The organism is Curtobacterium sp. MCBD17_028 (assembly GCF_003234875.1).
In the GTDB taxonomy this organism is placed as follows: Bacteria; Actinomycetota; Actinomycetes; order Actinomycetales; family Microbacteriaceae; genus Curtobacterium.
The window spans coordinates 168,879-225,870 of sequence record NZ_QKTQ01000001.1 but is presented as its reverse complement, the minus strand read 5'-3'; the positions used below and the strand labels follow the sequence as shown (position 1 = coordinate 225,870).

Sequence of the window (56,992 nt, the reverse complement as noted above, 5' to 3'; positions counted from 1 at the left end):
GGGCGTCGACCTCACCGGGGAGGAGGCGATCGTCACCGGCGGCCACAGCAGGCTGGGCCGCGAGGTCTCGCGCGCCCTCGCCGCCGCCGGTGCGTCGGTCACGGTCGCCGCCCGCGACACCGCCCGCGCCGCCGAGGCGGTCGCCGGGATCGACGGCGTGCGCGTCGAGCAGCTCGACCTCACCGACCCGGACTCGATCGACGCCTTCGCCACGCGGTGGAACGAGACCGGACGGCCGGTGCACATGCTCGTGAACAACGCCGCGGTGCTGTTCACCCCCGAGCTCCAGCTCGACGCGCGCGGGCACGAACTCGCCTTCTCGACGTCCCACCTCGGTCACTTCCAGCTCACGCGTGCCCTCCTCCCGGCCCTCCGGGCGGCGCACGGGGCACGCGTCGTCACCGTGACCTCCGGCGCGGCCCGCATCGGGGGCGTGCGGTGGGACGACCTCGACTTCCGGTCCGGCTACGACCCCCTCGCGGCCTACGCCCAGTCGAAGCGGGCGAACGTGTTGTTCACGGTCGAGCTCGACCGGCGCTCCGCGGGGCAGGACATCCGGGCCTTCGCGGTACACCCCGGCGTCGTCATCGGACCCGGTCCGCACGCACCCGGGCGCGTCGACTCCTACCGCGCGCAGGGTCTCGTCGACGAGCACGGTGCCACCGTCATCGACCCGGAGGTGGGCAAGAAGACGGTCGAGCAGGGCGCCGCCACCATCGTGTTCGGCGCGGCCAGCCCGTGGCTCGACGGGGTCGGTGGCGTCTACCTCAAGGACAACGACGTCGCCGTGCTCGACGACGTCGAGCGACCGGTGACCGCCGACAGCATCCCGGCCGACGCGAACTCGGCGATGCGTGACCCCGCCGACGCACGGCGCCTGTGGGAGCTGAGCGAACAGCTGCTCGCCTGAGGACGCGCGGTCGATCCCGCCGCCGACCGTACCGCGTCGTCGGTCGGTCCTCCGTCATCGCCGCCGGGTCCGTCGGGGGCTGCTGGTCAGTAGCTGATGCCGGCGAACGTCGCGTACGACGGCTTCTTGACGTGCGCGGACGTGTACAGGCCGAAGTCACCGTCGATGCCGCCGTCCTGCCAGTCGTAGAGGAACACCGGACCGAGCTGCGGGTACTTGGCGGCGACCTGGAACAGCTGGGTGATCGTCTGCTGCTGCTGCGCGACGGTGTACGCGGGGTAGCCGCCGTCGGTGCCGGTGGGCATCCCGGCCTCGGTGATCCAGATCTTCTTCGCGCTGTCCCCGTTGCTCGACATGATCGCGAGCAGGTCCGGGAGCACGGAGAGGACGTTGTAGCCCCCGTCCGACGTCGCCGGCATCGCCGGGTACACGTACGGGTGCAGGTTCAGCGCGTCGAAGCTGCCGCGCGCCCCGTCCTCGTACATCTGGTCGATGAAGTCGAACGGGTGGTAGTTGCTGCCCTGCGCGCTCCGTGTCGGGGACTCCTTGCCGTAGGGCGCCATACCGGCCATCAGGACGGTCGCCTTCGGGTCCGCAGCGTGGATCATCGGGTACACGGTCTCGAGCAACGCCGTGTACGCGGCCGGGTCCGGGGTCCCGCCCCAGTTCGCCCCGAGGTTGACCTCGTTGCCGATCTCGAACGTGTGCACGCCGAGCGCGGCGAGCTGCGTCACGGAGGACGTCATCCACCCACCGGCCGCCTTGTACCCGGCGGACTCGGGCATCGGCGCGGTGCCGTCACCGAGGATGACGAGCACGTCCAGCCCGGCCGACCGCGCGGCCGTGATCGTCTGGGTCGTCGCGCCACCGTGGCGGGTGGTGTTCCCGGCGTAGTTGTAGTCGAGGCGGACCCACGTCGCACCCGTCGAACGCATGTCGGCGAAGACGGCGGTCGCCGCCGACGCGCTCATCGTGTTGATCGTGTTCTCGTACAGACCACCGGGCGAGATGCCCTTCCCGCGCCCCGAGGAAGCGGGGGAGGGGCTGGCGCCCACCGGGACCCACGCGGGGGTCCCGATCATGGTGATCGGGGTCCGCGGGGGCACCACGGCGGTCGACGAGGCGGCGCTGGCGGCCGGCGACGGCGCAGCGCTGGGTGCCGCGGCGGACGAGGGGCTGCTCGGTGCCGCGGCGGGCGAGGAGCTGCTCGGTGCGGCCGGTGCCGGCTCGCGGACTCCGACGGCGAGCTGTGCGGCAGGGAGTGCGTCGGACAGCGCGCCGGTGTGCGGTGCTGTCCCGGTCGCGGGCCCACGGGTCGTCCGGGCTTCCACCGACGCTGCTGCGGCGGACGGCCCTCCAGTCCGAGGAACCGACGACACCTGCGGGCGCTCGCTCGGAGCCGACCCGCCCCGGACCGTCCCGCTGACCGCACCGGGCGCCGCGGGTGCCGCCACTGCGGCGCCCGTCGGGGAGGCGGGTGCACCGAAGGCCACGTCGGCGTCGCCCGCGGCGCGGGTGCCGGACGCGCCGGGCCCGCTCACGCACCCGGTCAGCGTGACGCCCGCGATCACGGCAACGGCGATCGCTGCCCAGGTCCTCCGTGTCCGAGGACGCCGGGAGGACCCGGTGGGTACAGCGAGGGAAGTGCTGACGCTTCCTGATCGCGTCCGCGGCCTGCCGGTCAGGTCGTGGTGGTTGGCCATGAGACAAGGAATGCGGCAGCGTGCGCTGCGGACAATTCCCGCGTTCTGGGGACCCTCCCAGAACGTGGGACAAACGGTGCGCGACGGTGGACCGCACCGCGGACCGTCCCGGCGAGCTCCGCGCAGCGCCGGGTGCGGTGCTCGACGTCCCAGTTCGAGGGTGAAACAGTCGGCACCACTACTGCCGAGTCGCCGCCCGAACGTATCGTGGGCGCCGGCCGTCGACCGAGCGAACAGGGGCTCGGGGCGCCGTCGGCGGACACGGGTCAGTCGTGTCCGCAGACCTCGTCCACGTTCTGCCGTCCATCGGGGAGGGCGCACGTCGGGGTCGCGCCGATCGACGAGCCGACGAGCGACATCGCACCCACGCCATCGAGTCCCACCGACGGCGTGACCGGACAGGGAGGCAGCATGACCGGCAACCGCGGCGACCACCGTTCCGCCCACACGACCGGGGCCGGATCCCGAGCGACGAAGGGCACCCTCGCCGGCATCGTCGTCGCCGCGCTCGCCGGGGCGACCGTCATCGGCATCGCCGCGCCCGCGTCCGCGTCGCGGCTCCAGCCCGTCGTCCCGGAGCCGACGGTGCCGGCCTCCCACGCCTCCACCGGCTCCGCGTCCACCGGTGCGACGCCGGCGGACACCCGGGTCGACCTCACAGTCGTGTTGACGCCGCGCGACCGCGCGGCGCTGCGCGACCTGCCCGCGAGGGCGCACGGCCTCTCCGCGCACCAGCGGGGGACCCGGATCGCCGGGACGAGCCCCACGACCTCGGGTCGCGCGCGGGTCGAGGCGGCACTCGTCGACGCCGGCTTCACCGTGTCCGACGCGGGGCCCTGGAACGTCAGTGCGAGCGGGACCGTGGGTGACGCGGAGGCCGTGTTCGGCGTCCGCGTCGTCGGCACCGGCACGCAGATGCACCCCGTCGGCCACCTGACCATGCCGGCGTCCTTCGGAGGCGCGGCAACCACCGTCCTCGGGCTCGATCGGCGGCTCGTCGCGGTGCCGGCAAGCGTGCCGGGGACGCCCGTCAGCGACTTCCGCACGGCCTACTCGGCCTCGGCGAACGCCGGCGCCGGCACCACGATCGCCACCGTGCAGTTCTCCGGCTGGAACGCCGGGGACCTCACCGCCTACGCGAACGCGGCGGGGACCGCCGTCCCGTCGGTGACACAGATCCCGATCGACGGAGCGGACCCGACCGCCCCGAGCGACACGAACGGCGGGGTCGAGGTCGCGCTCGACCAGGAGACCATCCTCGGGAACGCGCCCGCGGCCGCGCAGCGCATCTACTTCGTCAACCAGGACGCCCAGGGCGTGTACGACGCCTACAGCCGCATCGCGGACGACGTCGTGGCCCACGGCATCACCGCGGTCAGCGAGTCCTGGGGGTCCTGCGAGGCCGACATGGACCAGGCCACGCACGCAGCACTCGAGGACGCCATCGACCGCATCGTCGGAGCGGGCGCGACCATGTTCGCCGCGGTCGGCGACACGGGGGCGTCGTGCCAGGGCCTGTCCGGCCCGGCGACCAGCGTCCTCTACCCCGCAGCGAGCTCCGCGGTGGTCGCCGTGGGCGGCACGAGCCTCACCGAGAACGCCGACGGCTCGTTCTCCGAGAGCGTGTGGAACAACAGCAGTGGTTCCGGCGGTGGCGGGTACGCCAGCCTCGACTCCGCGTCGTACCAGGCGGGGACGAACGCCGATCCGTCCCGGGGACGAGCCGTCCCCGACATCGCCGCCGAGGCCGACCCCTACCAGGGCCCTGGCATCTACACCAGCAGCACCAACGGCTGGGTGCTCGGTGGTGGGACGAGCCTGTCCACGCCGATGATGGCGGCGCAGCTCGCCACCACCCTCGCGGACCGCGGCTGCACGAGCGGCATCGGCGACATCCACGCCGCGATCTACGCCCACCCTGGTGACTTCCAGGACGTCACGAGCGGGTCGAACGGCACGTACCCGGCGACGGCGGGCTACGACCTCGCGACCGGTCTCGGAAGCCCCAACTGGTCGAAGCTCCGCGGCGACCTGCCCGTGTCACCGGCGTGCTCGTCCACCCCGCCGGTGTCGAGCACCTCGCCCACGGGGACCCCGAGCCCGACGCCGACCGGCTCGCCCACGGCGGCTCCGACCGCCGCGCCGACGCAGACTCCGGCGCCGACCCCGTCGCCCACCCAGACCCCGGCACCGCCGGTGACCGGGATCTCCGCCGACGGCACCAAGCTCCTCGGCGCCACCACCATGACGGCCGGCCAGAGCATCCACTCCCCGTCGCGTCAGTACCACCTCGACATGCAGGCGGACGGCAACCTCGTCGAGTACGGCAACGGCCGCGCGCTCTGGGCGACCGGCACGACCCGGTACCACGGCGCGCACCTCGCACTGCAGGCGGACGGCAACGCCGTGCTGTACGCCGTCACGGGCAAGGCGGTGTGGGCCACGGGCACATCGGGGAAGGGAGCTGGCGCCGTCCTGAGCATCGACGACCACGGGCGCCTGAGGCTCACCCGCAACGGCTCGACGTTGTGGAACAACAAGCGCCCCGGCGCGGACACCCTGACACCCGGCGCCGTGATCACCGCCGGTCAGTCCATCTGGGACTCCGCCGAGCGACGCCAGTTCGTCCTGCAGACGGACGGCAACGTCGTCGTCTACAAGGACGGGAAGGCGGTCTGGTCGACCCGTACGAGCGGCAGGGGCGGCGCGAAGCTGACCCTGCAGTCGGACGGGAACCTCGTGCTCTACACGAAGGCGGCCAAGGCCCTGTGGTCGAGCAAGACCAGTCGGTTCGGTGGCTCCGGGATGAAGCTCACGCAGCAGAGCGACGGGAACCTCGTCCTCTACAAGAACGGCAAGGCGGTGTGGGCCACCGGGACCAACCGGTGACCTGGAAGCGCCCCCGTCTGCATGAGGTGGGGCCGCGTCCGGCCCGGTGACGGGCCCCGCCCGGTACCGGTACGGTCGGTGTCGACCCGATCGGTCGAGGACGACGAGGAGTTGGCGATGGCGGCACTGCGCGACCTGCAGCCCGAGGAGAAGCTCGAGCGCCTGCTCGCCGAGGAGCGTGAACTCGAGCAGGAGCGCTTCGACCTCGACGACGCATGGGCGGTCGGCTCCTGGCTGCGGGCGACCGCGATCGAGCGCGGGCTCGGCGTCGGCATCGCCGTCGCCTTCGGTGAGCAGCGGGTGTTCCACGTCGCGACGCCCGGATCCGGCGCGGTGAACGACGCGTGGCTGGATCGGAAGTTCCGGGTCGTCCGCCACTTCGGGCACTCGACGCTCGCGGTCCGGACGCAGTACGAGGCCGACGGCACGACGTTCCGGGACTCCTCCGCGCTCGACCCGCTGCTGTACCAGGCGGCTGGGGGCGGATTCCCGCTCCGGGTCCGTGGCGCGCTCGTCGGGGTCCTCGGCGTCAGCGGACTCGAGATGCACGCCGATCACGAGTTGGTGGTGGAGGCGCTCCGGGCGCACCGCTCGGCCTCCAGCGCGTGAGCGACCCGCTTCTCGAGCAGACCCGATCCGGGTACGACGCAGCGGCGGACACCTACGCGGAACACCTGCCGGACACGTCCTTCGAAGCGCCGATCGACATGGCGATGGTCGATCACTTCGCGCACATGCTCCCTCGTGCCGCGACCGTCCTCGACGCCGGATGCGGCACCGGCAGGATGCTCCGGCACCTGCAGGACCGTGACGGGACGATGCGGCTCACCGGCGTCGACATCTCGTCCGGGATGCTGGCCCACGCCGCCCGACGAGGGATCGCGGTCGACCTGCGGCAGAGCGACCTCGCGGACAGGAGGCCCCCCTCACGGCGTTCCTGCACGAGCCGTCGTCGGTCACCGGGCTCCTGCGGTCACTCGGGTTCCGCGTCGACGCCGTCCTCGACCGCGCGCCCCGGCAGGTGGAGCGGCACCGGCAGGGGTTCGTGCTCGCCCGCACGGCGGGCTGACCAGCCGACCAGGCGTACCGACGTGCATGGGACGGTCCTGGGCCGCCCCGATCCTCCACCCGCGTAGCGTCCGCTCTGCCACGTCAGCCCGGGTCCGGACGCCATCGGCCACCGCCCGCGTCGTCGCTGCGACGCTCGACGCGCCGGAGCCGCACCACCGCCGAGGAACACACCGCCGGCACCGCCGGAGCAGACCAGGGAGCACCGCCATGTCCGAGAACAACACCGTCATCCGCAGCATGCACGACATCGGGCTCGCCGCCTGGTTCGGCGGGAACCTCATGGGGGCGACCGGCCTGAACGGCGCTGCGGCCGGAGCGAAGGACCCGGTCGAGCGGCTCACGCTGTCGGCGCTCGGGTGGAGCAAGTGGGCGCCGTTGCAGCTGGCGGCGCTCTCGGTCCACGCGATCGGTGGCGCCGGCCTGATCATCGCCAACCGGGACCGGCTCGGCGTGCAGCCGGAGGCCCGGACCAACACGGGCGTCAAGCTGACGCTCACGATCGTCGCCGCCGTGACGACCTTCTGGTCGGCATCGCTGGGCAAGAAGATGGCCGAGCACGCCTCCGAGGGCGCGGCCGGCACGACGGAGGCGTCGCCCGCCGCCTCCTCGACGCTCACGTCAGCGCAGCGTCAGCAGAAGATCCTGCAGTGGGTGACGCCGGTGCTCACGGGCATCCTGCTCGTGATGGGCGCCCAGCAGGGGGAGCAGCAGCGGTCCGCCGCCGGCGTCATCGACAAGCGGCGCCGCTGACCGCACCACCGACGGACGGGAGGGACGGCACGAGCTGGTGCCGTCCCTCCCGTCCGTCGGAGCGGGGTCGTCGCGAGCGGCGAGCGCGTCCTCATCGCGCGTCGACGGCCTCGTACGCCTGCCACATCGCCGCGTACCGGCCCTCGCGCGCGAGCAGCTCGTCGTGCGGGCCGAGTTCCGCGATCCGCCCTCCCGCGATCACGGCGATGCGGTGTGCCGCGCGTGCCGTCTGCAGCCGGTGGGCGATGACGATCGTGGTCCGACCGGACGCGACGGTCTGCATCGCCGCCGTCACGCGCGCCTCGGTGAGCAGATCGAGGTTCGAGGTGGCCTCGTCGAGCAGCAGGACCGCGGGATCGACGAGTTCGGCACGGGCGAGGGCGATGAGCTGCCGATGCCCCGCGGAGAGGGACCGCCCCCGTTCCGACAGCTGGTGGTGGTAGCCGCCGGGGAGCTCGGACACGAACTCGTGTGCACCGACGGCACGGGCCGCCGCCTCCACGTCGGCATCGGTGGCGTCCATCCGGCCGTACGCGATGTTGTCCCGGACGGTGCCGGTGAACAGGAACGCCTCCTGCGGCACGTACCCGAGTTGCCGGCGGTACGCCCGCAGGTCGAGCGTGCGGAGGTCCCGCCCGTCGACGAGGACGGCGCCGTCGTCCGGGTCGTAGAACCGCGCGATGAGCTTCATCACGGTCGACTTGCCGGCGCCCGTCTCGCCGACGAACGCGATCGTCTCGCCCGGCCGCACGGCGAGCGTGACGTCGTGCAGTGCCTCCGGCGGTCGGACCGCCCTCGCCGGCGGGGCGGCGGACGCGGTGCGCGGGTCGGCCGGGCCGCGGCGTTCCGCTGGACGCACGGGCGTGCGCACCACGGGATAGGCGAACCGCACCGACCGCAGCTCCAGCGCACCCGACAGGCGGGGCGGGACGACGGCGTCCGACGCGTCCGGGGTGAGGGTCTCGAGCGCCATGAGGTCGCTGATCCGCGACACCGACACCCGCGTCTGCTGCCACGCGTCGAACACCTGCGACAGCTGCTGGATGGGCGAGAAGAACATGTCGATGTAGAGCAGGAACGCGATGAGCGCCCCGGACGTCAGGTGTCCGGACCCGATGAGCGTCGCGCCGACGCCGAGCACGATGACGTCGGCGACCCCGGACAGGAACTGCACGAACGGGAAGTACGTCGCGACGAGACGCTGCGCCGCGATCCGCGAGTCGAGGTACCGCCGCCCCAGCGCGTGGAAGTGCCGCACCGTCGCGGCCTCGTGCACGAACGCCTGGGACTCGCGGACGCCGGACAGACTCTCCTGGAAGTCCGCGTTGACGACGGCGATGCGCTCACGCGCCTCGTCGTACAACCGGGAGGACCGGCTCCGGAACCACACGGTCGCCCCGGCGAGCGGGACCACGACCGACAGGGTCAGCAGACCGAGTTCGGGGTCGATGAGCACGAGCGCGACGCCGACCCCGACGAACGTCACGATCGACACGAGCGCCGAGAGCAGGCCGTTCTGGATCAGCGTCTCGAACTGGTCCACGTCCGTCGTCATCCGGGTCATCACCCGGCCCGCCATCTCACGCTCGTAGAAGTCGAGGGACAACCGCTGGAGCTGCGCGAAGATCCGGATCCGCAGACTCAGCATGATCCGCTGGGCCGCCTTGCCCGTCACGAAGGTCTCGGCCATGCCGTCGGCGAGGTCCGCGAGCGTCACGAGCAGGAACAGGGCCGCGGCGCCGAACAGCACGACCTCGGAACCCCGCTGCACGCCGTCGTCGATGCCGGTCTTGACGAGCACCGGCCCGAGCAGGCCGGCGACCGCGTCGACCACGACGAACAGGAGGGCCAGCAGCAGCGGACGTCGGAACTCCCGCAGCAGCGTTGCGAGTGAGAACCGTCGGTCCTGCACGGTCTCGCGGTCGAGGTCGACCGTCGGGACGTCCCGGATCGGTCCGAGCGCCGCCACCCGCGCGAGCAGTTCCGGGGTCGCCGCGAACATGCCGGCCATGCCCCGCCCGCTGCCGCGTCCGCGACCGCCGAGCCCCATGCCGAGGCCACCACCGGGCCCCGACGTCGCGACCGTGGTCGCCGCCGCCGCTCCGGGCCTCCAGGCATCGTCCGTCACGCCGCCCGCCGCCTGCGCGAGCCGGCTCAGGGCGTCGATGTCACCCGCCGCGGCCGCCGCCGCGGTGTCGTCGGTCGCGTCGTCGTCGAGGCCGGTGACGAGCGCGCGGTACACCGCACTCGTGGCGACGAGGGACTCGTGCGTCCCCTCGTCGACGACGCGCCCGTGGTCGACGACCAGGATGCGGTCGGCGAGGTGCAGCGTCGACTCGCGGTGGGCGATGAGGATCACCGTCCGGTCCCGGAGTTCGCCGCGGAGCGCGTCGTGGATCGACTGCTCGGTCGAGGCGTCGATCGCGCTCGTCGCGTCGTCGAGCACGAGGATCCGCGGATCGGACAGGATCGCCCGGGCGAGGGCGATCCGCTGCCGCTGCCCGCCGGACAACGACAGGCCACGCTCACCGACGACGGTGTCCAGCCCCTTCGGCAGCGCATCGATGAACCCGATCGCATGAGCGACCTGGGCCGCGTGGCGGATCTCCGCCTCGGTCGCCGAGGGACGCCCGTAGGCGATGTTCGCCCCGACCGTGTCCGAGAACAGGAAGCTGTCCTCGAACACCATGCCGATGGCGCCACGGATCGAGTGCAGGCTGAGGTCGCGGAGGTCGTGTCCGTCGAGCAGGACCCGCCCGGACTCCGGGTCGTGGAACCGGGCGACGAGGGACGCGACCGTCGACTTGCCGCTCCCGCTCGGCCCGACGAGGGCGACGCGCTCGCCGGGTCGCACCTGCAGGTCGAGCCCGTCGAGCGCGGGGTGCATGTCGGCACTCCCGGTCCCGTAGGAGAAGGTCACACCCTCGAACACGACGTCGCCCCGGACGTGGTCCACCGCCACGGCGTCCGGCGCGTCCCGGATCGCGGGCTCCCGGTCGATGAGCTGGAAGATCCGCTCGATGCCGACCTGCGCTTGCTGTCCGATCGTCAGCACGCCCGCGAGCTGCCGAGCGGGCGCCATGAGCGCGGCGACGTAGCTCGTGAACGCGAGGAACGTGCCGATGGTGATCCGGCCCTCCAGGGCGAGCCACCCGCCCAACGCCAGGATCGCGACCTGCGCGAGGGTCGGGATCGACTCGAGCAGGGGCTGGAACCGCGCCTGGATCCGCACCGAACGCATCTGCGCGCCGTAGAGGCCGGTCGCGACGCGCGTCAGGTGCTCGACCTCGTGCCGCTCCCGGCCGAACGCCTTGACGACGCGGACCCCGTTGACGTCCTCGTCGACGATCTGCGCCACCTCGCCCTCGCGCTGCTGGGCGTCCCAGGTCGCGGGCATGATCCTGCGCCGCATCCGGTACGCCGTCACGACGAGGACCGGCACCATCACGAGGCTGACCAGGGCGAGCAGGGGTGACAGCGTGAACATCACGACGATCGACAGGACCATCAGGATCACGTTGCCGCTCATGATCGGCAGCATGTTGAGCAGGCCCTGCACGAGCGCCGAGTCGGAGTTCGCCCGGCTGACGAGTTGCCCCGTCGGCATCTGGTCGAGGCTCGCGAAGTCCATGCGCTGCAGGTGGTCGTGCATGTCGTTGCGGAGGTCGTTCTGCACCTCGAGCGCCACCCGGCCGCCGCGGTACCGCCGCAGGTACGTGAAGCCGAACGTCGCGGCGGCGAGCGCCAGGAGCAGCGCCAGCCACGGTCCGAGCGGCGAGGTGTGCGCGACGATCACGCCGTCCACGATGCGACGGGCGACGAGCGGTACGACGACCTGGCAGAGGCTCCCGAGCAGCGCCGCGACGAGCGAGATGACGACGCTCCTGCGGTGGCGGAGCATGTAACGCCAGAGGCGGCGGATCCAGCCCTCGGTGCTCGGGTCGGTCACGCGCGCCACTCTACGCCGGATGGTTCCGGCTCCGAACCATCTGCGTGCGGCCGTCGTCGCCGCTACCAGTGGGTACGCTTCGCGGGTGGATGCGACGCAGCCCTCCGGGACGACGAGACGACGGATCGAGCTGCGGCTCCGGAAGCCGGCGCTGGCGTGGTTCGCCCGACCGACCGTCGTGGTCGACGGACGCGGGCACCCGGCGCAGTGGGGGACCGGCACGTGGGGGGTGTCGGACGCGGGCGGCACCGAGATCGCCGTGTACCTCTACAACCGCGTGTGGCGCTTCGGCGCGGCCAGCACCACCGTCGGCGGGGGCGGAGCGGCCCCCGCGGTCCTCGAGTACCGCGTCGGTGTCCTGCCGACCGCGCGGGGGCGGCTCGTCTCGCTGCGCTGAGACACGCGTTCCCTGGGAAGCACCGGTGTCCTCGTCCCACGGCTCCGGCCACCCGACGCGTAGGAAGGGCTGCAGCGGCCGGCGCCCTGTCGGTCGGAGACGAAGGAGACAACATGGCACAGGGAGTAGCGGCGGTCTGGGTGCCCGTCACGGACATGCAACGCGCGGTCGCGTTCTACCGCGACACGCTCGGACTCGAGGTCACGCACGAGGGTGACGACTGGAGCGAGATCGACGGCGGTGGCCTGCGTATCGGCCTGAACGCCCGCGAGGACGCGAAGCCCGCGAGTGACGGCGGCGCCGTCATCACGTTCCAGCCGGACGGGAGCATCGAGGACGAGATCGCGACGCTCAAGGAGCGCGGCGCCGACATCGAGGGCTCCGTCAGCGAGCACCCGTGGGGTCGGATCATGCCGTTCAAGGACTCCGAGGGCAACGACCTGCAGTACTACACGCCGCCGCAGGGCTGACCGCGCCACGGAGCGGGCGGGAGGGACGTGCGGCGGCTGCCGCTGAGCGACTCGACCGCACGCACCGCCCCCGGCGGGGAGTAGCGTCCGCCTCGGCACCCGACGCCGCGGTCCGCGGCGCCCGACGAAGGAGGTCCCGCCATGCCCGCACTCATCGACACCTTCACCATGTCGAACGGCCTGCACATCCCGAAGATCGGCTTCGGCACCTGGCAGATCCCCGACGGGGCGGCCGCGTACGACGCCACCCGCGCCGCGCTCGACGCCGGGTACCGGCACATCGACACGGCACGCGCCTACGGCAACGAGGCGAGCGTCGGCCGTGCGATCAAGGACAGCGGCGTCCCGCGCGACGAGGTGTTCGTGACCACGAAGTGCCCGGCCGAGGTGAAGACCGCCGACGGCGCCCGTCACGCCTTCGCCGAGTCCGAGCGCCTGCTCGACGTCGGCCCGATCGACCTGTACCTCATCCACGCGCCCTGGCCCTGGAACGCGATCGGCTCGGACCACCGCGCCGGGAACATCGAGGTGTGGAAGGTGTTCGAGGAGCTCTACGACGCCGGGCGCACCCGCTCGATCGGCGTCTCCAACTTCGACGTGGACGACCTCGATTCCCTCGCCGCGGACACCGACGTCGTCCCGCACGCCAACCAGATCCGCTGGTTCATCGGCAACACGCAGGACGAGACCACCGCCTACTGCCGCGAGCGGGACATCCTCGTCGAGGGGTACTCGCCGCTCGCCACGGGCGGTCTGCTCGAGAACGAGGCGATCCGGGCGATCGGCGAGCGGTACGGCAAGTCCGTCGCCCAGGTCGCGATCCGCTACCTGCTCGAGAAGGACGTCCTGCCCCTGCCGAAGTCCACCACGCCGTCGCGCATCGCCGAGAACGCCGACGTCGACTTCGCGCTGTCGGCCGAGGACATCGCGACGCTCGACGCGCTCGAGGACACCGACGCCTGACGCTCCGTGGAGGCGGTGGTCCGTACCGTCACGGCAACCGCCTCGAGGAACGGACCAGGATGAGCGCCACGAACGACACGACCGACACCGCGTCGACCGACATCGCGATCACGGACACCGACGCGACCGAGGTCGTCCGGTTCCTCGCCGAGCACCGGCAGCGTGTCGTCGACGAGTTGAGCGCGTGGGTGGCGATCCCGTCCGTCGGCGCGCTCCCGGAGCGGGCCATCGACGTCGAGCGGTCCGCGCACTGGCTCGCCGGCGAACTCCGGGCGATCGGGTTCACGACCGAGCTCCTGCGGGCCGGGCCGTCCGTGGCGGTGTACGCCGAGTGGCAGGTCGATCCCGCGCTGCCGACCGTGCTCGTGTACAGCCACCACGACGTGCGGGACGCGAAGCCCGAGGAGTGGAAGGAGACCGCGCCGTTCGCGCCCGTGCTCCGCGACGGCCGGCTCTACGGCCGCGGTGCGTCGGACGCGAAGGGCCAGATGATCGCGCACCTGTGGGGACTGCGGGCGCACCTGGCGACCCGACCGGACGGGTTGCCGGCGGTCAACTTCCGGGTGATCGTCGAGGGCGAGGAGGAGCTCGGCTCGACGCACTTCGCGGACCTCATCGAGACCCACCGGGACCGGTTCGCCTGCGACGTCGTCGTGTTCTCCGACACGCTGCAGTGGAAGCAGGGCAACCCCGCCGTCGTCACCTCGATGCGCGGCATGACCGGGGCCACGCTGACCATCACCGGGCCGGAGCGCGACGTCCACAGCGGAGCGGCGTCCGGACCGACGCCGAACCCCGTCCACGTGCTCGTCGACGTCCTCGGCCGGCTGCACGACGACGACGGCCGCATCGCCCTGCCCGGCTTCTACGACGACGTCGAGGAGCTGACCGACGAGCGGCGGCGCGAGCTCGAGGACCTGTCCTTCGACACCGACGTCTGGCTCGAACGCACCGAGACGCGGAGCGTCACGGGCGAGCGCGGGTTCACGGTCGAGGAGCGCCTGTGGGCACGGCCGTCACTCGAGATCCTCTCGGTCCTCGCGGGCGACCCGACCGGCGTCTCGCGTGCGGTCATCCCGTCCCATGCCACCGCCGAACTCAGCATCCGCACCGTCCCGGGGCAGCACGTGCACACCGTCGCAGAGCAGGTGCGCGCGTTCTTCGACGAGCACATCCCGGACAGCGTGGTCTACGAACTGTCCATCCCGGAGGAGTCGGGGCAGGACCCGTACGTCACACCGTCCGGGCCCGCGCTCGACGCCCTCGACCGAGCCATGGCGCGCGGACACGGGACCCCCACCGCCGGCCGCATGGGCAACGCGGGCGGCGGGCCCGCCGAGCTGCTCGGACGCGAGCTCGACGTCCCGGTGCTGTTCGTGGGCACGGGGCTCCCCGAGGACCACTGGCACTCGAGCGACGAGAGCATCGACCTCGAGATGCTCGTCGCCGGCGCGGCCTCGATCGCGCACCTGTGGACCGAACTCGGCGCGTCGATCGAGCCCGAGCGCTCCTGACGCTCCCGCTCAGCGGTACCGGGGCTTGCGCGGCGGCCGGTCGTCGCGGTCGTCGCGCCCGCCTCGGTCGTCACGATCGCGGCGCGGACCGCCACGACGGTCCGGGCGGATCTCGATGAGCTTGCCGCTGATCCGGGTGTCCCGCAGGCGGTCGAGGACGTCCTCGGACAGGTCCGCCGGGAGCTCGACGATCGAGAAGTCCGGACGGATCTGGATCTGACCGAAGTCGTCGCGGCCGAGGCCACCCTCGTTCGCGAGCGCGCCCACGATCTGGCGCGGCTCGACGCGCTGCCGACGACCCACCTCGATCCGGTAGGGCGCCATCGGCTGCGTCGACCGGGCCCGCCGCTCGGGCCGTTCGCCGCGTCCGCCGATCTGGTCGTCGCGGTCGTACACGCGCGGTCCGCGGTCCTCGGTGGCGCGGCGCTGCCGCTCCTCCTGCGGGTCGAGCAGCAGCGGCTCCTCACCCTGGGCGACGACGGCGAGGGCCGCCGCGACGTCTGCCTCGGGCACGTCGTGGTGCTCGACGTAGTGCCCGATGATGTCGCGGAACGCCGAGATCCGGTCCAGCTGCTCGAGCGCCGCGGTGATCGCGTCGTCGAACCGCGCCAGACGCGTGACGTTGACGTCCTCGACCGTGGGCAGCTGCATCTGCGTGAGCGGCTGACGCGTCGCCTTCTCGATGGCGCCGAGCAGGCGGCGCTCACGGGGCGTGACGAAGCTGATGGCCGCACCACTCCGGCCGGCGCGGCCGGTGCGTCCGATGCGGTGCACGTAGGACTCGGTGTCGATCGGGATGTCGTAGTTCACGACGTGCGTGATGCGGTCGACGTCCAGGCCCCGTGCCGCGACGTCGGTGGCGACGAGGATGTCGAGCTTGCCGGACTTGAGCTGGTTGACCGTGCGCTCGCGCTGCGCCTGTGCGACGTCCCCGCTGATGGCGGCGGCGGCGTACCCCCGGGCCCGGAGCTTCTCGGCGAGCGTCTCGGTCTCGCTCTTCGTGCGGACGAACACGATCATCCCCTCGAAGTTCTCGACCTCGAGGATGCGGGTCAGGGCGTCGACCTTCTGCGGGTAGGACACGAGCAGGTAGCGCTGGGTCGTGTTCGCCGAGGTCGTCGTCTTCTGCTTGACGGTGATCTCGGCCGGGTCGTCCAGGTACTGCTTCGAGATCCGACGGATCTGCGCCGGCATGGTCGCCGAGAACAACGCGACCTGCTTGTCGTCCGGCGTCTCGGCGAGGATCGTCTCGACGTCCTCCGCGAACCCCATCTTGAGCATCTCGTCGGCCTCGTCGAGCACGAGGTACTTGAGCTCGGACAGGTCGAGGGTGCCCTTGGCGATGTGGTCCATGATGCGCCCCGGCGTGCCGACGACGACGTCGACACCGCGGCGGAGCGCCGACAGCTGGACGCCGTACGCCTGCCCGCCGTACACCGGCAGGACGTGCACACCGCGCATGTGCGCGGCGTACTGCTCGAACGCCTCGCACACCTGGAGTGCGAGTTCACGGGTGGGGGAGAGCACGAGGGCCTGCGGCAGTTTCTGCGAGGACGCGAGCCGCGACAGGATCGGCAGCGCGAACGCAGCGGTCTTGCCCGTGCCCGTCTGTGCGAGGCCGACGACGTCGCGCCCCTCGAGGAGCGTGGGGATCGTGGCGGCCTGGATCGCGGACGGCACCTCGTACCCGATGTCGCGCACGGCCTTGAGGACCGGCTCGCTCAACCCGAGGTCGGCGAACGTCGGCGAAGCCCCGTCGGTGTCGGCGGCGGTCGGCGTGTCCGTGTCGGTGCTCATACAGGAACGGTATCCGGTCGAGGGTGTCCCGCGTGGCGGATCGCGGGCCCGCCTCCCGTCCGGCGTCAGCCGAGTCCGGCGACGAGGTTGACGAGCGTCGCGAGGATGACCGATCCGAACACGTACGCCAGCAGGCAGTGGCGGAGCACGACGCGACGGATCGCCGTGGACGTGACGGCCGTGTCGCTGACCTGGAACGTCATCCCGAGGTTGAAGGCGAAGTACGCGAAGTCGCCGTACGCGGGCGGCGTCCGCTGGTTGAAGTCGATGCCGCCCTCGGCGTCGCCGCCGTAGTACTGCACGGCGTACCGCAGCATGAACAGCGTGTGGATGAGGATCCACGACAGGGCGACACTGAGCACGGCGAGGGCCGCCAGGAGGTCCGCTCGGAGCCCGCCGCTCTCCTTCGACCCGATGAGCGTCATGCCGACGATGAAGAGGCTCCCGACCGCTGCGAGCACGAGGAGGACGTGGCTCACGCGGCGCGTCGGGTCCTCGCGGAGCGCGTGGACGCGGGTGGCGACGCCGTCGAGGCCGTGGACGGCGGTCCAGACCCGCACGAGGTAGGTCAGGCAGGCGGCCGTCCAGCCGATCGCCCAGGCCGCGAGCCCGGCGTGCACGACGAAGGCGACGACGCCGGCGGCCACGCCGACGACGACCATCGCGATGAGGCGAGCACGGGAGCGGCCGCGGTGCGCGCCGACCTGCATGGAGTCCACCGCATGATCGTCGCCGCCGGTGACTCCGCGCGGGCTGCGACACGCGCTCGCGGCGTCGCCGACCTACTCGTCGTCCGGGTGCTCGCGGTGGTCCCGCGCCGTGCGCAGGCCGACGACGAGCGCCGCGATGCCGGCGATGAAGCCGCCGAACGTGCTGATGACATTCGAATCATCCGGGCCGGGCACGCCGCGCACCAGGTTGACCAGCGCGCTGATCCCGTCGACGACGAACACGACGCCGAGCGCGTACCAGACGAGGTCCGCGTGCCGCTGGAGCCACCCGGAGATCCGCGGCTCGTCCTCGTCGGCGTCCGTTCGCGGGGTGGTCTCGTCGTCCATGGTCGGGATGCTAGCCGCTGGGCACTCGGTGGCCGCTGGCCGTGCGACCGCCCCCTGCGGTCGGGTGCACGTGGTTCGGCACGGTCGCGTCCCGGTGGTCGTGCCCGGCGTGTCAGGTGGCGGCCGTGCCGCGCAGCTCGATGGCGATCTGGGTGGCGTCGAGGTTGGCGAGCGCGTCCTCCAGGACGTCGGCGTCGAACGTGCCGTTGTCGCGGGCGTCGAGCAGCGCGGACCGTTGCGCCGCGATGACGGCGAGGCGGTGCTCCTTGGCGATGCCGAACTGCTCCAGGGTCGGGTCGCCCCCGAGCTGCGGCGGCTCGGGCACGGACTCGCCGCTCGACCGCATGAGCTCGAAGAGCCGCGTGCGTTCGGCGTCCGTCTGCTGTTCGAGCGCCGCGGTGTCCCGTGGTGGCGTGATCCGCCGCAGCAGGGGCCCGATCGTGCCGCCCTGGACGAGGAGCGACAGGGCCGCGACCGCGAACGCGATGAGCACGAGAGCCGAGCGCTGTGGCGTGTCGTGCGGGAGGGTCTGGGCGGCGGCGACCGTGACGGCACCGCGCATGCCCGCCCAGACGACCGCGGTGCCCTCGCGCCATCCGAGCGGCTCTCGCCGGAAGTACGCGATGTCGGCGAGCACCTGCGTCACGCGTCGGGCGAACCGCTCGAGGTCCCGCGCGGACCGCGGGCGGCCACCGGAGCCCGGACCGCGCTGCCGCGCGTTCACCTCGACGAACGCCTGCCGTTGGCCCTCGGGCGTGTCGAGCTTCGCCTGCACGCCCTGCAGTCGGTCCTCCAGCCGGACTCCGCGGCCCGCCCGGGCACGGAGGACCCGGAGCAGCGGCGCGACGTACGCGGCCCGGACCATCACCGTGAGCACGAACGCGCCGACGGCGACCAGGACGGCGATCCCGACACCGGCGTGGTCGTGGTGCACGGCCCCGACGATCGACGTGATCTGCAGGCCCATGGTCAGGAACACGATGCCCTCGAGCACGAGCTCCACCGTCCGCCAGTTCTGCGAGTCCGACAACCGGTGCTGCGGCGACAGGTCCCGCGGCGCGAAGACGCCCGTGATGAGGCCCGCGACGACGGCGGCCACGAGTCCGGACGCGCCGAGGGCCTCCGCCGGGACCGCCGCCGCGAACGGCACCGCGAACGAGATCACCGTGTTCACCGTGGGGTCGGTCACGCGCTTGCGCACCACGAGGTCCAGCCAGCCCACGAGCCACCCGATCAGCAGCGCCACGACGACCGAGTACGCGAACGTCCCGACCGCGCCCCAGAACGAGAAGGACGCGGCCGTCGCGACGATCGCGGTGCGGAGGAGCACGAGCGCCGTCGCGTCGTTGAGCAGGCTCTCGCCGTCGAGCATCGCCACGACGCGCTTGGACACCGACGTCCGCTTGATGATCGACGTGGCCACGGCGTCGGTCGGACTCACGATCGCGCCGAGCGCGACGCCCCAGGCGAACCCGAGGCCGGGCAGGACGAGCATGAAGAACAGGCCGAGCACGAGTGCGCTGCCGACGACGAGCAGGACGGACAGTCCGCTGATCGCCCCGAACTCGCGCCGGAAGTTCATGGCCGGCATCGACACCGCCGACGCGTACAGCAGTGGGGGGAGGAGGCCCTCGAGCACCCACGCCGGCTCGATGTGGACGGAGGCGAACCACGGCAGGAAGCTCGCACCGACGCCGATCGCGACGAGCACGAGCGGCGCGGCGATCCCGATGCGCGGGCCGACCACCGCGGCCGCGGCGATGAGCACGAGCGCGGACACGATGAGCACCAGGAGTTCCGTCACGGATCCAGACTGGCAGGCTCCGAGCACACCGGGGGGACCCGTCGTGTTCCGCCGATCCCGGCCCGTGCTCGGTCGACGCGGTCGGTCGCCACCTGAGCGGCGGCTAGGATTCCCTGAGGAGGCATCATGTCCAGGTGGGGGGACCGCGACGGAGTCGGCGCGGAGCAGAGCGGGACGCCGACGGTGCGCGTGATCGGTGTCGTGGTCGCGGTGGCGACGGCGGGCCTGTTGACCGGGTGTTCGATGCTCGGCGGGACGACCGACCCGGGCCCGTCCGTCACGACGTCGCACCGTCCGACGCACCACCGCACGGCGACCGTGTCCGCCACGCCCACAGCCACGCCGACCGCCCCGAGCGCCGGCGTCATCCCCGGGTCCGCGACGCCGCGCCCCGCGACCGCCGGACCCGAGGCGGCGCCGAGCCCGAGTCCGACGCTCACGCCCGTCGCGCAGGGCACCGTCGTCGCCCAGGGGGACGTCGCGTCGCCGAAGGGCAGCATCCACTTCCACTACCGGATGGTCGCGAACGGCGACGACACGTACTCCGCCGAGTACTCCGGGTTCACCTCGACCGTGCCGGTGCCGATCTCCGTCACGCTGCTCGACGTCTCGCCGGAGGTGGGGGACGGCCTGACCTACCACGGGGTCGCGGACCACCAGCTCGGGGGTCCGACGACCGCACCGGCACCCGCGTCGTCCGCGTCCCTCGGCGACATCGGGCAGCCGGCGTACCTCGGGACGCTCGTGACCTACTCGTCGGCGGCGGCCGAGGCCGACGTGCCGCAGGAACTCGGCCCCGACAAGGTCCTCGCCGTGAACACTGTGCACTGGTCGATCCCCGTACGGCAGTCGAACGTCCACCCGGTCGACGGCGGGGCACGCCCATACGCCTCCGGCACCGTCACCGCGACGACGGCCAGCGGTGCCCCGAAGCGGTACCGGGTGGCCCACGGCGACACGACGGCCATGGTGGCGTCGCGGTTCGGGATCTCGGTGCAGGACCTCATCTGGCTCAACGCGGGCCTGCAGGTGTTCGGCGACCAGCAGTACCTCTACGAGGACACGACGATCAACCTCGACCCCGACAGCAAGTAGCCCCCGGCCGGGACCCGGTCACACGACGGCCGCGATCGGCCGACCCGGGGCGCGGACCGCGGAGTCGAGCCGCGTCCACGCGCGGCCCAGGGCCTCGACGAGCCGCACCTGCGCGTCCGCCGGCACCGCGTAGGGGACGCGGAGGAACCCCTCGAAGCCCCCGTGCGGCCCGAACGCACCACCCGAGGTGAGGACGAGGCCCTCGGCGCGGGCGGCGAGGACGAGCGCGCTCGAGACCGGACGGCCGAGGCGCACCCAGGTGGACAACCCGCCGGCCGGTGCCGGGACCTCCCACTCCGGCACCCGGTCCCGCAACCCGGCCACGACGGTGTCGCGGGCGGCGCGGAGGAAGGTGCGCCGGGCCTCCAGGGCGGCCGCCGTGTCCGGGACGAGCTCGCGGACGATGCGCTGTTCGATCGCGGGCGTGCCGAGGTCGCCCGTCGGCCGGGCGAGCACGAGGCGCTGCAGGAGCGCGGGGTCCGCCCGGATCCAGCCGACCCGCAGACCACCCCAGAAGACCTTGCCGGCCGATCCGATGAGGACCGCTGGACCGGCCGTCGCGAACGGCGGCACCACGTCGCCGTCGATCCGGAGCTCCGCCATGGTCTCGTCGGCGATGACGACGGTGCCGGCGTCCGCGGCCGCCGCGAGCACGGCCTCCCGGAGTGCGGACGGCATGGTCGCCGCGGTCGGGTTGTGCAGGTCGGGCATGAGGTACGCGACCGCTGGCGCGCTCCGCCGCAGCGCGCTGACGAGCGCGTCACCGTCCCAGCCGTCGTGCGCGTCCACGGGCACGGCCACCAACCGTGCCCCGGCCGCGCGGAACGCCTCGTGGGCGTGCGGGTACGTGGGGGACTCGATGAGGACCTCCGTGCCGCGGCGCACGAGCACGCGCGCCAGGAGCGCGATCGCGTGCTGCGCGCCGAGGGTGACGAGCACCTGGTCCGCCGTCGTCGGCAGGCCCCGCGTCGTGTAGCGGTCGGCGATCGCCGCCCGGAGCCCCGGGTCGCCGACGGTGTCGTACCCGTTGCCCACGAGTGCGGCCGGGAGGCCCTGCACCGCCCGCACCGCCGCCTCGGCGACACCCGGGGCCGCGTGGAGCGCTGCCTTCCGCAGGTCGAGCAGGTCGCCGTCCACCGGCGCGGCGAGGTGGTCCGGGTCGGGCCGCCCGGCGACCGCGGACGGGAGCCGCAGCACACTCCCCGACCCGCGGGTGCTGCGGAGGAACCCGTCGTCCCGGAGCAGGGCGTAGGCGCTGGCGACCGTCGTCCGGCTGACGCCGAGCGCGTCGGCGAGCTGCCGTTCGGCGGGGAGGCGCGTCCCGACCGCGACCCGCCCGTCGATCGCGAGCACGCGGACGGCGTCGGCGAGTGCGCTGTAGGCGGGCCCGGACGAGCCGTCGCGCCAGTGCGTGAGCAGGGCGGCGGCGGCCCGGGCCGAGAGCACGAGGGGGATCACGGTGGCCAGCGTAGGATGATTGGCTCTCGACGACCAGTCCAATCCGCGGTTGGGTGCTCGTGTGTCCCGCCGCCCCGCGCTCGTGCTCCGTGTCGTCCAGCTCCTCGTCGGTCTGTTCCTCTACGGGGCCGCGACGGCGCTCATGGTCCGCGCGGTCATCGGCGTCGCGTCGTGGAGCGTCCTCACCGAGGGGCTCGAGCGGATCGTGCCGTGGTCGTTCGGCACCGTGACCCTGGTGTCGAGCGGCGTCATCCTGCTGTTCTGGATCCCGCTGCGCCAGCGGCCCGGCATCGGCACGGTCCTCAACGCGCTCACCATCGGCCCGGCCGCCGACCTCGTCCTCGCCGTCGTCCACACCCCCGCCGGGCTGCCGGGACGCATCGGGCTGTTCGCGCTCGGGCTCGTCCTGCTCGCCGTCGCCACGGCCTGCTACATCGGGGCCCGGTTCGGAGCGGGCGCGCGGGACGGCCTCATGGTCGGACTCCACGAGCGGCTCGGCTGGCCGGTCTGGCTGGCACGGACCGCGATCGAGTTGACCGTCGTCGTGGTCGGGTGGCTCCTGGGCGGCGACGTCGGCGTCGGGACCGTCGTCGCGGCGTTCGCCATCGGACCGATGGTCGGCCCGCTCATGCCCGTGTTCGCCCGTCTGCCATGGAGCACACCCACCGCGCCCACTCCCCGGTAGCGCTGCGGTACGGCGTCGACGCGCGGGTCCGTCCGTCACACGGGAATGGACGACGGCACCAGCGCTCTTGAGCACTCCATGACATCGTCGACGGAACGCCGCGGCTGGCTCAGTGTGCTCTCGGTGGCACTCGGCTCGTTCGTGCTCGTGCTCTCGGAGTTCCTGCCCATCGGACTCCTGCCCGCCATCGCCCGCGGGCTGCACGTCGACATCGGCACCGCAGGACTCATGGTCGTCGCCACCGGACTCACCGGCGCCGTCGCCGCACCGGTGGTCACCGTCGCCACCTCCCGCGTGGACCGTCGCGTCGTCCTCGTCGCCCTCACGGCCCTCCTGGTCGTGGCCGACGCGCTCGCCGCGGTCGCGCCGTCGTTCTGGGTGCTGCTCGTGGCGCGGATGCTCCTGGGCGTCGGGATCGGCGGGTTCTGGTCGATCGGTGCCGGGATCGCCGGGAGGCTCCTGGCGCCGTCCGCCGTGATCCGCGCGACCTCGTTCATCACCGCCGGCATCTCGGTCGCGACGGTCGTGAGCCTGCCGCTCGGTGCGTTCGTCTCGTCGCTCGCCAGCTGGCGGCTCGCGTTCGTCATCGGCGGCGGCCTCGGTGTGGTGGCGCTGGGCCTCCAGGTCGCGATGTTGCCGCGGATCCCGGCGACCCAGGCCGTCCGGTTCGCGACGCTCGGCGGGCTGCTCCGGATCCCGCGCGCTCGCGTCGGTCTCATCGCCGCGGTGTTCCTGTTCGTCGCCCAGTTCGCCGCCTACACGTACGTGTCGCCGTACCTGGAACAGATGGTCCGCGTCGACGCGGACACCGTCACGATCGCCCTGCTCGTGTTCGGCATCGCGGGGATCATCGGGAACTTCGCCGCGGGGTGGACCCTGAGCCGCAGCGTGATCGGCACCATCGGCGTCGCGAAGGCCGTGCTCGCCGCCTCGGTCGTCCTGCTGCCCCTCGCGGCACAATCGGTCGTCGCGGTGTTCGTCCTGCTCGCGGTCTGGGGCTTCGTGTGGGGTGCGCTGCCCCTCGGGACGCAGACCTGGATGTCGAACGCGTCGCCCGGCTCGTCCGAGAGCGGCCTGGCGCTGTTCGTCACGACCATCCAGCTCGCCATCGCCGGCGGGTCCGTGCTCGGCGGCGCCGCCGTCACGTCGTTCGGCCTCGCGACCGACTTCTGGTTCTCGGGCGCCGTCGCGGTGATCGGCGCGGTCGTGCTCGTCTGGCTCGGGCAGCGTCGGCCGACGAGCCCGGCCATGACCGGGGGAACGGCGACGACCGCGGGACCCGCGACGACCGCGGAACCGGCGACGACCGCGGGACCGGCGACGACCGCCGCGATCCGCCTCCCGGGTGCCGGCGACCCGGACCCGGTGTGCACGCCGGCTCCCTGACGAACGGACGAAGCTGGCCGAGCGGTGCCCGCGTGCACTAGCTTCTGCCGCATGCGCACGGTCACGAGTGGTCTCTTCACGTCCGTGGACGGCGTCGTCCAGGACCCGTTCCGGTTCCAGTACGACTCGTTCGACGACGAACTCGGTGCCGGGATGGGCCGGTTCATGGCGGCGACGTCGACGGTGCTCCTCGGCAGGACGTCCTACGAGGAATGGGCGACGTGGTGGCCCGCCCACACGGAGGACCCGTTCGCCCGGTTCATCAACCCGATCGAGAAGCTCGTCGTCTCGCGCACCCTCGGACCGGATCTGGCGTGGGAGCACAGCACCCTCATCGAAGGCGACCTGCTCGACGTCGTCCGCGAGCTCCGCGCGGGGGACGGCGGGGACGTCGCGGTCTGCGGCAGCATCTCGGTCGTCCGTCAGCTCGTGTTCGCGGGCCTGCTCGACGAACTCCAACTCATGATCCACCCCGCCGTCGCGGGCGCCGGACGCCGCCTGTTCGAACCCACCGACCCCCCGCTCCGCCTGCGGCTGCTCCGGAGCGAGGTCACGAGCAAGGGCAACGTGCTGACCACGTACGGTCCGTTCGAGGCGGTGGTGGCGCCGTGACGCTCCCCGGGGACGGGCACGTCCACAGCGAGTGGTCCTGGGACAGCGGATCGGACCCGGCGTCGCCGGGGCGGATGGTGCGCACGTGCGAGCAGGCGGTCCGGGTCGGGCTCCCGGCCATCGTGTTCACCGAACACCTCGACCTCGAGGACACGTGGCGCGTCGACGACGGCGACTTGGGACCGTACGCCGGGGCGCTCGTCGGCGACGACGGCATCGTCCACCTGCCGTCGTTCGACCTCGACGGGTACCTCGAGTCGATCGACCGGTGCCGATCCGCGTTCCCCGGACTGCGGATCCTCACCGGCGTCGAGTTCGGCCAGCCGCACCTCTGGGGGGAGGCGGCTGCCACGGTCCTCGACACCGGCGCGATCGATCGCGTGAACGGGTCGCTGCACATGCTCCCCTTCGGCGACGACCGCACCGAACCGACGACGCTGTACCACCACCGACCCGCGGACGAGGTCATGTGGGCGTACCTCGAGGAGGTCCCCCGCATGGTCGCGGGGTCCGACGCCTTCGCCGTGTTCACGCACATCGACTACGCGGTGCGCGCCTGGCCGACCGCGACGGCGGGACCGTTCGACCCCCGACGCTTCGAGGAGGGCTTCCGCGCCGCGATGCGCGCCATCGCCGAGTCGGGTCGGGCGCTCGAGATGAACACCCGACGGCTCTGGTCGTGGGTGCCGCAGTGGTGGAGCGAGGAGGGCGGCCGAGCGGTGACGTTCGGCAGCGACGCACACGTCCCCGAGGCGGTCGCCGCGCACTTCCCCGAGGCCGTGCTCATGGTGGAGTCGTTCGGGTTCCGTGCCGGATCGCGGCCCGAGGACCCCTGGACGCGCTGACGCGTCGCGCCAGCATGCACCGGCAGCGCCCCGCGGCGTCCGCTGACCCCGGTCACCGCGAGCGCGAGAACGCCGCGTCGAACGCGGCGTCCGGCGGCGCGATCCGCCCGAGTGCCCGGACGAACGCGAGCGCCTCCGGCCCCCCGACGAGCCGGTCCATGCCCGCGTCCTCCCACTCGACGCTCGTCGGGCCGTCGTACCCGATCGCGTTGAGCACCCGGAAGACCCGCTCCCACGGCACGTCCCCGTGCCCGGCGGTCACGAAGTCCCAACCGCGACGTGGATCGCCCCACGGCAGGTGCGACGCCAACCGGCCGTTGCGTCCGTCGAGTTGCTTGACCGACTCCTTGCAGTGCACGTGGTACACCCGGTCGGCGAAGTCGAGCAGGAACGCGGCCGGGTCCAGGTCCTGCCACACGAAGTGCGACGGGTCGAAGTTGAAGCCGAACGCGGGCCGGTCGGCGAACACCTCGAGCGTCCGCTTCGCGGTCCAGTAGTCGTACGCGATCTCCGACGGGTGGACCTCGAGCGCGAACCGCACCCCGACCTCCTCGAACACGTCGAGGATGGGCGCGAACCGGTCGTGGAAGTCCTGGTACCCGGCGTCGACCATGCCCGGGGGCACCGGCGGGAACCCCGCCACGGTCTTCCAGATCGCCGACCCGGAGAACCCGGTCACGGTGCGGGCGCCGAGTGCCGCGGCCGCCCGCGCGGTGTCCTGCATCTCGCGAGCAGCCCGCTGGCGGACGCCCTCGGGGTCACCGTCGCCCCAGACGTGCGGCGGCAGGATGTCCTCGTGCCGCGCGTCGATCGGGTCGTCGCACACGGCCTGCCCGACCAGGTGGTTGGCGATCGCCCGGACCTCGAGCCCGTTCCGCTCGAGCACGGCCTTCCGCTCGGCGACGTACTCCGGGTCGGACGCGGCGCGGCGGACGTCGAGGTGGTCCCCCCAGCAGGCGATCTCCAGACCGTCGAACCCCCACTCGCCGGCCAGGCGCGCCACCTCCTCGAACGGCAGGTCGGCCCACTGACCGGTGAACAGCGTGACCGGGCGGGTGCCGGCTGCGGCGCTCACGAGGCGACCTCCGCCGCGGGCGCGGCCAGGGCCTCCCGGACGGACGGCCACGACCGGAGCCGTTCGCGCACGTCGTCCCGCTGTTCGTCGGCGATCGCGGTGGTGAGCGCGCGGCCGAGCACGTCGTCGATGCGGACCGGGAGGCCCGTGGCGGCCGACTCGACGGCCGCCTCGACCATGGCGAGGCTGACGACGTTCTCGTGCACCTCGCCCTGCGGACGCCGTCCGGTCCGCAGCGCGGTGACGAACTCCGCGAGCGACCCGGCGATCTCCGGTGGGGTGCTCGTCGGCGGGTCGACGACGAGTGGCGACCCGTCGGCGCGCTCGGCCCACGGCGCCGCGTCGCCGTCCCAGAGCGCGGTGCCCCCGGCGGCACTCACCCGCCAGTCGCCGTTCCAGGACGTCTCGGCGCCGGCGGCACACCAGCTGCCCGAGTAGACGAACCGCACGCCGTCCTCGAACGAGAACACGGCGCTCGCCGCGGCATCGCCCCGGTACCAGCTCCACGAGGGGTTGAACGCCTCGCAGTACACCGACACGGGATCGCGTCCGAGCAGGGCGCGGACCGCGTCGAAGGGGTGGATCGCCATGTCGAGGAGCAGCGGGTGGTCCATCACGTCGCGGAACCCCCCGAAGTGCGGGGCCTTCGCGAAGGTGTGGGTCACGACGCCGACGTCGCCGAGCTCGGCGGTGAGGGCACGGAGGTGCGTCAGGTGGTCGTTGTACCGGCGGGACTGACTCACCATGAACAGCTCGCCCGTGCACTCGGCGGCCGCGGCGAGCGACAGGCCCTCGGCGACCGAGGCGGCCACGGGCTTCTCGCCGAGCACCGGCAGACCGAGGAACAGCGCCTCGGTGGTGACCGGGTGGTGGGCGCGGGGGATCGTGACGTCGAGGACCGCGTCGGGACGGACCTCCCGGACCATGTCGGCGAGCACGGCACCCGTCGGCACCGTCCCGCCGCCGGCGGCGGCGACGAGCTCGGCACCGGCGCGCGCGGTCTCGGGGACGAGGTCGACGATGCCGACGAGCTCGACGTCGGCACTGGCCACGACGTTCCGCAGCCACGCCTGCCCCATGCCGCCCGCGCCGACCTGCAGGATGCGGACCGGGCGGTCCGCGTCGATGGTCTCGGTCATGCCTCGATCGCTCCCTGGTAGCTCTTGCCGTTGAAGAAGTCGTCCGTGTCGTACCGGAGCAGGGTCGGCGTCGCGCGCTCGCGCTCCGGACGGGCCCACTCGACCGCGTTCGCGATGACGTGGGTCACGTCGGGCTGGTGGTAGACGGGGAAGTCCTGGTCCCCGGGGCTGAAGTAGAACACCTTGCCGAAGCCCCGGCGGTACGTCATGCCGCTCCGGAACACCTCACCGCCGCTGAACCCGCTGATGAACACGAGCTCGTCCGGCGTGGGGACGTCGAAGTACTCGCCGTACATCTCCTGCTCGGGGATGACGATCGGGTTCGGGATGCCGCGGGTGATCGGGTGCTGCGGGTTCACCGTCCAGACGAGCTCGCGGTCGTGCTCGCTGCGCCACCGGAGCGTGCAGGTGGTGCCCATGAGCTTGCCGAAGATCTTGGACCAGTGGCCGGAGTGCAGCACGATGAGGCCCATCCCGGCGAGGACGTGCCGGTGCACGCGGTCCACCACCTCGTCGTCGACCTCGGCGTGTGCGGCGTGGCCCCACCAGGTGAGCACGTCGGTCTGCTCGAGGACCTCCTCGGTCAGGCCGTGCTCGGGCTCGTCGAACACGTGCGTCGTCACCGACGCGGCGTCGCCGAGCCAGTTCGTGATGCCGGCGGCGATCGCGCCGTGCATGCCGTCCGGGTAGCGGTCGGCGACGTGCTGCTCGACCTGTTCGTGGCGGTTCTCGCCCCAGACGACGACGCGGATGGGGGTGGTGGTGTCGGTCACGGTTGCTCCGTTGCTCGTGGTGGTGTGGTGTCGTGGTGCGCGGCGGTCACTTGACCGCACCGCCGGTGGCGCCCGCCGCGATGAACCGCTGCGCGATGACGAGCAGGATGATCGCGGGCAGGGAGGCCAGGACCGCGGTCGCCATGACCGTGCTCCAGTCGGCGGTGTACGTGCCGATGTACTGGTAGATGCCGAGGGTGATCGGCCGGATCTTCTGGGTGGTCGTCAGCGTCAGGGCGAACAGGAAGTCGCTCCACGTGAACAGGAAGGTGAACAGCGCCGCGGTGACGAGCGCGTTCACGCTGATGGGCAGCACGACCGCGGTGAACGCCCGGACGTTGCCGGCGCCGTCGATCTTCGCCGCCTCGATGATCGACGTCGGGATCCCGGCCATGAACGCGCGCATGACGATGATCGCGAACGGGATCCCCGCGGTCGAGTCCGCGAGCACCAGGCCGAGCACCGAGTTGAGGAGCCCGAGCTGGTTGTAGGCGGTGTAGAGGGCGTTCGCGACGACGATCCCGGGGATCATCTGCGCGATGAGGATCCCGAAGAGGATCGTGTCCGCGCCCCGGATCCGGAGCTGCGCCAGCGCGTACGAGGCCGGGGCGGCGATGAGCAGGCTGAGGACGACGCTCCCCGCCGCGATGAGCAGGCTCGTCACGAGGTTCCCGCCCTGGTCGGCGAGCGCGTGCGCGTACCCGGAGAACTGGGCGTGGAACGGGAACCACGCGGCGTCGATCGCGGGTCCGGCGGGCTGGAGCGAGATGTTGAGCATCCAGTAGACCGGGAACAACATGACGCACAGGATCAGGATCCCGATGACGGTCAGGATCCACTTCCGGGAGGCCCGGCGCGGCCGCCCCGCGTCGGCGGCGGTCCGGCGGGTGGTCGCCCCTCTGGCGGCCCGCGAGCGGGTCGGGGCGGTGAGCACCTGGTCCGGTGCCACGACGTGGTCACTCATCGATCGCCCTCCTCGTGGCGCGCAGGTAGACGACCGCGAACACCGCCGAGATGACGATGAGGATGTCGCTGAGCGCTGCGCCCTTGCCGAAGCTGAACTGCTGGAACGACAGCTGGTACGACTGGGTGGCGATCGTCTGGGTGGAGTTGGCCGGGCCGCCGTTCGTGAGCCCGAGGATGATGTCGAGCACCTTGATCGTGTAGACGACGCCGAGCACGAGCACGACGCTGACGACCGGACGGAGCATCGGCCAGGTGATGTGCCGGAACGCCTTCCAGCCCGTGGCACCGTCGAGGGAGCCGGCTTCGTACAGCTCCTCGGGGATGTCCTGGAGACCGCTGTACAGGATCGTCGTGTTGAACGGGATCCCGATCCAGATGTTCACGCCGATCACCGTGAGCAGCGCGATGGACGTGCTCGTCAACCAGGGGACCGGCCCCGCGACGACGTGCAGGCCCTGCAACACCTGGTTGAGCACGCCGCTGTCCTGGTCGAGGATCCACTTCCACACCGCGCTCGAGACGATGAGGGGCAGGAGCCACGGCAGGAGCAGGAGCGACCGGAGCAGACCGTTCAGCGGGAACGACCGCTTGAAGAACAGCGCGATGAGGAGCCCGAGCACGAACTGCCCGACGATGGAGATCACCGTGAACAGGGCGGTGTTGAGCAGCGCGGTGCCGAAGTAGTGCGCGCTGATGACGCTGACGTAGTTGCGGAGCCCGATGAACGGGGCGCTCCCGGTGAAGAACGTCGTCGTCGTGTAGTCCTGGAAGCTCATGACGATGTTCTTGACCACGGGGTAGCCGAAGAACAACAGCATGTAGACCACGGCGGGTGCGAGGAACAGCAGCCGGAACACCCGTTCGCGGCGGAGGCTCCCGGCGCCGCGCCGGGGCCCCGGCGCGGGGCGGCGGTCCCGCTCGGAGCCGCCCCCCGTCCCCGTCGCCCGGCTCCGCACGCCGGCGGTGTCGACCGTCATCAGCTGTTCGCCGCGTCCTTGAGCGCGTCCGCGGGCGACGACTGCCCGGTGAGCGCCGACTGGATCGCGGTGTAGATCTTCGTCGCGGCGGCCGGCCACTTCGCGCCGAGCTCACCCGTGCGGGCCCGGGCCGTCGCGACCATGTCGACGAACACCTGCTCCGACGGCACCTGCTGGCCGAACCGCTTCGCCACCGCGGTGCGCGAGGGGATCGTGTACCGCTGCTTCGCCATGGACAGCTGGTTCTTCGCGCTGTTGAGGCACTTGACGACCTTCGCCGCGACCTTCTGCTTGGCGCTGTCACCGGTCTGCGGCACGGTCCAGACCTCGCCGCCGAGCGGAGCGACCGAGTCGTCGCCGGCCTTCGGCACCGGGATCTTCGCGATGCCGTAGTCGATGCCGCTCGCCTTGAGGGCCGGGATCTGCCACGGGCCGTTGATCATCATCGCGGTCTTGCCCGCGATGAACTGGTCGTTCACGTCGGCCTGTGTCCAGTTGAGCGCGCCCTTCGACACCGAGCCGCTCTTGACCATGTCGGTCCAGAGCTGCAACGCACCCTGGGTGCCCTTGGTGTCGAGGTGCTTCTCGTCACCGCCGTTCGACCACATGAACGGCAGGAACTGCCACGAGCCCTCGTACGTGGCGTTGGCGTCGAACGCCAGACCGTACTGCGATCCCGACGTCAGCTTGGCGGCGGCGGTCTTCAGCTCGGCCCACGTGGTGGGGACCTGGACGCCCGCGTCGCTGAGGTCCTTCTTGTTGTACATGAGCGCGATCGTGTTCACGGTGGGGGCGAGCCCGTAGAGCTTCCCCTTGTACGTGCCGGCCGACACGACGCCCTTGGCGTACCCCTTGGACGAGATCCCGTAGTCCTTGAGCGGGGCGAGGGCACCGCTCGCCGCGATCTGCTGCAGGTCGGGGTTGTCGAGCATGAGCACGTCCGGCAGCGTCCTCGACGACGCCTGCTGCAGGACCTTCTGGACGAGGTTCGCACCCGGAACGACGTTGCGGTTGATCGTGACGCCGATCTGCTTGCCGCACTGCTTGAGCGTCTTGCCGATGACGACCTTGTCGTTGCCCTGGTTGTAGTAGTCGAGCACGCTGATGCTCTTCACACTGCTCGCGGCGGGGCTCGAGCCGGTGGCACAGCCGCCGAGGACGAGCGGGATGGTGGTGGCGATGGCGGCCGCTCCGACGAGGGTGGCTCGTCGTCGCGCCCGGGTGGGGACGGATGTGCTGCTGCTGCGCTTCATTGCGGTGCTCGCTTCCTGGATGGGACCTCGCGGCTGCGCGAGGGTCGTGCTGCGCCCGGTCGCGGGTGCGCGGGCGTGGTCGAGCGCCCGGCCCGGCGCTCGTCGCCGGGCGGGTCGTGCTGTGTCGGTCTGGGCCGGTCGGGAGGGACGGGTCAGGTGAGGACGTCGGCCGCGGAGTCCGCGGGGACGTCGGCCCAGCTGCCGTCGGCGTCGGCACTGCGTGCGACGGCGTCGAGGACGCGCTGAACGTGGAGGCCGTCCGCGAAGGACGGCTCGGGACGGGTGCCGTCGGCGATGGCGGCGACGAGGTCGACGACCTGATGGGTGAACGCGTGCTCCCACCCGAGGACGTGCCCCGCCGGCCACCACATGTCGACCCAGGGGTGGCCGGGGTCGGTGACGAGGACCTGACGGAAGCCCTGTTCGGTCTCCGGCAGGGTGGCGTCGTGGAAGGCGAGCTCGTTGAGCCGCTCGAGGTCGAACGCCACCGCACCGGTCGTGCCGCTGATCTCGATGCGGAGCGCGTTCTTCCGACCACTCGCGACGCGCGAGGCGCCGAACTGGCCGATCGAGCCGTCGGACAGCCGCGCCGTGATGAGGGCGAGGTCGTCCACGGTCACCGGGCGCCGCGGGGCGTCGGCGGCGGAGCGGCCTCCGAGACCGACGGCCTCCGTCATCACCGGTCGTTCGGTCGTGAAGGTGTGCAGGAGACCGGACACCCGCTCCACCGCCGCTCCGGTCACGTACTCGACGGCGTCGATCGCGTGGGCTCCGATGTCGCCGAGGGCGCCGCTGCCGGCCTGCTCCTGGTCGAGGCGCCAGGTCATCGGTCCGTCGGGGTCGGCGAGCCAGTCCTGGTCGTAGGTGGCGCGCACCTGGCGGACGTCCCCGATCCTCCCGGCCCGGACGAGGTCGTGGGCCAACCGGAGCGCGGGGACGCGACGGTAGCTGAAGCCGACCATCGCGACGACCCCGTGGTCCGCGGCCGTGGCGGCGGCCGCGGCCATGCGCTCCGCCTCCGCGACGCTGTTGGCCAGGGGCTTCTCGCACAGCACGTGCTTGCCCGCCTCGAGCGCGGCGACCGCGATCTCGGCGTGGGAGGACCCCGGCGTGCAGATGTCGACGAGGTCGATGTCGTCGCGGGCGATGACGTCGCGCCAGTCGGTGGCGCTCGACTCCCACCCGAGGCGGTCCGCGGCGGCCGCGGCACGGGCGGCGTCGCGGCCGACGACGACGGATCGACGCACCGAACGCGGCAGGTCCGCGACCACCGGCGCCGTGCGCCATGCCTGGGAATGGGCGGCGCCCATGAACCCGTGTCCGATCATCGCGACCCGGATCGTGCCGTCGACACTGCTCATCTCGTAACTCCTTCGTCACTCAACGGCGGTCACGCTATTGCACGTCCGGAGCGAGCACAAGAGAATCGTCGAAACAATTCGACGATGACACGCGCGCGTTCCAGGGCATCGCGTGGGGCTCGTCCGCGCTATCGTCGAATGGGTTCGACCGCGTCGCGGTCCGGGTCCGGGCGGAGAGAGAGGGCCCACCGTGCCAGTGCAGCGCATCGCCGACGTCGCCCGGCACGCGGGCGTGTCGACGAGCACCGTGTCGTACGTGCTCAGCGGGAACCGACCGATCTCCGCGGAGACCCGGCGGCGGGTCGAGGCGAGCATCGACGCACTCGGGTTCATCCCACACGCCGGCGCGCGGTCGATCCGACGGCGGCGCACCAACGTGGTCGCGCTCGCGCTCCCGCTCCGCCCGGAGTCGCAGGTGCGTGTGCAGATGGAGTTCGTCCTGAGCATCCTCAGCGCCGCCCGGCAGGAGGGCAAGCACGTGCTGCTCCTCAGCACCGAGGACGGGGTCCAGGCGATCCGCGAGGTGACCGCGGGCTCGCTCGTCGACGGCGTGATCCTCATGGAGGTCGAGACGGAGGACGCCCGCGTCGCCCTGCTCGAGCAGCTCGGGTTCCCGACCGTCGTGCTCGGCACCCCGGGGCCGCCGGTCACCCTGCCGTCGATCGACTTCGACTTCGCCGCTGCCGGGGCGCTCGAGGCGACGAACCTCATGGACCAGGGCCACCGCCACATCGGCTACGTCGGACACGCGGTCGAGACCTTCGACCGCGGCCTCGGGTTCGCGGTCACCGCGCGGGACGCCATGCTGCGGACCGTGCGCGACGCGGGCGGCACCGCCACGTGGGTGTCGACCGGGGGCTCCCGGGCGGACGTCGCGGAGTCGCTCGAACGGCTCTTCGCGCTCGACCCGGACATCACCGGGCTCGTCGTCCACAACGAGACGGCGCTCCCGACCGTGCTCGACCGGCTCCGCGAGCTCGGGCGCCACGTGCCGCGGGACGTCTCCGTGACCGCTCTCGCGCCCGACGCCGATGCCGAGCACTGCGTGCCGCCCGTGTCGAACGTGGACCTGCCGTCGGGCGAGATGGCCCGGACGTCCTTCGCGATGTTGCTCGAGATCCTCGACGGGGGGACACCGGAGGCGTCGCGCATCCCGCCGACCCTGCAGCACCGGGGATCGGTGACGACGCCCCGTCGGTAGTGCTCGGCCGCAGCGTGTCGGAACGCCGTAGCGTGGGAGCATGCCGGACCTCCTGGTCGTCACCGGTCCACTCGCGGTCGGGAAGGACACGACCGCCGACGCCCTCGCTCGCCTGCTCCGCGCCCGGGGGCGGACCGTCGTGGTCGTCGACGTCGACGACGTGGCCGCGATGGTCGCCGGGGGAGCGGCCGACTCTGGACTCTGGGCCGCGGCGCACGAGGCCCACGGTGCCCTCGTCGCCTCCTGGATGCGCTCGGCGGTCGACGTCGTGATCGCCGTCGGCCCCGTGTTCTCGGCCGAGGAACGGGACGCCCTCACCCGACCGTTGCCACCAGGGGTCACGCCGACCTGGGTGGTCCTCGACGCGCCGGTGGAGGTCACGTTCGGTCGTGCCGCCGCCGATGCCACCCGAGGACGGTCCCGCGTGGCCGCGTTCCACCACGAGGCCCACCGGCGCTTCCGGGGACTCCTGCCGTCGATCCCCGCGGACGTGCTGATCGACACCTCCGTGCGGCGACCAGACGACATCGCGGTCACGGTCCTCGCGCTGCTCGATCAACGCTGAACAGCTCCGGCGTCGCCCCTGGGAGCCGAGCAGACCCGGCCCGGCACGATGGACCGATGGCATCCACCACGGCGTCGCGCAACGTCCTCCGTGACGACACGATCGGCCTCCTGACCCGCGGCTACGGCTTCGGCGCGCACATCTGGCGGCGCGCGGACGCCGGGGCACGATCCGTCCCCATGCGCCTGCTCGGGAACCGGGCACTGCTCGTCCGCGGGGCGGAGGGCGTCGCGGCGTTCTACGACGAACGCCTGGTCCGTCGCCACGGAGCGATGCCCGCCGTCGTCCGGCTGACCCTGTTCGGCCCGGGATCCGTGCACGGTCTCGACGGCGACGACCACCGGCACCGCAAGGCGACCTTCGTCGACGTCGCGTACGAGGACGCCCAGGTCGAGCGGCTCTCGCCCCTGTTCGAGCGGGAGTGGCGGGCAGAACTCGCGGCGTGGATCGCCGGTGGTGAGCGGTCGGCGTACCGGGCCGCGGTCGGCGCGTACGGACGGGCGAGCATGCGGTGGGCGGGCCTCCCGGGCACGGACGAGGCGAGGACCCGGTGGGCCGCACGGCTCGCGCAGATCGTCGACGGCTTCGGCGTGCCGTACTCGCCCGAGTACCTGCTCGCGGTCCGGAACCGGCTGTGGTCGGACCGACACGCGCGGCGCCTCGTCGAGGCCGTCCGGAGCGGCCGACTCGACCCGGCTGCCGGCACGGCCCTGTACGAGTGGGCGTGGCACCGCGACCGCCAGGGCGCGCTGCTCTCGTCGCGCACCGCCGGCGTGGAGCTGCAGAACAGCTTCCGTCCGATGATCGCGGTCGCGCGGTTCGCCGCATTCGCCGCGGCGGCGCTGCACGACCGCCCGGACTGGCGGACGCGGATCGCCGACGAGACCGCGGCGCGCGGCTCGCTGGTCGGCGGTCCGCTCGCGACCGCGTTCGCGCAGGAGATCCGTCGGACGGCGCCGTTCGTGCCGATGCTCCCGGCGCGCGCCGTGCAGGACGTCGAGATCGACGGCGCGCGGGTGCCGGCGGGCGGTCGACTGGTGCTCGACATCCTCGGCACGGACACCGACGACCGCTCGTGGGAGCGGCCCGACGTGTTCGACCCGGAGCGGTTCGTCGGCGTCGACGACTACGAAGCGCTCCCCGCGTTCGTCCCGCACGGTGGCGCATCGGTGACCGGTGGCCATCGCTGCCCCGGGGAGAAGCTCGCCATCGCCGGGCTCGCGGCGGCCGTCGCGGCGCTGAGCGATCCCCGCGTGACGGTCCTCGCCACCGGACTCGACGTCGACCGCCGTCGCATGCCGACGAAGCCCCGGTCGGGCGTCCGGGTGCGGCCGAGCGGGACCGGTGCGCGCTGTCCCTTCCACTGATCCGGGCGGTGACCGTCCCGTGCACCGTTCCCAGTCGGTTCCCCGTATCCTGACGGTGGAAGCAATGGCGATTCCGGTAGAAGAGCCTGGTCGCCGTGGCGCGTCCCCGCGGTCAGGCGTGGCATCGAACCCCTGAGCGCATCGTGACCCACCATCGCATCGAATTCGTGACCCGTGACCGCACGGGCATCACCGCCGTCGTGACGTCGACCGGCGTCGTGGACGCCGACGCGGTCATCCGCAACATCCAGGCGGGACACTCCGGCTACTACGTCGAAGCGACCGATTGGCGGCGCGCACCGGTCCGGACCCTCTCGGTCCTCGGTGGGGCGTACCTGTTCGCGAACTGGGACGGCAGCAAGCGCAACAACCTCCACGACATCGCAGCGCGTGCACCCGTACGCGCCGTGGAGCCGGCGAAGCCCACCGAGTCGCGGTTCATGGTCGCGCTCGGCGCCGCGGTGTCGGTGCTCCTCGGACGACGCCGGACGGCGTACCGCCGCTGACGCCGGATCCGCCGTACGGTCGACGTGCGCAGGTCGCGCACGGCAAGGAGGGACCCCCGATGGAACTCGTCTTCGTCCACGGCGCGCTCGTGCGCGACGGCTCGTGGTGGTGGGGCCCCACGGCGGAGCTGCTCCGCGAGCGCACCGGCGTCCGCAGCACGGCGGTCGCCCTGCCCTCGTGCGGTGAGACCGCGCCTGACGACGTGGCGGGGGGACTCGTCGCCGACGCCGCCGCGCTCCGCGGCGTGCTCGACGGCCTCGACGCGGCGATCGTCGTCGGCCACTCCTACGGTGGGACCGTCATCGCCGAGGCCGGGAGCCACCCCGCCGTCGCCCACCTGGTGCTCGTGTCGTCGTACCTGCCGGACGTCGGCCAGACGCAGGGCGGCGTCATGAGCGGCGAACCGGACCCCGTCACGATCGGCGACGGCGGTGACGGGACCGTCCACCTGTCCGGCTACGACGCGGCGTCGTTCGGCGCCCGGTTCCTCCAGGACGCCGACGAGACGGTGCAACGCCAGGCGTGGGAGCGGCGGACGGCCCAGGCGGCCGCGGCCTTCGTCACACCGACGAGCACCGCCGGGTGGCAGGGCGTCGAGTCGACCTACCTCGTCTGCCAGGAGGACCGGAGCACGACCGTCGCGTTGCAGCGGTCCCACGCCGCTCGCGCCACCCGCGCCGTGGATCTCCCGACCGGTCACCACCCGTTCCTGACCCGGCCCGACCTCGTCGTCGAGCAGCTGGAGGCCGTGCTGCACCGCGACTGATCCGCGTCCGGTGGCGCGCAGGGAGGACCTGCGGCCACGGCGAGCACCTACCCCGGCTGACGCCGTGGCGGCAGCACGGTGGCGACGGCGATGACCACCAACACGGCCGGCGCCGAGATCGCGACGACGCGGAATCCGTCCCCGCCGGCCTGACCGACGACGCCGCCCACGAACGACCCCAGTGCCATCGCGCCGGCGACGCACGCGCTCACCCAGGCCACCGCCTCGGTGAACACCGCGCCGTGGACCTCCTGGTGGAGCACCCGGTTGGTGGAGATCGTGAACGGTGTGATCGTCGCGCCCGCGAACAGTCCGAGGGGGAACAGCCAGCCGAGCCCGGGGGACAGTGCGAGCGCGCTCCAGAACACCGCGACGGCCGCGGAAGCCGCGAGCAGCAGGCGGAAGGGCGGGACCCGCGACGGCACGGCGCTCATGAGGACACCACCGGTCACGCTGCCGATCGAGTACGCGGTGAGCACGAGACCGGCGATCTGCGGGAGGCCCGCTTCCGTCGCCCACGCGACGACCGTGACGTCGTTGACCCCGAAGGTCAGACCCAGTGCCACGCTCGAGACCAACAACGCCATCACGCGTCGGGAGCGCCACGGGACGAACGCGCGGCGTGTCACGCTGACGCCCCCGGTCGGTCCGCGCCCGACCCCGCGCCGGAGCCACAGGCACCCCGCGGCGCCGAACACGCCCGACGCCATCAGCCCTGCGGCCGGGTCCACCGCCGCCGAGACGAGGGCCGCGAGGGCCGGCCCGAAGACCCAGACGAGCTCGTCCGCGATCGCCTCGAGCGAGAACGCCAGGTGGATCCCGCTGCCGGCACCGACCATCGCCGTCCATCGCGCGCGGGTGAACGCCCCGGCCGGCACGATCGTCGCGCCGACGAGGAGCACCGCCACGGTGAGGACCACCAGGGACTGGCGCGTGGTGCCGGCGGCGACGAGGAGCACGACCGCGACCGGGTGCCCCACGGCGGCGACCAGGAGTGCTCCGCGCTGCCCACGACGGTCGGCGACGCGGCCGAACACCGGCCCGGTGAGTGCGCTGGCAGCGATCGCCACCCCCGAGGCGAACCCGGCGTCGGCGAACGACCCGGTCACCGAGCGGACGAAGAACAGGACGCTGAAGCCGACGACGGCGAGCGGGATCCGCGCGACGAGTCCGGCGGCCGCGAGGTGCCGGCGATCCGTCGGCGCGAGGAGCGCGGACCAGCCCCGCAGCCCGGTCGTCGTCGACGCGTTCACGGTTCCCCTCGCTGTGCTCGGCACGCACGGCGTCGTGCGGACGCTCCTGAGCGTAGGGCACGCCGACGACCCGCCGCTCAGGCTCCGGCGTCGGCGAGCACGGCAACCGTCACCGTGCTCCGTCACGGAGCGCGCGGAGCACGGCACGGCTGATCGTCCGTTGACCCCGGTCGTCCGGGTGCAGGTCGTCGGTCGGCGAGATGCCGGGGCGCGACGCGAGGTCGCCGGGGAACGCGTCCGCGATGCTGACGTACGCCGAGCCGGTCGCCGCCGCGACCCGCTTCGCGACGTCCCGGTAGGCGGACCACGGCTCCCGCAGCTGCGCCTGCATGGACGGACCGGGCGCGAACTCGCCGATCACCAGGACGGACGGCTTGGACGGCAACCGCCGCAGCGCCCGAACGAAGCGTTCGTAGTCCGGCAGCAACTGGTCCGCGGTCAGGCTCTTGGCGTCGTTGCCGCCCAGGGTGATCGTGACGAGGTCGGGAGCAGCACGCCGCATCGCCCCGAGGAACCCGGCCTCGTCCTTCGTGAACAGGCCGACGGTCGCGCCGGAGTGCGTCGCGTCGAGCAGGGTGACGCCCCGGTCGCGATCGCCGTCGTAGACGGTGAAGCCCTCGAGGTCGACCGTCCCGAGCGCCGAGACGGTCACGGTGTGCTTCCCGGCGGTCAGCCCGTCCACCTTCGCCATCGTGCCGGTGCTCGCGGCGCCGTCGGTGTCGACCTGCACGGGGGACGAGGAGTCCACCCGGTAGGTGAAGGACCCGGATCCGGGGTAGCGGGTCCACCAGATGTCGACGCCGGTCCCGGTGAACGTGTACGTGCGCGACGATCCGGGGAGCATCCGCACCGCGCGGTACCCGAGGTCGGGAACGCTGTCGTCGAAGCTGGTCGACCCCGTGGTGGCGCTGGCCCAGTCGCCCCACGTCGAGTCCGGGCCGTACACGGCGAACTCGGCGGGCAGGTATCCCGCTCCTCCGGCCGCACCCTCCGTCGGGTGCGCCTCGCGCAGGGCGGCGAGGGTCAGGTCGAGCCACCGGTCGGAGCGGGTGGAGGCGCCCTGCCCCTCGCTCAGGGAGTCCCCGACCGCCACCCACCGGGCCGGCGCGTGCACCCGGTCCTCGACGGCGGCGTTCCACGTCGCCAACGGGTCGCGCGCGACGGCGGACGGAGTCGTGGGCTCGCCTCCGGATGCCCGGGTGGTCGCGGCGGTGCATCCCGTGAGCGTCAGCAGGATCGCGAGCACCAGGGCGGCGACGGGCGCGCCGGGCCGTCGCTCGGGCACAGGACCGGTCATGGGGTCATTGAATGCGGACCCGGGGTGATCGGTCAAGGAGCGTGTCGCGGGACCGGCAGGCGGTGAGCGGTCGTCCAGCGGGCGGAGGTGGTGGCGCCGACCGGACGGCCGGCACCACCACGCGCGCATCAGGCCGAGGCGGAGGCGACCGGCTCCGGTCGGCCGGGCACCGCCTCCCGGCCGACCACGGCGGCACCGTGCGGCTCGAGGTGGGTGCCGTGGACGTCGACCGACCGGTCGCCGTGGTTGAGCAGGAACAGGTGGGCGCCCCGCGCGACGGCCTCGACGCCCGCGGGCAGGTCGGCCACGACCGGCGCGACGCCCGTGTCCGCGAGCACCGCGTCGAGCACGGCCCGCAGGTCGTCCGGAGCGGTCGCGACGTACCAGGCCGTGCCGTCGCCGTGCGCGTTCCGCGTGATCGCCGGGAGGCCGTCGAGCGCCCCGCCGACGAACGTCGCCTCGATCTCAGCACCCGTCGGCCGGACGACCTCACCCCACTCGCGGGCGGTGCCCGCCCCGAGACCGGCGATCTGGAGGGCCGGCACCGGGCCGCCGGTCGCCCACGGCTCGGCGGGTGGCACGAACTCCTCGATCCACAGGCCGAGGACGTCGCGGAGCGCACCGAGGTACCCGCCGAGGTGGACGTGGAGGTCCTGGTCGAGGATGCCGGACTGGTAGCCCACGACGAGCGTCCCACCGCCCTCGACGAACGCTGACAGGGTCCGCTGCGCCGCGTCGGGCAGCACGTGCAGCGCCGGGGCGATGACGACCCGGTAGGCGTCGAGGTCGCCGTCGGGTCGCACGAAGTCGACGAGCACGCCGCGATCCCAGAGCGAGCGGTACCACCGCGCGATGATCGGCAGGTACCGGAGCGACGCCGGCGTGGCCTCCTGCTCGAGCGCCCACCAGCTGTCCCAGTCGAGCACGATCGCGACGTCGGCGTCGAGGCGCGTGCCGACCACGTCGGCCAGGTCGGCGAGGTCGGCTCCGAGCTCGACGGTCTCGCGGAACACCCGCGTGTCCTCGCCGCCGTGGGGGACCATCGCCGAGTGGAACTTCTCGGCGCCCGCGCGCGACTGCCGCCACTGGAACTGCATGACGCCGTCCGCGCCACGGGCGACGGCCTGGAGCGACAGGGTGCGGTGCCAGCCGGGCGGGATCGCCGCGTTGCGCGTCCGCCAGTTCACCGCGCTCGTCGCCTGTTCCATGAGGATCCACGGGGCGCCGCCGCCGAGCGAGCGCATGAGGTCCCGGGTCATCGCCGCGGTCGCGGGCGCGGCGGGGTCCGCGGGGTCGACGTAGTGGTCGTCCGAGACGAAGTCGACCTCGCGAGCCCAGGCCCAGTAGTCCGAGGGCTTGTAGAACCCCATGAAGTTCGTCGTGATCGGGACGCCGGGCGTGACCTCGCGGAGGATCGCCGCCTCGGCCCGGTACACGCCGAGCCAGGCGTCGGACGAGAACCGGTCCCAGTCGAGCAGCTGCGTGGGATTGCGGAAGGTCGGAGCCGCGCGCGGCGGCATCACCTCGTCCCACGCGCCGTAGGCCTGCGACCAGAACGCGGTGCCCCACGCCTCGTTGAGCGCCGGGACGGAGCCGTAGCGTGCCGTCAACCAGGTGCGGAAGGCGGCAGCCGACGCGTCCGAGTAGTCGGCCGGCACGTGGCAGGCGAGCTCGTTGTTGACGTGCCACGCCTCGAGTGCCGGGTGGTCCCGGTACCGCTCGGCCAGCGCGCGCACGAGCCGGTCGGCGTACCGGCGGTAGACGGCGGAGCTGGGGGAGTACTGCTGGCGGCTCCCCACCGACAGTCGGACACCGTCCTCGGTGACCGGTAGGACCTCGGGGTACGCCAGCGTCAGCCACGGGGGCGGGGAGGCCGTCGCGGTGGCCAGGTCGACGCGGATGCCCCCGGCGTGCAGTCGGTCGAGCACGTCGTCGAGCCAGTCGAACGTGAACCGCCCGTCGGACGGTTCGAGCTTCGCCCACGAGAACACGCCGACGGTCGCGACGGTGACGCCCGCACGCTGCATGAGCCGCACGTCGTCGTCCCAGACCTCGCTCGGCCACTGTTCCGGGTTGTAGTCCCCGCCGTACCAGACCCTGTCCATCGTCATCCCTTCACACCGCCGGTCGAGAGGCCGGACTGCCAGTACCGCTGCAGGAACAGGAACGCGATCACGAGCGGGATGATCGAGACGAACGCCCCGGTGATCACCGTCGAGAACAGCACCTGCGCGCCGCCACCGCCGGAGGCGGTCGCCTGCCACTGCGCGAGACCCACCGTCACCGGGAACAGCTTCGGCGTGCTGAGCATGATGAGCGGCAGGAAGTAGTTGTTCCACGTCGCGACGAGCTGGAACAGCAGGACCGTCACGATGCCCGGGCCCATGAGGCGGGTCGCGATCGTGAACAGGATGCGGAACTCGCCGGCGCCGTCGATCCGCGCGGCCTCGAGCAGGCTCTCGTCGACCGCGTCCGCGGCATACACCCGCATCAGGTAGACGCCGAACGGGCTGACGAGCGAGGGCAGGATGACCGCCCACGGGGTGTCGGTGAGGTTCGCGGCGGCGAAGAGCAGGTAGGTCGGGATCGCCAGGGCGGTGAGCGGGACCATGATCGAGCCGAGGATGATCGAGAACACCGCCGTCGAGCCGCGGAACCGGTACTTCGCCAGGGCGTAGCCGGCCATCGTGGCCAGGGCGGCGGCACCGACCGAGCTGACCACCGCGTAGACGACCGTGTTGATCAGCCACCGCGTGAAGACGCCGTCCTGGAACTGGAACAGCTGCACGATGTTGTGGAAGAACTGGAACGAGTGCCCGAGTCCCAGCCCGAAGGTGGTGAACAGGTCGCTGTTGTCCTTGGTGGTCGACACCAGGAGCCACAGCAGCGGCACGAGGAAGTAGACGAGCGTGATCCACACGATCACGGTCAGGACGGTGCTCCGACGCTTGTCGCGCTCGACGGCCCGTCGGCCGGCGGACCGCCGCACGCGTGTGCCGTCCGAGACCACCTGGGCCTCGGTGGCGAGTGGGGTGGCGGTCATCCGAGCCGCTCCTTCCGGTTGATGCTCGTCTGCACGACGAACGAGACGATCATGATGATGATCCCGAGCAGGAACGCGATCGCCGCCGCGTAGTTGATCTCCTGGTTGCGGAACGCGATGTTGTAGGCGTACAGGTTCGGCGTGAAGTCCGTGCCGATCGCGTTCGGGGCGATGTTGAACAGCAGGTTCGGCTCGTTGAACAGCTGGAACGAGCCGATGATCGAGAAGATCACGGTGAGCAGCAGGGCCTGCCGGATGGCGGGCAGCTTGATGCTCCACGCCACCCGCCACTGGCCGGCGCCGTCGATCTCGGCCGCCTCGTAGATCTCGTTCGGCACGGAGCGCAGGGCCGCGTACAGGACGATCATGTTGTAGCCGATGAACTCCCAGCACACGATGTTCATCGTCGAGCCGAGCACGTTGTGCGCGCTGAGCAGGCTCGGTGCGGTGAGGTGCAGGGCGTGGAACAACTGCGTGATGAGCCCGAAGTCGTTGCCGTACAGGTAGCCCCACATCAGGGTCGCGACGACGCTCGGCACGGCGTACGGCACGAAGATGAGCAGGCGGACGATCTTGCCGCCACGAATCCGGCCGCTGTCGAGTGCGAGCGCGAAGAAGATCGAGGCCGCGAGCATGATCGGGACCTGCACGAACAGGAACAGGGCCACGCGGCCGAGGCCGCCCCAGAAGCTCGGGTCCTGCAGGGCGCGGACGTAGTTCGTCAGGCCACTGAAGACCTCGCCGCCGACCAGCTGCGACGTGAACAGGCTGAGGTACGCCGAGTACACGAGCGGGACGATGAAGAACGCCGCGAACACGACGAGGAACGGGATCACGAGGATCCAGGCCGCGCGGGTCTGCGCGGAACGGATGTTGGTGGGGCCGCGGCCGGGAGCCGCGGTGCGCGCTCCCGTCCGGACCCGGGCCGGACGGGCGGCGCCGGTGGTCGCCGCGTCGCTGCGGCTGGGGATGGCGGTCATGTTGCTCCGATGAGAAGTGGGGGCGGAGCCTGGTGGCCCCGCCCCCGTCCGGTCACTTGACGGTGAAGCCCTGCTGCTTGGCGTAGCTCGTCACCTGGGACTGCCAGGTCGCGAGGGCCGCCGTGAGGTCACCGTGGTTGCTGATGGCCTTGCCGAGCGTGTTCGCGTAGCTCGAGTTCACGTAGTCCATGAACGGCAGCCACTCGAACTTCTTGTCGACGGTGTCGGAGACACCGGCGAAGAACTGGTTGACCTGCTGGCCGCCGTAGAACGCCGACTTCTGGCTGGTGAACGAGTCGTCGGTGAGCGTCGACTTCTTCGTCGGGAACAGGTACTGCTGGTTCGCGAGCTGGAGCGTCGACTGCTGGTCGTTGTTGATGAACTTGGCCAGCTCGTAGGCCTGGATCGGGTGCTTCGTCGCGGCCATCACGGCGTCCGACGACCCACCCCAGTTCCCGGACACGTTCTGACCCGCCTGCCACTGCGGGATGTCCGCAGCGGCCCACTTGCCGCTCGTGTTCTTCGCGGTGCCCTGCAGGAACACCGGGCCCCACGCGGCGACGAGCCACGACGCGTACTTGTCCCGCGACAGCCCCTGGTAGTAGTCGTCCGTGAAGTCCGGGTCCGTGGCCACCAGGTTCTTGTCGATGAGGTCCTGCCAGTACGACACGACCTGCTGGTCGGCCTTGGAGTCCAGGTCGATCCCGACCGTCTTCTTGCCGTCGTACGAGAACGGCTTCGCGCCCTTCTGCCAGAAGAAGCTGATCATCTGGAACATGTCGTTGCCGGGCAGGTCCGTGATGTACGACCCGGTCTTCGACTTGACCTGCTGCGCGGCGGACGCGAAGGCCGACCACGTCTTCGGCGCGGCGACGCCCGCCTTGTCGAAGATGTCCTTGCGGTAGAGGGTGCCGAGGGGGCCGGAGTCCTGCGGGATGCCCCACACGCCGCCGTTCTGGTCGACCTGGTTCCAGACCCAGTCCGTGTACTCGTCCTCGAGCTTGGCTCCGCCGTACGGCGTCAGGTCGAGCAGGCTCTTCGTCTGGGTGAACGACGGGATGTAGTCGTACTCCATCTGCGCGACGTCGGGGATGCCCTTGCCCGCCTTCAGGGCCGCGCGGACCTTCGGGTAGTGCTGCGAGCCGCCGGTCGTGTTGACGACGTTGACCTTGATCTTCGGGTACTTCTTCTCGAACAGGTTGACTTCGTTCTGGATGTCGGGGACCCAGGTCCAGAAGGTGAGGGTGGTCGGCGTGTTCATCGCCTTGTCGATGTCGGACTGGCTCACCGCCTTGGTGGACCCGCCGCTGGTGCTCGACGGGCTGCAACCGGTGAGTGCGAGCGTGATCGTGACGGCGATCGCTCCGAGTGCCAGCGCGGCGCTGCGTGGACGTCTCATGGTCTTCTTTCGGTGGAGGGAGGGACTACTCGATCGAGGAGCCCCGGACCTCGAGCACGACTGCTGCGCGTCGGTCGAGGGGTACGGGGTCGCCGGCGGCGTACTCGGCGCCGGAGACGAGGTCGACGGCGGCCGCCGGCGCGACGACCTGCGTCGGCTCGGCGGACCAGTTCGACACGAAGGCGAGGCGCCGGTCGCCGGCGGTGCCGGTCGACACGGTGACGGGGTCCGGGGCGGACCACGCCTGCTTCGCCGTGGTGGGCACGAGCCAGCGGGCGATGCTCCGCCCGAGCGCGGGGTCCGGGACCGTGCCCAGGTAGGACACCCGGCCGCGACCGGTCGTGCGGGTGGTGAGCGCGGCCTCCAGACCGAACTCGGTCGGGGCGTACGACACGACCACCTCGGCGTCGTCGACCTGCAGGAAGTCGACCCACTCGGTGGCGGCGGCACCCGGCTCGAGCGTCATTGCGTCGGACGCGGCGGTGACCGCGAGCGGCGCGCCGAGGTTGCTGTACTCGTCGTAGTGCACGCCCGCCGGCCCCGCGAGCACGTCGGGGGCGACCGCGAGCCGGGCCCGCGCGAGCTCGTCGCCGTAGCCGGTGCGGATGCCGACGACCAGGTGCCCGCCGGCCTCGGCGTAGTCCCGCATGTGCTCGAGCACGGCCGTCTCGGCGACGTACACCGCGGGTGCGACGAGCACCGGGAACCGCGCGACGAGTTCCTCGACGGGGGTGTCGAGGAACCGGCGGACGTGCTGGACCCGCACCTGCGCGCCGGCCTCGAACAGTCCGCGGTAGTGGGCGTCGAAGATGCGGGAGTACGCGTGCTCGTCGGGGCTGCCGTCCGCCTTCGCGAGCGGCCCGTAGAACGAGAACGCCCACTTCGTGTCCGTGCTGTAGAGCAGCAGGACGTCGGCGTCGGGCACGTGCTCGTCGAGCGCGGACCCGATCGCCCCGAGCGCGGCACCGAGCTCGGAGACCTCGCGGTAGATGCGGCCGCCGACCTGGCTGTGGGGGATGACGCCGCCCCAGTAGGTCTCGACGCCGAAGTGCAGGGTGTGCCAGTGCCAGTACTCGATCATCCGGCCGCCGCGGGCGAGCAGGGCGAACGCGGCCTGCTTGATCTGCCCGGGGTAGGGCGGGTGGTTCTGCCACGACCCGCCGATGGACTGCGCGTTCGTCTCGGTGACCAGGTACTGCGTGTCCGCCGAGGACCAGGCGCGGTCGCCCCACTCGAACAGCGCCCACACGCCGGTGTGCCACCACTCGGCCTCGCGCTGGACCTCCGCGTGCCAGTCGAGGCCGTCCTGCATCTTGTAGTACGGGTTGCCGGCGACCACGTCGAGGGACGCGACGAGCTCGTCGTCGGACACCTGGGGGCGCGAGTACGAGATGCAGGTCGTGACGAACTGGTCGTCGCGGGCGTACTCGCGCACCAGGTCCGCTTGCCACGCGATGAGGTCCGTGGCGAGCGTGGACTGGAACCGGCGCCACTCGAGCTGGTACTGCGGCATCGCGTTGCCGTCGGGCCGCCAGAGGTCGGCCCAGTCGCTGAGTCGGTGTGACCAGTAGACGAGACCCCACTCGCGGTTGAGGTCCTCGACGGTGCCGTAGCGGTCCTCGAGCCAGCCGACGAACCGCTGGAAGGTGTGCTCGTTGTGGGGGAGCTGCATGCCCGGCTCGTTGTCGACCTGGTAGCCGATGACCGCGGGGTGGTCGGCGTACCGGGCGACGACCTTGCGGGCGATGCGCTCGGCGTAGAACCGGTAGGCGGGGTGGGACTGGTCCATCTCCTGCCGGGCGCCCCAGCCGTTGCGGTGGCCCGTCGACGGCTCGGCGGCGATCTCCGGGTGCAGCCGCTGGAGCCACGGTGGCACGGCGTACGTCGGCGTGCCGAGGACGACGCCGATGCCGCGCTCGTGGGCCCCGTCGAGGACCGGCTGCAGCCAGTCCAGGTCGAACACGCCCTCGCGGGGCTCCCAGGTCGACCACACGGACTCGCCGACGCGGATGACCGTGAAACCGGCGTCGCGCATGCGGTCGAGATCGGCGTCGAGGGTGCCAGCGGGCTGGTACTCGGCGTAGTAGGCGGCGCCGAAGAGCACGCCACTGAACCGGGGGGAAGTCGTCATCGTTGACCTTCGCTCTGCGGATGTTGTCGATAACATCCGTCGGTGGCGATGACAGTAACCGCATCCGGGCGGATCGCGCAAGCACCCGTTCCGCTCGCGTCGCCGCGCGTGGCCGGGAGGCGGTGCTCCGCTCCGTCAGATCCGGCGCGTCGACGCGCGGACCGCGGCCCGCACGGGGTTCGGCGGGGTCACGGGCGCGTCCGGCGCGGCCCCGGGCAGCCCCGCCAGGAGCTTCTCGATGAGGTACCGGCCCTCACCGGCGAAGTCGACCGTGACGGTGGTCAGTGCGGGGACGAGGTACCGTGCCTCGTCGAGGTCGTCGCCGCCCATGACGCTGAGGTCGGCGGGCACCACGACCCCGTCGGCGGCGGCCGCCGAGAGGAGCCCGATCGCCATGCTGTCGTTGCCCGTCGCGATCGCCGTGACGGACCGTTCCTCGGCGGTCAACCGTCGCCACGCCGCGTGCCCGGAGCCGGCGGACCAGTCGCCGGCGTGCTGCCAGACGAGTTCGCCGCCGCCCTGCCGGAAGCACCGGGCGAAGCCCTCCGACCGCTCGACCGCGGCGATCCAGTCGACCGGGCCGCTGAGGTAGCCGACGCGCCGGTGCCCGAGCTCGAGCAGGTGCTCGGCGGCGAGGCGGCCGGCTTCCTCGCTGACGGTCGGGCCACCCGGGAACGACTCGATGCGCGAGTCGATGACCACCGGGACGCTCGCGGCGTGGCTCTGGATGCGTTCGAGCATCAGCTCGGTCTGTGCCGTCGCCAGGATCCCCACCACCTGGTGCCCGGTCGCCACGGCCAGGGCCTCGTCGATCGCGTCGCGGTCGAGGTCCGCCGTGATCACCACGTCGAGCACGTACCCGCGCTCCTGCGCCGTCTGCGTCGCCCCGGCGAGCATGCGGGCCGGCCCCGTGTAGTCGATGTGGTGGGCGAGCACCGCGATCCGGTTCGAGCGGCGGGCGCGGAGCAACCGAGCGGCGGAGTTCGGCCGGTACTGCAGCTCGTCGAGCGCCGTCTTGACCTTCGTGCGCGTCTCCGGCCGGATGCCCTCGAAGCCCGACAGGTAGCGGCTCACGGTCTGGTGCGACACGCCCGCGAGCCGTGCGACGTCGTAGATCGTCGGGGCCTTCATCGGGGTGCCTTCTGCCGCATGGGGACAGGGTAATGGCCCGCGTCCGATCCCCGGCGCGCGTCCGAGCGGGCGGGTCACCCGGTCGAGACCGTCGACGACCGTTGCCGTCGAGCTCGCGGGACCCCTCAGTTGATCACGCGTCGAGCGTGACGGACGGGAGGCGGACCTCCCGTCCGTCACGTCGTCGCCGGTGACGGCGGGTGCTGGGGCGTCAGGCCGCCGCGGCCCGCCGCGTCGCCAGGGTGCGGCCGTGCTCCCGGGCGCGCTCCTCGGCGGCCGCGCGGAGCTGATCGGCGAGCTCGGTGAACTGGTCGAGCGCGGGGTTGACGCCGACGAGCGTGAACTCGCGCGTGACGACCTCGAGGTCGAGCTGCCAGACGTCCTCCAGGATGCGGCGCATCCACGCCGTCGCGTGGTCCCAGCCCTCGCGCGGCGTGCCGGCGGCGTAGTTCCCGCCCTGCACGGTCACGAGCACAGCGGGCTTGCCGGCGGTGACCGGGGTCTGGCCGGGCGCCATCCGCGGGTCCGTGATGACGAGGTCCACGTAGGTCTTGAAGTGCTGCGAGACGCCGAAGTTGTACAGCGGGACGGCGAACAGCAGGGCGTCCGCGTCGGCGAGCTCGTCGGTCAGGGTCGCGGCGAGTTCGACCGCGGTGCGCTGCTCGGGGGTGCGTGCGTCCTCCGGTGTCATGGACGCGGCGACGGCACTCGCCCAGCTGTCGGCAGGGATCGGGTCGACGCCCAGGTGACGGCGGACGACCTCGGCTGCCGGGTCACCGGCCGTCCACTCCTGCTCGACGATGTCGGCGAGGGCACGACTGGTGGATCCTTCGACTCGGATGCTGGCGTCGAGACGGAACAGGGACATGGGACTCCTCCTGGTCGGCAGCGGGGCACGTCGCCCTCGGTTACTGCACGTAACGGGTGTACCCTGCTGAGGTCGGTCACTGCAAACGACCCTCTGTTACCGCGGAGTGACCGACCCCGTCGCTTCGGCCCCCACGTGCCCGTGCAGACCGCTCGGATGCAGGCGCCGAGCCCGCCCGACCACCAGCAGGAGGACCACCGTGACCGACACCCGGGACGCCGCACTCGAGCAGGACCGGATCATGCGGTCGCTGCCCATGATGAGCCGGCTCTGCACCGAGCACGACCCGGAGGTGTTCCGGTCCCTCCTCGCCCGGATCGGCGACAAATGGACGCTCCTCGTCATCGGCGTGCTCGGCGAACGTCCGCACCGGTTCACGGAACTGGCCGACGTCATCCCGAGCATCTCACGGCGCATGCTCACGGTCACGCTCCGGGCGCTCGAGCGCGACGGTCTCGTCCAGCGCGAGGTGTTCGCCGAGGTGCCGCCACGCGTCGTGTACGACCTCACCGCGCTCGGCCGGTCGCTGCAGACGGTCGTGCTGACGCTCGGGGAATGGGTCCGCGAACACCAGGACGTCATCGTCGCGCAGCGCCGGACGTTCGACGAGCGCACCGGCGCCACCGACTGACACCCGCGGCGGCAATCTCCGAGGTCACTGGGATGTTCGTGCTGGCCCGTACCCCCGTGTCGTGGTCGGCCTACCGTCTGGCCTGCACAGCAACCGTGGAACGCAAGGAGCAGGCATGAGCCAGATCATCGAGACCATCGACGTCGACGTCCCCGTCTCCGTCGCTTACAACCAGTGGACCCAGTTCGAGGAGTTCCCGAAGTTCCTCGACGAGGTCGAGTCGATCACGCAGGCGACCCCGACCCTCACCGAGTGGAAGATCAAGGTCGGTCCGGTCGAGCGCACCTTCGAGGCGAACATCACGGAGCAGCACCCCGACGAGCGTGTCGCCTGGAACAGCACCGGCGGCGAGATGGACCACGCGGGCGTCGTGACGTTCCACAAGCTCTCGGACACGACCACGCGCGTCACCGTGCAGCTCGACTGGGAGCCCACCGGTCTCCTCGAGAAGGTCGGCGGCGCGGTCGGCGCCGGCAGCCACGCGGTCAAGAAGGACCTGAAGAACTTCAAGGAGTACATCGAGTCGAAGGGCGCCCCGGACGGCGCCTGGCGCGGCGACGTGCAGGCCTGACGATCCTCCCGCCCGACGCCCGGCCGCAGCAGCGGTCGGGCGTCGCGCGCGTCCGGGTGCCGCTCGCCAGGGAGCTCGTCGCCCGGGTCACCGACCGAGTGCGGCCAGCTCCGCCCGGTTCGCCGCGCCGGCCTTGCGGAGCAGGTTCGACACGTGGAACTTCACCGTGTTCTCACTGATGCCGAGCTCGCGCGCGATCGATCGGTTGCGAGCGCCGGATGCCACGAGTCGCAGGACCTCGCGCTCGCGCCGGCTCAGGGCCACGACCGCGTCGAGCGGCTCCGGCTCCGCGGGTGGGTCGAGGGGGAGCACCACGGACAGCTCCGAGCCCCAGCCCGCCGTCGAGGACACCGCGAAGCGACCGTCCAGTGCCGTCACCCGCTCTGCGATGGGGCGGAGTACGTCGTCGTGCTCCGTCAGCGTCCCGGCACCGTCGTCGCGGATGTCGACGAGCAGGTTCCGCCCGTCGCAGTCCCACTGGATCCGCACGCGGTGGGACTCGCCCGCGTCGACGAGCGCGAGCACGGCACTGCGGACGATGGCCCGCGCCGCGTGCGCGACCTCACCCGGGAGCGCCCGACCGGTCGCGGGCGGTTCGACGAACTGCACGGACAGGTCACCGAACCGCACCAGCGGCCGCAGGTCGGTCTGGAGGCGCGCGAAGGCCCCGACGACCGGCTCCAGCACGCGGTTCCGCTGATCGTCCGTCGCCGTGCGGATCGCCACCAGGGCGTTCGCGGCGATCTCGGTCGCGACGGTCCTGGCCGCGCGGTCGTCGAGCCGCTCGGAGCGGAGCACCGCCAGCAAGGACTCGAGCGTCACGCCGTGCTGGTCCACGAGCTCGGAGCGGTCGCGGCCGGCGCGGGTCGCGGCGGCGCGAGTGGCGACCACGAGCGTGTCGGGACCGGTCTCGGCGTCGGGGTCGGCGTCCTGGTCGGTGACGGGCATGGGCCGACCCTACCCGGACCTGCCGCACCCACTCGTTCGGGTAGGCGGACCCGTGCGCCGGGGGAGTGACCCATCCGGCCCCGGGCGAGGAGCATCGTGGTGATGACGGACACCACCACGCCGGCCCGCGCCCTCCGCGCCATCTCCGACGAATTCCGCGCCGCCGCGGACGCCGTCGTCACGACCGCCGACGCGGACGCCGCTACCGGCGCCGGGCTCGACGCCGTCGCGGCGCTCCTCGACGACGCCGACCGCGTGTTCGTCCACGGCGCGGGCCGGTCGGGGCTCGCCCTCCGCATGACGGCGATGCGACTCATGCACCTCGGTCGGACGGTCCACGTCGTGGGCGACGTCACGACGCCCGCGATCCGGTCCGGTGACGTCCTGCTCACCGCCAGTGGCTCGGGCACCACCACGGGCATCGTCCGCGCCGCCACCACCGCTCGCGAGGTCGGGGCCCGGGTCGCGGTGATCACCACGGTCGCGGCGTCGCCGCTCGCCGACCTCGCCGACGCCGTCGTCCTGGTGCCGGCCCCCGAGAAGCAGGCGCACGGCAACGGCGCCTCGATCCAGTACGCGGGCGGCCTCTTCGAGCAGGTCGTCGTGCTCGTCGGGGACGCCCTCTTCCACGCGGCGTGGCAGCGCTCCGGAGTCCCGGCCGCGGATCTCTGGCCCCGGCACGCCAACCTCGAATGACCCTCCCGCCGACCACCCGCACCCACCCCACCCCACGGACCACCAGAGAAGAGGAACCACCATGCAGCTCCAGGTCGCCATGGACGTGCTGACCACCGAGGACGCGCTCGCGCTCGCCGGCAAGGTCGCCCCGCACGTCGACATCATCGAACTCGGGACGCCGCTCATCAAGAGCGCCGGGCTCGCGGCCATCACCGCGGTGAAGGAGGCGCATCCCGACAAGACGGTGTTCGCCGACCTCAAGACGATGGACGCCGGCGAACTCGAGGCGGACATCGCCTTCCAGGCCGGCGCCGACCTCGTCACCGTCCTCGGTGTCGCGGGTGACAGCACCATCACCGGCGCCGTCGCCGCCGCGACGAAGCACGGCAAGGGGGTCGTCGCTGACCTCATCGGCGTGCCCGACAAGGCCGCACGAGCCAAGGAGGTCGTCGCGCTCGGCGTGACGTTCGTCGAGATGCACGCCGGCCTCGACGAGCAGGCCGAGCCGGGCTTCACGTTCGACACCCTGCTCGACGACGGCAAGGCCGGAGGCGTGCCGTTCTCGGTCGCGGGCGGCGTCTCCACGGACACGATCGGTGCCGTGCAGGACGCGGGCGCCACCGTCGCGGTCGCCGGCGGGGCGATCTACTCGGCCGACGACCCTGCCGCGGCTGCTGCCGCCCTGCGCGCCGCCATCCACTGAGCGCCGCGCGGACCGCGCTCGGAACGGACACGAGGACCCGCCGCCCCATCGGGCGGCGGGTCCTCGAGTCGGTTCCCCGGCCGGCAGGCCCGGCCAGCGCGCCGCGCGGGGGCCGTGAACCGCTGGACGGTCAGCCTCGATCAGACGTCGACGTCGCTGCCCATCGTCACGGTGCTGTTCGAGGGGAGGCCGAAGCGTGCGCTCGGGTTGGCGGCGTTCTGCGCGAGCGCCACGAACAGCTTCTTGCGCCAGCGCATCATGCCCCGGCCGTGGCCGGTCCGGAGTGCACCGCGCGAGACGAAGTACGAGGCGCGCTCCACGGCGTCCGGGTCGAGCGAGAGCACGTCGGCGACGCACGCTCGACGGAGTGCGACCGGGAGGTTCGGCTCGTCGGAGAACCCGAACTTGATCGTCAGGTGCTCGATGCCGTCGTCGGAGTAGCCGAGGTCGTCGAACGTGTAGGCCTTCGACGCAGGCACGTGCGGGACGTTCGCGGTCTGCACCGAGACGATGAGCACGTGGTGGTGGAGCACGTGGTTGTGCTCGAAGTTCGCGCGGAGCGCCAACGGCGTCGTGTCCTTGTTCGGGTGCGGGAACACGGCGATCCCGTCGACCCGCGGGGGGTCCTCGGACCGGACGCGGTCGATGAAGTCCGCGAGCGAGCCCTCCTTCTGGTTCCGCTCGTCCGTCACGAGCTGCCGCCCGCGACGCCAGGTCGTCATGACGGTGATGACGGCGGCGGCGATGAGGAGCGGCACCCACCCGCCGTGGAGGACCTTCGACAGGTTCGCGGCGAGGAACGTCAGCTCGAGACCGCCGAAGACGACCGCGGCCAGGACGATCTGCCAGCGATGCCAGTTGAACAGCGGCCGGGCGACGATGAGCAGGAGCACCGAGTCGACGACGAGCGCGCCGGTCACCGACACCCCGTACGCCGTGGCCAGGCGCTCCGACGACCGGAACGCGAGCATCACGGCGATGACGCCGACGAACAGCAACGCGTTCACGGCGGGCAGGTAGATCTGGCCGCCCTCGCGCTCGGAGGTCTGCCGGACGGTCAGCGGCGGGAGCAGACCGAGCTGCATCGCCTGACGCGAGAGCGAGAACGCACCGGAGATGACCGCCTGGCTCGCGATGACGGTCGCTGCGGTCGCGAGCACGACCACCGGGATCCGCGCCCAGTCCGGGAACAGCAGGAAGAACGGGTTCTGGCGTGCGGTCGGGTCGCGCAGGATGAGCGAGGCCTGGCCGAGGTAGTTCAGCGTCAGCGCCGGGAACACGACGAAGAACCACGCGCGGCGGATCGGCGGCGCCCCGAAGTGCCCCATGTCCGCGTAGAGCGCCTCGGCACCGGTGATGACGAGGACCACCGCACCCATCGCGACGAAGGTGATGGTCGGGTGGGCGAACACGAAGGCGAACGCGTACGTGGGGGACAGGCCGATGAGCACCGAGGGGTCACGCACGATCATGCCGACGCCCGCGACCGCGAGGACGAGGAACCAGAGCAACATGATCGGCCCGAACAGCGTGCCGACACGGCCGGTGCCGAAGCGCTGCACGGCGAACAGCCCGGCGAGGATCACCCCGGCGATCGGGACGACGAGGTGTGCGACGCCCGGGGCGGCCACCTCGAGTCCCTCGACCGCGGACAGCACGCTCACCGCCGGGGTGATGATGGAGTCGCCGTAGAACAGGGCGACGCCGATGATCCCGATGAGGATGAAGACCCCCACCCGGCCGGAGCGCTTGGCGAACAGCCGACGAGCGAGCGCGGCGAGGGCCATGACGCCGCCTTCGCCGTTGTTGTCGGCACGCATGAGGATCGTCACGTACTTGATCGAGACGACGACCGTCACGCTCCAGAACATGACCGAGATCACGCCGTAGACGTCGTCCGGGGTGGGGCGGACCGCCCCGTTGTCGATCGTGAACACCGTGCGGAGTGCGTAGAGCGGGCTCGTGCCGATGTCGCCGAAGACGACGCCGAGTGCCGTCAGGGCCAACGCGGCGAGACCGCGTCCGCCGTGTCCGCCCGATGTCGTCTCGGTGCTCTCGGTGCTCTCGGGTGCGGACGTGCGGGTGTCTGTCACCGACCGTCGCTCCTGTTCCTGGGTCGTGGGGGGTCCATCGTGGCGACGGACCGTCGCTCATCCTCTCACCGGTCGGGGTGCGCGTCCGCCGCGTACGACGATCGCCCAGCCCGCGTCCGCTGACGGCGGACCGTCGAGCGGTCGCCCCGGGAACGGCGGACGGTCTCGGGGCCGGGAGGCATCGTCGGCTCCGACGCCGAGCCGAGCACGGTGGGCGGTTTCTGGGGAGATCCGTGATGGAGTGTCCGGCGTGAATCTGCTCCAGGCCCTCTTGCTCGGCATCGTCGAGGGCGTGACCGAGTTCCTGCCCGTCTCCAGTACCGGCCACCTGACGATCGTCGAGAAGCTGCTCGGCCTCCGGGTCGCCAGCCAGGGCGTGACCGCCTTCACCGCGGTGATCCAGGTCGGCGCCATCATCGCGGTGATCGTCTACTTCTGGCGGGACATCCTGCGCCTGGTCCGCGCGTGGTTCCGCGGCTTGGCGCATCGCGAGGACCGCGACCACGACTACCGGCTGGCCTGGTACGTCATCATCGCGACGATCCCCATCGGCCTCATCGGGTTCCTCGCGAAGGACCTCATCTCGGGCGGTCTCCGGAACCTCTGGGTCGTCGTCGCCGCGCTCGTGCTGTGGAGCATCGTCATGTGGGTCGCCGAGCGCGTCGGTCGTCAGGACCGCGGCGAGCAGCGCACCACCGTGACCGACGCGGTCGTGATCGGTCTCGTGCAGGTGCTCGCGCTCGTACCGGGCGTGTCGCGGTCCGGGGCCACGATCAGCGCCGGTCTGTTCCGGGGTCTCGACCGCGTCACCGCCACCCGCCTGTCGTTCTTCCTGTCGATCCCCGCGCTCGTCGCTGCCGGCGGCTACGAGGCCGCGACCGAGGCGAGCGCGATCGGCTCCACGGTCGGCTGGGGTGCCACCCTCGTCGCGACCGCCGTCAGCTTCGTCGTCGCCCTCGCCGCGATCGCCTGGTTGCTCCGCCTCGTCGCGCGGCACAGCATCGCGGTGTTCATCGGGTACCGGGTGGCGCTCGCGATCGTCGTCGCGGTGCTGCTGGCGACCGGCGTCATCGCCGCGACCTGATCGCCGCCCCGACCACGGTCCTCCACGGGTTCCGGACGCGACGGCGACGGTGGCCTACCCTGGCGACAACGGCTGGGGGAGGCACCATGCAGGAGCCGCAGTCCGGATGGCGCCCGGTCCTCGACGTGGACGACCCGGAAGCGGCCACCGCCGCGATCCGCCGCTCCATGCCCGCGGCGAGCGTGGAGTCCGACCGGCCGGACTTCCGGTTCCACGCCGAGCAGTACCGGGACGAGCGGCTCGACCTCACGCGGTGGGGGTTCCGCGCGCGCGTCGACGGTGGCCGCAGCACCGAGACGAGCGGGGTGACGCTCGTGGTCCCCGGTGGCGGGGTCTACGAGTGGACCGGGGGTGACGAGCGGGGCGATCAGGACGCACCGTTCGTCATGCGTCACGGCGTCGGCTACCACGGTCGGTCCGAGGACATGCACCTGACGATCGTGCGGCTCGAGCAGACACGGTTCGACGACCTCGCTGCGGCGATCCGTGGGGACGACCCGCGCCCTGTCCGGTTCGCCCAGTCGCTCCCACCCACCCGCGAGGGTGCCGAGCACCTCGCCCGGACCGTCGCGCTGCAGGCCGCGGTCCTCGAGAGCCGGGCGGCGGGGAGCAGCGCGCTGGTGGTGGCCTCGGTCTACCGGCTGCTCGTCGTCGGGCTGCTCGAGTCCGTGCCGACCGAGGGCGCGGACGACCGCGAGCGGACGTGCCGTCGCCGGATGCTCGCCACCGTCGACCGTGCCTGCCGGTACATCGACGACCACGCCGCACTCCCGATCACGGTGGCGGACATCGCCCGGCACGTCGGCACGAGCGAGCCCGGCCTCCGCCGTGCCTTCGGGTTCTGGCGCTCGCGAGCGCCCGAGGCCGAACTCGAGC

Annotated in this window: 50 protein-coding genes (2 of these 50 only partly in view); 25 read left to right on the top strand and 25 right to left on the bottom strand. The window is 72.1% G+C overall.

The annotated features are described in order from the left end of the window. Nucleotides 1-910, top strand: partial view of an SDR family NAD(P)-dependent oxidoreductase gene (locus DEI86_RS01055; RefSeq protein ID WP_111048727.1) — the 3' portion only. It extends 68 nt beyond the left edge of the window; only the last 910 of its 978 coding nucleotides appear in the window; its start codon lies off the left edge, out of view; its stop codon occupies nt 908-910. An 86-nt stretch (nt 911-996) separates the two neighbouring features. Here the strand turns inward: DEI86_RS01055 and DEI86_RS01050 are convergent, their stop codons facing one another. Next, nucleotides 997-1,992, bottom strand: coding sequence for a hypothetical protein (locus DEI86_RS01050; RefSeq protein ID WP_146244347.1), 996 nt, complete (start codon nt 1,990-1,992; stop codon nt 997-999). Between the two features lie 1,032 nt (nt 1,993-3,024). Between DEI86_RS01050 and DEI86_RS01045 the strand changes: the two genes are divergently transcribed. The 4 genes from DEI86_RS01045 to DEI86_RS01030 all read left to right on the top strand — a co-directional run bounded on the left by DEI86_RS01045 (nt 3,025) and on the right by DEI86_RS01030 (nt 7,323). Continuing rightward, nucleotides 3,025-5,502 (top strand): hypothetical protein, encoded by a 2,478-nt coding sequence (locus DEI86_RS01045; RefSeq protein ID WP_111048587.1) that lies wholly within the window; start codon nt 3,025-3,027, stop codon nt 5,500-5,502. Between the two features lie 117 nt (nt 5,503-5,619). Further along, nucleotides 5,620-6,111, top strand: coding sequence for a heme-degrading domain-containing protein (locus tag DEI86_RS01040; protein WP_111048726.1), 492 nt, complete (start codon nt 5,620-5,622; stop codon nt 6,109-6,111). 98 nt (nt 6,112-6,209) lie between these two features. Then, a complete protein-coding gene (locus tag DEI86_RS17010; RefSeq protein ID WP_375342160.1) occupies nt 6,210-6,638 on the top strand; it encodes a class I SAM-dependent DNA methyltransferase in 429 nt (142 codons plus the stop codon). A gap of 142 nt (nt 6,639-6,780) precedes the next feature. After that, on the top strand, nt 6,781-7,323 hold the full coding sequence (locus DEI86_RS01030; RefSeq protein WP_111008722.1) for a hypothetical protein: 543 nt from the start codon (nt 6,781-6,783) through the stop codon (nt 7,321-7,323). 91 nt (nt 7,324-7,414) lie between these two features. Here DEI86_RS01030 and DEI86_RS01025 read toward each other — a convergent pair whose 3' ends face one another. Further along, the gene (locus tag DEI86_RS01025; protein ID WP_220038477.1) at nt 7,415-11,272 is read right to left on the bottom strand and encodes an ABC transporter ATP-binding protein; all 3,858 of its coding nucleotides are present in this window, start codon (nt 11,270-11,272) and stop codon (nt 7,415-7,417) included. Between the two features lie 85 nt (nt 11,273-11,357). On the opposite strand from DEI86_RS01025, the gene DEI86_RS01020 reads away from it, so the two are divergent. The 4 genes from DEI86_RS01020 to DEI86_RS01005 all read left to right on the top strand — a co-directional run bounded on the left by DEI86_RS01020 (nt 11,358) and on the right by DEI86_RS01005 (nt 14,616). Continuing rightward, nucleotides 11,358-11,669, top strand: a complete 312-nt coding sequence (locus DEI86_RS01020; protein WP_111025934.1) for a hypothetical protein — start codon at nt 11,358-11,360, stop codon at nt 11,667-11,669. Between the two features lie 113 nt (nt 11,670-11,782). Further along, nucleotides 11,783-12,139 (top strand): VOC family protein, encoded by a 357-nt coding sequence (locus DEI86_RS01015; protein WP_111008724.1) that lies wholly within the window; start codon nt 11,783-11,785, stop codon nt 12,137-12,139. Between the two features lie 141 nt (nt 12,140-12,280). After that, entirely contained in the window at nt 12,281-13,102 is an 822-nt protein-coding gene (locus tag DEI86_RS01010; RefSeq protein ID WP_111048585.1) for an aldo/keto reductase, read from the top strand. A 59-nt stretch (nt 13,103-13,161) separates the two neighbouring features. Then, nucleotides 13,162-14,616 carry a M20/M25/M40 family metallo-hydrolase gene (locus tag DEI86_RS01005; RefSeq protein ID WP_111048584.1) on the top strand — a complete coding sequence of 485 codons (1,455 nt, stop codon included), beginning with the start codon at nt 13,162-13,164 and terminating at the stop codon, nt 14,614-14,616. A gap of 9 nt (nt 14,617-14,625) precedes the next feature. Here DEI86_RS01005 and DEI86_RS01000 read toward each other — a convergent pair whose 3' ends face one another. The 4 genes from DEI86_RS01000 to DEI86_RS00985 all read right to left on the bottom strand — a co-directional run bounded on the left by DEI86_RS01000 (nt 14,626) and on the right by DEI86_RS00985 (nt 19,275). After that, nucleotides 14,626-16,413, bottom strand: a complete 1,788-nt coding sequence (locus DEI86_RS01000; RefSeq protein WP_111048583.1) for a DEAD/DEAH box helicase — start codon at nt 16,411-16,413, stop codon at nt 14,626-14,628. Nucleotides 16,414-16,478: 65 nt separating this feature from the next. Beyond that, on the bottom strand, nt 16,479-17,123 hold the full coding sequence (locus tag DEI86_RS00995) for a DUF1345 domain-containing protein (protein ID WP_111008948.1): 645 nt from the start codon (nt 17,121-17,123) through the stop codon (nt 16,479-16,481). 72 nt (nt 17,124-17,195) lie between these two features. After that, nucleotides 17,196-17,471: a hypothetical protein gene (locus DEI86_RS00990; protein ID WP_111008728.1), complete on the bottom strand. Its 276-nt coding sequence runs from the start codon at nt 17,469-17,471 to the stop codon at nt 17,196-17,198. A 112-nt stretch (nt 17,472-17,583) separates the two neighbouring features. Then, on the bottom strand, nt 17,584-19,275 hold the full coding sequence (locus tag DEI86_RS00985; protein ID WP_111048582.1) for a sodium:proton antiporter: 1,692 nt from the start codon (nt 19,273-19,275) through the stop codon (nt 17,584-17,586). Nucleotides 19,276-19,401: 126 nt separating this feature from the next. Here DEI86_RS00985 and DEI86_RS00980 point away from each other — a divergent pair, with 126 nt between their 5' ends. Continuing rightward, nucleotides 19,402-20,370, top strand: coding sequence for a LysM domain-containing protein (locus tag DEI86_RS00980; protein WP_258376430.1), 969 nt, complete (start codon nt 19,402-19,404; stop codon nt 20,368-20,370). An 18-nt stretch (nt 20,371-20,388) separates the two neighbouring features. Here DEI86_RS00980 and DEI86_RS00975 read toward each other — a convergent pair whose 3' ends face one another. Further along, on the bottom strand, nt 20,389-21,828 hold the full coding sequence (locus DEI86_RS00975; protein WP_258368423.1) for a PLP-dependent aminotransferase family protein: 1,440 nt from the start codon (nt 21,826-21,828) through the stop codon (nt 20,389-20,391). 19 nt (nt 21,829-21,847) lie between these two features. On the opposite strand from DEI86_RS00975, the gene DEI86_RS00970 reads away from it, so the two are divergent. The 4 genes from DEI86_RS00970 to DEI86_RS00955 all read left to right on the top strand — a co-directional run bounded on the left by DEI86_RS00970 (nt 21,848) and on the right by DEI86_RS00955 (nt 25,356). Continuing rightward, nucleotides 21,848-22,513: a YitT family protein gene (locus DEI86_RS00970; RefSeq protein ID WP_258376429.1), complete on the top strand. Its 666-nt coding sequence runs from the start codon at nt 21,848-21,850 to the stop codon at nt 22,511-22,513. 78 nt (nt 22,514-22,591) lie between these two features. Beyond that, nucleotides 22,592-23,899: an MFS transporter gene (locus tag DEI86_RS00965; RefSeq protein ID WP_111048581.1), complete on the top strand. Its 1,308-nt coding sequence runs from the start codon at nt 22,592-22,594 to the stop codon at nt 23,897-23,899. Between the two features lie 51 nt (nt 23,900-23,950). Next, a complete protein-coding gene (locus tag DEI86_RS00960; protein WP_111048580.1) occupies nt 23,951-24,511 on the top strand; it encodes a dihydrofolate reductase family protein in 561 nt (186 codons plus the stop codon). Beyond that, a complete protein-coding gene (locus DEI86_RS00955) occupies nt 24,508-25,356 on the top strand; it encodes a PHP domain-containing protein (protein WP_111025948.1) in 849 nt (282 codons plus the stop codon). The genes DEI86_RS00960 and DEI86_RS00955 overlap by 4 nt, the downstream gene beginning before the upstream one ends. 52 nt (nt 25,357-25,408) lie before the next feature. On the opposite strand, the gene DEI86_RS00950 is transcribed toward DEI86_RS00955, so the two are convergent. From DEI86_RS00950 to DEI86_RS00920, 7 genes are all read right to left on the bottom strand, one after another. Further along, nucleotides 25,409-26,431, bottom strand: coding sequence for a sugar phosphate isomerase/epimerase (locus DEI86_RS00950; protein ID WP_111048723.1), 1,023 nt, complete (start codon nt 26,429-26,431; stop codon nt 25,409-25,411). Continuing rightward, nucleotides 26,428-27,570 (bottom strand): Gfo/Idh/MocA family protein, encoded by a 1,143-nt coding sequence (locus DEI86_RS00945; RefSeq protein ID WP_111048579.1) that lies wholly within the window; start codon nt 27,568-27,570, stop codon nt 26,428-26,430. The genes DEI86_RS00950 and DEI86_RS00945 overlap by 4 nt, the downstream gene beginning before the upstream one ends. Next, the gene (locus DEI86_RS00940) at nt 27,567-28,343 is read right to left on the bottom strand and encodes a ThuA domain-containing protein (protein WP_111036353.1); all 777 of its coding nucleotides are present in this window, start codon (nt 28,341-28,343) and stop codon (nt 27,567-27,569) included. The genes DEI86_RS00945 and DEI86_RS00940 overlap by 4 nt, the downstream gene beginning before the upstream one ends. A gap of 46 nt (nt 28,344-28,389) precedes the next feature. After that, nucleotides 28,390-29,307, bottom strand: a complete 918-nt coding sequence (locus DEI86_RS00935; protein WP_111048578.1) for a carbohydrate ABC transporter permease — start codon at nt 29,305-29,307, stop codon at nt 28,390-28,392. Further along, nucleotides 29,300-30,286 (bottom strand): carbohydrate ABC transporter permease, encoded by a 987-nt coding sequence (locus tag DEI86_RS00930; protein WP_111008737.1) that lies wholly within the window; start codon nt 30,284-30,286, stop codon nt 29,300-29,302. The genes DEI86_RS00935 and DEI86_RS00930 overlap by 8 nt, the downstream gene beginning before the upstream one ends. After that, nucleotides 30,286-31,539, bottom strand: coding sequence for a sugar ABC transporter substrate-binding protein (locus tag DEI86_RS00925; protein ID WP_111008738.1), 1,254 nt, complete (start codon nt 31,537-31,539; stop codon nt 30,286-30,288). The genes DEI86_RS00930 and DEI86_RS00925 overlap by 1 nt, the downstream gene beginning before the upstream one ends. Nucleotides 31,540-31,691: 152 nt before the next feature. After that, nucleotides 31,692-32,900 (bottom strand): Gfo/Idh/MocA family protein, encoded by a 1,209-nt coding sequence (locus DEI86_RS00920; RefSeq protein ID WP_258376428.1) that lies wholly within the window; start codon nt 32,898-32,900, stop codon nt 31,692-31,694. A gap of 190 nt (nt 32,901-33,090) precedes the next feature. Between DEI86_RS00920 and DEI86_RS00915 the strand changes: the two genes are divergently transcribed. From DEI86_RS00915 to DEI86_RS00895, 5 genes are all read left to right on the top strand, one after another. Beyond that, entirely contained in the window at nt 33,091-34,101 is a 1,011-nt protein-coding gene (locus DEI86_RS00915; protein ID WP_111048577.1) for a LacI family DNA-binding transcriptional regulator, read from the top strand. A 40-nt stretch (nt 34,102-34,141) separates the two neighbouring features. After that, nucleotides 34,142-34,666 carry an AAA family ATPase gene (locus DEI86_RS00910; protein WP_111048576.1) on the top strand — a complete coding sequence of 175 codons (525 nt, stop codon included), beginning with the start codon at nt 34,142-34,144 and terminating at the stop codon, nt 34,664-34,666. A 56-nt stretch (nt 34,667-34,722) separates the two neighbouring features. Then, a complete protein-coding gene (locus DEI86_RS00905; protein ID WP_111048575.1) occupies nt 34,723-36,033 on the top strand; it encodes a cytochrome P450 in 1,311 nt (436 codons plus the stop codon). A 167-nt stretch (nt 36,034-36,200) separates the two neighbouring features. Next, nucleotides 36,201-36,539, top strand: a complete 339-nt coding sequence (locus tag DEI86_RS00900) for a hypothetical protein (protein WP_146244841.1) — start codon at nt 36,201-36,203, stop codon at nt 36,537-36,539. A 59-nt stretch (nt 36,540-36,598) separates the two neighbouring features. After that, complete coding sequence (locus DEI86_RS00895) at nt 36,599-37,306, top strand: alpha/beta hydrolase (RefSeq protein WP_111048574.1); 708 nt, start codon at nt 36,599-36,601, stop codon at nt 37,304-37,306. Between the two features lie 47 nt (nt 37,307-37,353). On the opposite strand, the gene DEI86_RS00890 is transcribed toward DEI86_RS00895, so the two are convergent. The 9 genes from DEI86_RS00890 to DEI86_RS00850 form a co-directional block, all read right to left on the bottom strand. Continuing rightward, complete coding sequence (locus tag DEI86_RS00890; protein ID WP_111048573.1) at nt 37,354-38,559, bottom strand: MFS transporter; 1,206 nt, start codon at nt 38,557-38,559, stop codon at nt 37,354-37,356. A 109-nt stretch (nt 38,560-38,668) separates the two neighbouring features. Next, nucleotides 38,669-39,856, bottom strand: a complete 1,188-nt coding sequence (locus tag DEI86_RS00885) for a GDSL-type esterase/lipase family protein (protein ID WP_181439666.1) — start codon at nt 39,854-39,856, stop codon at nt 38,669-38,671. Between the two features lie 128 nt (nt 39,857-39,984). Continuing rightward, nucleotides 39,985-41,961, bottom strand: coding sequence for a beta-galactosidase (locus tag DEI86_RS00880; protein WP_111048571.1), 1,977 nt, complete (start codon nt 41,959-41,961; stop codon nt 39,985-39,987). A gap of 2 nt (nt 41,962-41,963) precedes the next feature. After that, on the bottom strand, nt 41,964-42,899 hold the full coding sequence (locus DEI86_RS00875) for a carbohydrate ABC transporter permease (protein ID WP_111008747.1): 936 nt from the start codon (nt 42,897-42,899) through the stop codon (nt 41,964-41,966). After that, complete coding sequence (locus tag DEI86_RS00870) at nt 42,896-43,879, bottom strand: carbohydrate ABC transporter permease (protein WP_111048570.1); 984 nt, start codon at nt 43,877-43,879, stop codon at nt 42,896-42,898. Before DEI86_RS00870 ends, DEI86_RS00875 begins: the two co-directional genes overlap by 4 nt. 52 nt (nt 43,880-43,931) lie before the next feature. Then, nucleotides 43,932-45,278 (bottom strand): ABC transporter substrate-binding protein, encoded by a 1,347-nt coding sequence (locus tag DEI86_RS00865; RefSeq protein ID WP_258376427.1) that lies wholly within the window; start codon nt 45,276-45,278, stop codon nt 43,932-43,934. A gap of 25 nt (nt 45,279-45,303) precedes the next feature. Continuing rightward, entirely contained in the window at nt 45,304-47,409 is a 2,106-nt protein-coding gene (locus DEI86_RS00860) for a beta-galactosidase (RefSeq protein WP_111048569.1), read from the bottom strand. A 135-nt stretch (nt 47,410-47,544) separates the two neighbouring features. Continuing rightward, complete coding sequence (locus DEI86_RS00855) at nt 47,545-48,540, bottom strand: LacI family DNA-binding transcriptional regulator (RefSeq protein ID WP_111008750.1); 996 nt, start codon at nt 48,538-48,540, stop codon at nt 47,545-47,547. Between the two features lie 211 nt (nt 48,541-48,751). Then, nucleotides 48,752-49,408, bottom strand: coding sequence for an FMN-dependent NADH-azoreductase (locus tag DEI86_RS00850; protein WP_111012535.1), 657 nt, complete (start codon nt 49,406-49,408; stop codon nt 48,752-48,754). 199 nt (nt 49,409-49,607) lie between these two features. On the opposite strand from DEI86_RS00850, the gene DEI86_RS00845 reads away from it, so the two are divergent. Further along, nucleotides 49,608-50,039, top strand: a complete 432-nt coding sequence (locus DEI86_RS00845) for a helix-turn-helix domain-containing protein (protein ID WP_309146550.1) — start codon at nt 49,608-49,610, stop codon at nt 50,037-50,039. A gap of 115 nt (nt 50,040-50,154) precedes the next feature. After that, nucleotides 50,155-50,610 (top strand): SRPBCC family protein, encoded by a 456-nt coding sequence (locus DEI86_RS00840; RefSeq protein WP_111012534.1) that lies wholly within the window; start codon nt 50,155-50,157, stop codon nt 50,608-50,610. 87 nt (nt 50,611-50,697) lie between these two features. On the opposite strand, the gene DEI86_RS00835 is transcribed toward DEI86_RS00840, so the two are convergent. Then, complete coding sequence (locus DEI86_RS00835; RefSeq protein WP_111048568.1) at nt 50,698-51,558, bottom strand: LuxR C-terminal-related transcriptional regulator; 861 nt, start codon at nt 51,556-51,558, stop codon at nt 50,698-50,700. A gap of 102 nt (nt 51,559-51,660) precedes the next feature. On the opposite strand from DEI86_RS00835, the gene hxlB reads away from it, so the two are divergent. Together hxlB and hxlA are read left to right on the top strand one after the other, a co-directional pair. Further along, a complete protein-coding gene (gene hxlB / locus DEI86_RS00830; RefSeq protein WP_111048719.1) occupies nt 51,661-52,254 on the top strand; it encodes a 6-phospho-3-hexuloisomerase in 594 nt (197 codons plus the stop codon). A 61-nt stretch (nt 52,255-52,315) separates the two neighbouring features. Beyond that, nucleotides 52,316-52,939, top strand: a complete 624-nt coding sequence (hxlA, locus tag DEI86_RS00825; RefSeq protein ID WP_111008755.1) for a 3-hexulose-6-phosphate synthase — start codon at nt 52,316-52,318, stop codon at nt 52,937-52,939. Nucleotides 52,940-53,079: 140 nt separating this feature from the next. On the opposite strand, the gene DEI86_RS00820 is transcribed toward hxlA, so the two are convergent. Then, entirely contained in the window at nt 53,080-55,032 is a 1,953-nt protein-coding gene (locus tag DEI86_RS00820; protein WP_111008756.1) for a potassium transporter Kup, read from the bottom strand. 250 nt (nt 55,033-55,282) lie between these two features. Here DEI86_RS00820 and DEI86_RS00815 point away from each other — a divergent pair, with 250 nt between their 5' ends. After that, nucleotides 55,283-56,116, top strand: a complete 834-nt coding sequence (locus tag DEI86_RS00815; protein WP_111048567.1) for an undecaprenyl-diphosphate phosphatase — start codon at nt 55,283-55,285, stop codon at nt 56,114-56,116. An 86-nt stretch (nt 56,117-56,202) separates the two neighbouring features. Next, nucleotides 56,203-56,992 carry the 5' portion of an AraC family transcriptional regulator gene (locus DEI86_RS00810; RefSeq protein WP_111048566.1) on the top strand. The gene runs 170 nt beyond the window's last position, so 790 of the gene's 960 nt are visible here — the first part of the coding sequence; it begins with the start codon at nt 56,203-56,205; its stop codon lies beyond the right edge, outside the window.

Excerpts from the sequence above, each read along its gene's own strand:
- DEI86_RS01030 (WP_111008722.1), top strand. The coding sequence starts at position 6,781 with ATGTCCGAGAACAACACCGTCATCCGCAGCATGCACGACATCGGGCTC.
- DEI86_RS17010 (WP_375342160.1), top strand. The coding sequence starts at position 6,210 with ATGGCGATGGTCGATCACTTCGCGCACATGCTCCCTCGTGCCGCGACC.
- DEI86_RS01040 (WP_111048726.1), top strand. The coding sequence starts at position 5,620 with ATGGCGGCACTGCGCGACCTGCAGCCCGAGGAGAAGCTCGAGCGCCTG.
- DEI86_RS00960 (WP_111048580.1), top strand. The coding sequence starts at position 23,951 with ATGCGCACGGTCACGAGTGGTCTCTTCACGTCCGTGGACGGCGTCGTC.
- DEI86_RS00850 (WP_111012535.1), bottom strand. The coding sequence starts at position 49,408 with ATGTCCCTGTTCCGTCTCGACGCCAGCATCCGAGTCGAAGGATCCACC.
- DEI86_RS00860 (WP_111048569.1), bottom strand. The coding sequence starts at position 47,409 with ATGACGACTTCCCCCCGGTTCAGTGGCGTGCTCTTCGGCGCCGCCTAC.
- DEI86_RS00980 (WP_258376430.1), top strand. The coding sequence starts at position 19,402 with ATGTCCAGGTGGGGGGACCGCGACGGAGTCGGCGCGGAGCAGAGCGGG.
- DEI86_RS00880 (WP_111048571.1), bottom strand. The coding sequence starts at position 41,961 with ATGGACAGGGTCTGGTACGGCGGGGACTACAACCCGGAACAGTGGCCG.
- DEI86_RS00930 (WP_111008737.1), bottom strand. The coding sequence starts at position 30,286 with ATGACGGTCGACACCGCCGGCGTGCGGAGCCGGGCGACGGGGACGGGG.
- DEI86_RS00965 (WP_111048581.1), top strand. The coding sequence starts at position 22,592 with ATGACATCGTCGACGGAACGCCGCGGCTGGCTCAGTGTGCTCTCGGTG.
- DEI86_RS00875 (WP_111008747.1), bottom strand. The coding sequence starts at position 42,899 with ATGACCGCCACCCCACTCGCCACCGAGGCCCAGGTGGTCTCGGACGGC.
- DEI86_RS00925 (WP_111008738.1), bottom strand. The coding sequence starts at position 31,539 with ATGAAGCGCAGCAGCAGCACATCCGTCCCCACCCGGGCGCGACGACGA.
- DEI86_RS00910 (WP_111048576.1), top strand. The coding sequence starts at position 34,142 with ATGCCGGACCTCCTGGTCGTCACCGGTCCACTCGCGGTCGGGAAGGAC.
- DEI86_RS00865 (WP_258376427.1), bottom strand. The coding sequence starts at position 45,278 with ATGAGACGTCCACGCAGCGCCGCGCTGGCACTCGGAGCGATCGCCGTC.
- DEI86_RS00835 (WP_111048568.1), bottom strand. The coding sequence starts at position 51,558 with ATGCCCGTCACCGACCAGGACGCCGACCCCGACGCCGAGACCGGTCCC.
- DEI86_RS00870 (WP_111048570.1), bottom strand. The coding sequence starts at position 43,879 with ATGACCGCCATCCCCAGCCGCAGCGACGCGGCGACCACCGGCGCCGCC.
- DEI86_RS00895 (WP_111048574.1), top strand. The coding sequence starts at position 36,599 with ATGGAACTCGTCTTCGTCCACGGCGCGCTCGTGCGCGACGGCTCGTGG.
- DEI86_RS01010 (WP_111048585.1), top strand. The coding sequence starts at position 12,281 with ATGCCCGCACTCATCGACACCTTCACCATGTCGAACGGCCTGCACATC.
- DEI86_RS01000 (WP_111048583.1), bottom strand. The coding sequence starts at position 16,413 with ATGAGCACCGACACGGACACGCCGACCGCCGCCGACACCGACGGGGCT.
- DEI86_RS00920 (WP_258376428.1), bottom strand. The coding sequence starts at position 32,900 with ATGAGCAGTGTCGACGGCACGATCCGGGTCGCGATGATCGGACACGGG.
- DEI86_RS01005 (WP_111048584.1), top strand. The coding sequence starts at position 13,162 with ATGAGCGCCACGAACGACACGACCGACACCGCGTCGACCGACATCGCG.
- DEI86_RS00905 (WP_111048575.1), top strand. The coding sequence starts at position 34,723 with ATGGCATCCACCACGGCGTCGCGCAACGTCCTCCGTGACGACACGATC.
- DEI86_RS00990 (WP_111008728.1), bottom strand. The coding sequence starts at position 17,471 with ATGGACGACGAGACCACCCCGCGAACGGACGCCGACGAGGACGAGCCG.
- DEI86_RS01015 (WP_111008724.1), top strand. The coding sequence starts at position 11,783 with ATGGCACAGGGAGTAGCGGCGGTCTGGGTGCCCGTCACGGACATGCAA.
- DEI86_RS00935 (WP_111048578.1), bottom strand. The coding sequence starts at position 29,307 with ATGAGTGACCACGTCGTGGCACCGGACCAGGTGCTCACCGCCCCGACC.
- DEI86_RS00995 (WP_111008948.1), bottom strand. The coding sequence starts at position 17,123 with ATGCAGGTCGGCGCGCACCGCGGCCGCTCCCGTGCTCGCCTCATCGCG.
- DEI86_RS00945 (WP_111048579.1), bottom strand. The coding sequence starts at position 27,570 with ATGACCGAGACCATCGACGCGGACCGCCCGGTCCGCATCCTGCAGGTC.
- hxlA (WP_111008755.1), top strand. The coding sequence starts at position 52,316 with ATGCAGCTCCAGGTCGCCATGGACGTGCTGACCACCGAGGACGCGCTC.
- DEI86_RS00855 (WP_111008750.1), bottom strand. The coding sequence starts at position 48,540 with ATGAAGGCCCCGACGATCTACGACGTCGCACGGCTCGCGGGCGTGTCG.
- DEI86_RS00840 (WP_111012534.1), top strand. The coding sequence starts at position 50,155 with ATGAGCCAGATCATCGAGACCATCGACGTCGACGTCCCCGTCTCCGTC.
- DEI86_RS01050 (WP_146244347.1), bottom strand. The coding sequence starts at position 1,992 with ATGATCGGGACCCCCGCGTGGGTCCCGGTGGGCGCCAGCCCCTCCCCC.
- hxlB (WP_111048719.1), top strand. The coding sequence starts at position 51,661 with ATGACGGACACCACCACGCCGGCCCGCGCCCTCCGCGCCATCTCCGAC.
- DEI86_RS00885 (WP_181439666.1), bottom strand. The coding sequence starts at position 39,856 with ATGACCGGTCCTGTGCCCGAGCGACGGCCCGGCGCGCCCGTCGCCGCC.
- DEI86_RS01045 (WP_111048587.1), top strand. The coding sequence starts at position 3,025 with ATGACCGGCAACCGCGGCGACCACCGTTCCGCCCACACGACCGGGGCC.